Source organism: Pseudanabaena sp. BC1403, assembly GCF_002914585.1.
GTDB lineage: Bacteria > Cyanobacteriota > Cyanobacteriia > Pseudanabaenales > Pseudanabaenaceae > Pseudanabaena.
Map to the genome: position 1 here is coordinate 1 of NZ_PDDM01000004.1, position 57,671 is coordinate 57,671.

The 57,671-nt window shown below is 41.8% G+C and carries 50 protein-coding genes and 1 pseudogene (1 of these 51 running past the window's edge); 28 read left to right on the forward strand and 23 right to left on the reverse strand.

Translation table 11 applies throughout. The annotated features are described in order from the left end of the window. The first annotated feature begins 145 nt into the window (after positions 1-145). Positions 146-292, forward strand: a complete 147-nt coding sequence (locus CQ839_RS04980) for a PII-interacting protein PipX family protein (RefSeq protein WP_258040642.1) — start codon at positions 146-148, stop codon at positions 290-292. A 98-nt stretch (positions 293-390) separates the two neighbouring features. On the opposite strand, the gene CQ839_RS04985 is transcribed toward CQ839_RS04980, so the two are convergent. Beyond that, positions 391-1,554 (reverse strand): 1-deoxy-D-xylulose-5-phosphate reductoisomerase, encoded by a 1,164-nt coding sequence (locus CQ839_RS04985; RefSeq protein ID WP_103667185.1) that lies wholly within the window; start codon positions 1,552-1,554, stop codon positions 391-393. Positions 1,555-1,939: 385 nt separating this feature from the next. Here CQ839_RS04985 and psaC point away from each other — a divergent pair, with 385 nt between their 5' ends. Together psaC and CQ839_RS04995 are read left to right on the forward strand one after the other, a co-directional pair. Beyond that, entirely contained in the window at positions 1,940-2,185 is a 246-nt protein-coding gene (gene psaC, locus CQ839_RS04990) for a photosystem I iron-sulfur center protein PsaC (RefSeq protein WP_009628656.1), read from the forward strand. A gap of 183 nt (positions 2,186-2,368) precedes the next feature. Continuing rightward, positions 2,369-3,385, forward strand: a complete 1,017-nt coding sequence (locus CQ839_RS04995; protein WP_103667186.1) for a M14 family metallopeptidase — start codon at positions 2,369-2,371, stop codon at positions 3,383-3,385. A 50-nt stretch (positions 3,386-3,435) separates the two neighbouring features. Here CQ839_RS04995 and CQ839_RS05000 read toward each other — a convergent pair whose 3' ends face one another. Continuing rightward, on the reverse strand, positions 3,436-4,287 hold the full coding sequence (locus CQ839_RS05000; RefSeq protein ID WP_103667187.1) for an inositol monophosphatase family protein: 852 nt from the start codon (positions 4,285-4,287) through the stop codon (positions 3,436-3,438). A gap of 388 nt (positions 4,288-4,675) precedes the next feature. Here CQ839_RS05000 and CQ839_RS05005 point away from each other — a divergent pair, with 388 nt between their 5' ends. The 5 genes from CQ839_RS05005 (at position 4,676) to CQ839_RS05025 (ending at position 7,917) form a co-directional block, all read left to right on the forward strand. Next, positions 4,676-5,635 (forward strand): peptidoglycan DD-metalloendopeptidase family protein, encoded by a 960-nt coding sequence (locus CQ839_RS05005; protein ID WP_103667188.1) that lies wholly within the window; start codon positions 4,676-4,678, stop codon positions 5,633-5,635. Positions 5,636-5,856: 221 nt separating this feature from the next. Next, positions 5,857-6,171: a TMEM14 family protein gene (locus CQ839_RS05010; RefSeq protein ID WP_103667189.1), complete on the forward strand. Its 315-nt coding sequence runs from the start codon at positions 5,857-5,859 to the stop codon at positions 6,169-6,171. 252 nt (positions 6,172-6,423) lie between these two features. Further along, a complete protein-coding gene (gene apcA / locus CQ839_RS05015; RefSeq protein WP_094536173.1) occupies positions 6,424-6,909 on the forward strand; it encodes an allophycocyanin subunit alpha in 486 nt (161 codons plus the stop codon). Positions 6,910-7,044: 135 nt separating this feature from the next. Beyond that, a complete protein-coding gene (gene apcB, locus CQ839_RS05020; protein WP_103667190.1) occupies positions 7,045-7,530 on the forward strand; it encodes an allophycocyanin subunit beta in 486 nt (161 codons plus the stop codon). 183 nt (positions 7,531-7,713) lie between these two features. Then, positions 7,714-7,917, forward strand: a complete 204-nt coding sequence (locus tag CQ839_RS05025) for a phycobilisome linker polypeptide (RefSeq protein WP_103667191.1) — start codon at positions 7,714-7,716, stop codon at positions 7,915-7,917. Between the two features lie 454 nt (positions 7,918-8,371). On the opposite strand, the gene CQ839_RS05035 is transcribed toward CQ839_RS05025, so the two are convergent. From CQ839_RS05035 to alr, 3 genes are all read right to left on the reverse strand, one after another. Beyond that, positions 8,372-8,662, reverse strand: coding sequence for a DUF2288 domain-containing protein (locus tag CQ839_RS05035; protein ID WP_103667193.1), 291 nt, complete (start codon positions 8,660-8,662; stop codon positions 8,372-8,374). Continuing rightward, a complete protein-coding gene (locus CQ839_RS05040; protein WP_103667194.1) occupies positions 8,662-9,441 on the reverse strand; it encodes a uracil-DNA glycosylase family protein in 780 nt (259 codons plus the stop codon). The genes CQ839_RS05035 and CQ839_RS05040 overlap by 1 nt, the downstream gene beginning before the upstream one ends. Before the next feature lie 147 nt (positions 9,442-9,588). After that, complete coding sequence (alr, locus tag CQ839_RS05045) at positions 9,589-10,746, reverse strand: alanine racemase (RefSeq protein ID WP_103667195.1); 1,158 nt, start codon at positions 10,744-10,746, stop codon at positions 9,589-9,591. A 289-nt stretch (positions 10,747-11,035) separates the two neighbouring features. On the opposite strand from alr, the gene CQ839_RS05050 reads away from it, so the two are divergent. Then, positions 11,036-12,412 carry a glycoside hydrolase family 10 protein gene (locus tag CQ839_RS05050; RefSeq protein WP_103667196.1) on the forward strand — a complete coding sequence of 459 codons (1,377 nt, stop codon included), beginning with the start codon at positions 11,036-11,038 and terminating at the stop codon, positions 12,410-12,412. 92 nt (positions 12,413-12,504) lie between these two features. Here CQ839_RS05050 and CQ839_RS05055 read toward each other — a convergent pair whose 3' ends face one another. From CQ839_RS05055 to CQ839_RS05065, 3 genes are all read right to left on the reverse strand, one after another. After that, positions 12,505-13,329, reverse strand: coding sequence for a cysteine peptidase family C39 domain-containing protein (locus CQ839_RS05055; RefSeq protein ID WP_181016109.1), 825 nt, complete (start codon positions 13,327-13,329; stop codon positions 12,505-12,507). A 223-nt stretch (positions 13,330-13,552) separates the two neighbouring features. Continuing rightward, entirely contained in the window at positions 13,553-14,593 is a 1,041-nt protein-coding gene (locus tag CQ839_RS05060) for a 30S ribosomal protein S1 (protein WP_103667198.1), read from the reverse strand. Positions 14,594-14,860: 267 nt separating this feature from the next. Further along, complete coding sequence (locus tag CQ839_RS05065; protein ID WP_103667199.1) at positions 14,861-16,210, reverse strand: 16S rRNA (cytosine(967)-C(5))-methyltransferase; 1,350 nt, start codon at positions 16,208-16,210, stop codon at positions 14,861-14,863. Between the two features lie 243 nt (positions 16,211-16,453). On the opposite strand from CQ839_RS05065, the gene mraY reads away from it, so the two are divergent. Next, positions 16,454-17,557 (forward strand): phospho-N-acetylmuramoyl-pentapeptide-transferase, encoded by a 1,104-nt coding sequence (mraY, locus tag CQ839_RS05070; protein WP_103667200.1) that lies wholly within the window; start codon positions 16,454-16,456, stop codon positions 17,555-17,557. A 50-nt stretch (positions 17,558-17,607) separates the two neighbouring features. On the opposite strand, the gene CQ839_RS05075 is transcribed toward mraY, so the two are convergent. The 4 genes from CQ839_RS05075 to nth form a co-directional block, all read right to left on the reverse strand. Continuing rightward, entirely contained in the window at positions 17,608-18,090 is a 483-nt protein-coding gene (locus CQ839_RS05075; protein WP_103667390.1) for a pentapeptide repeat-containing protein, read from the reverse strand. Positions 18,091-18,292: 202 nt separating this feature from the next. Next, entirely contained in the window at positions 18,293-18,403 is a 111-nt protein-coding gene (locus tag CQ839_RS05080) for a photosystem I reaction center subunit VIII (RefSeq protein ID WP_071590184.1), read from the reverse strand. Positions 18,404-18,502: 99 nt separating this feature from the next. Beyond that, a complete protein-coding gene (locus CQ839_RS05085) occupies positions 18,503-18,976 on the reverse strand; it encodes a photosystem I reaction center subunit XI (RefSeq protein WP_103667201.1) in 474 nt (157 codons plus the stop codon). Positions 18,977-19,215: 239 nt separating this feature from the next. Next, positions 19,216-19,875 (reverse strand): endonuclease III, encoded by a 660-nt coding sequence (nth, locus tag CQ839_RS05090; protein ID WP_103667202.1) that lies wholly within the window; start codon positions 19,873-19,875, stop codon positions 19,216-19,218. Between the two features lie 505 nt (positions 19,876-20,380). On the opposite strand from nth, the gene uvrA reads away from it, so the two are divergent. The 4 genes from uvrA to CQ839_RS05110 all read left to right on the forward strand — a co-directional run bounded on the left by uvrA (position 20,381) and on the right by CQ839_RS05110 (position 25,756). Next, positions 20,381-23,245 carry an excinuclease ABC subunit UvrA gene (uvrA, locus tag CQ839_RS05095; protein ID WP_103667203.1) on the forward strand — a complete coding sequence of 955 codons (2,865 nt, stop codon included), beginning with the start codon at positions 20,381-20,383 and terminating at the stop codon, positions 23,243-23,245. Positions 23,246-23,276: 31 nt separating this feature from the next. Then, complete coding sequence (locus tag CQ839_RS05100; protein WP_103667204.1) at positions 23,277-23,516, forward strand: DUF2281 domain-containing protein; 240 nt, start codon at positions 23,277-23,279, stop codon at positions 23,514-23,516. A 4-nt stretch (positions 23,517-23,520) separates the two neighbouring features. Next, on the forward strand, positions 23,521-23,910 hold the full coding sequence (locus CQ839_RS05105) for a type II toxin-antitoxin system VapC family toxin (RefSeq protein ID WP_103667205.1): 390 nt from the start codon (positions 23,521-23,523) through the stop codon (positions 23,908-23,910). Positions 23,911-23,992: 82 nt separating this feature from the next. Further along, positions 23,993-25,756: an ABC transporter ATP-binding protein gene (locus CQ839_RS05110; protein ID WP_103667206.1), complete on the forward strand. Its 1,764-nt coding sequence runs from the start codon at positions 23,993-23,995 to the stop codon at positions 25,754-25,756. A gap of 152 nt (positions 25,757-25,908) precedes the next feature. Here the strand turns inward: CQ839_RS05110 and CQ839_RS05115 are convergent, their stop codons facing one another. Continuing rightward, positions 25,909-29,262: a response regulator gene (locus CQ839_RS05115; RefSeq protein ID WP_181016110.1), complete on the reverse strand. Its 3,354-nt coding sequence runs from the start codon at positions 29,260-29,262 to the stop codon at positions 25,909-25,911. 469 nt (positions 29,263-29,731) lie between these two features. Between CQ839_RS05115 and CQ839_RS05120 the strand changes: the two genes are divergently transcribed. From CQ839_RS05120 to CQ839_RS05135, 4 genes are all read left to right on the forward strand, one after another. Beyond that, positions 29,732-31,201: a TldD/PmbA family protein gene (locus CQ839_RS05120; protein WP_103667208.1), complete on the forward strand. Its 1,470-nt coding sequence runs from the start codon at positions 29,732-29,734 to the stop codon at positions 31,199-31,201. Between the two features lie 222 nt (positions 31,202-31,423). Next, positions 31,424-33,901, forward strand: coding sequence for a response regulator (locus tag CQ839_RS05125; RefSeq protein ID WP_103667209.1), 2,478 nt, complete (start codon positions 31,424-31,426; stop codon positions 33,899-33,901). A 315-nt stretch (positions 33,902-34,216) separates the two neighbouring features. Then, positions 34,217-34,834 carry an ABC transporter ATP-binding protein gene (locus CQ839_RS05130; protein ID WP_103667391.1) on the forward strand — a complete coding sequence of 206 codons (618 nt, stop codon included), beginning with the start codon at positions 34,217-34,219 and terminating at the stop codon, positions 34,832-34,834. Positions 34,835-34,920: 86 nt separating this feature from the next. Beyond that, positions 34,921-35,376 (forward strand): gas vesicle protein K, encoded by a 456-nt coding sequence (locus tag CQ839_RS05135; RefSeq protein ID WP_103667210.1) that lies wholly within the window; start codon positions 34,921-34,923, stop codon positions 35,374-35,376. A gap of 97 nt (positions 35,377-35,473) precedes the next feature. On the opposite strand, the pseudogene larC reads toward CQ839_RS05135, so the two are convergent. The 6 genes and pseudogenes from larC to CQ839_RS05165 form a co-directional block, all read right to left on the reverse strand. Beyond that, positions 35,474-36,870: pseudogene (gene larC / locus CQ839_RS25945) on the reverse strand (nickel pincer cofactor biosynthesis protein LarC). 105 nt (positions 36,871-36,975) lie between these two features. Further along, the gene (locus CQ839_RS05145; protein WP_103667211.1) at positions 36,976-38,073 is read right to left on the reverse strand and encodes a pentapeptide repeat-containing protein; all 1,098 of its coding nucleotides are present in this window, start codon (positions 38,071-38,073) and stop codon (positions 36,976-36,978) included. 124 nt (positions 38,074-38,197) lie between these two features. Then, a complete protein-coding gene (queG, locus tag CQ839_RS05150; RefSeq protein WP_103667212.1) occupies positions 38,198-39,136 on the reverse strand; it encodes a tRNA epoxyqueuosine(34) reductase QueG in 939 nt (312 codons plus the stop codon). Positions 39,137-39,217: 81 nt separating this feature from the next. Then, a complete protein-coding gene (locus CQ839_RS05155; protein ID WP_103667213.1) occupies positions 39,218-40,369 on the reverse strand; it encodes a J domain-containing protein in 1,152 nt (383 codons plus the stop codon). A gap of 194 nt (positions 40,370-40,563) precedes the next feature. After that, the gene (locus CQ839_RS05160; protein WP_103667214.1) at positions 40,564-41,253 is read right to left on the reverse strand and encodes a tetratricopeptide repeat protein; all 690 of its coding nucleotides are present in this window, start codon (positions 41,251-41,253) and stop codon (positions 40,564-40,566) included. Positions 41,254-41,530: 277 nt separating this feature from the next. After that, entirely contained in the window at positions 41,531-42,574 is a 1,044-nt protein-coding gene (locus tag CQ839_RS05165; protein ID WP_103667215.1) for a hypothetical protein, read from the reverse strand. A gap of 713 nt (positions 42,575-43,287) precedes the next feature. On the opposite strand from CQ839_RS05165, the gene CQ839_RS05170 reads away from it, so the two are divergent. The 6 genes from CQ839_RS05170 to CQ839_RS05200 all read left to right on the forward strand — a co-directional run bounded on the left by CQ839_RS05170 (position 43,288) and on the right by CQ839_RS05200 (position 48,840). After that, positions 43,288-44,364, forward strand: a complete 1,077-nt coding sequence (locus CQ839_RS05170; RefSeq protein ID WP_103667216.1) for a glycosyltransferase family 4 protein — start codon at positions 43,288-43,290, stop codon at positions 44,362-44,364. Positions 44,365-44,419: 55 nt separating this feature from the next. After that, complete coding sequence (locus CQ839_RS05175; protein WP_103667392.1) at positions 44,420-45,715, forward strand: glycosyltransferase; 1,296 nt, start codon at positions 44,420-44,422, stop codon at positions 45,713-45,715. Positions 45,716-45,807: 92 nt separating this feature from the next. Next, positions 45,808-46,146, forward strand: a complete 339-nt coding sequence (locus tag CQ839_RS05180) for a hypothetical protein (protein ID WP_103667217.1) — start codon at positions 45,808-45,810, stop codon at positions 46,144-46,146. A 58-nt stretch (positions 46,147-46,204) separates the two neighbouring features. Further along, complete coding sequence (locus tag CQ839_RS05185) at positions 46,205-46,873, forward strand: GIN domain-containing protein (protein ID WP_103667218.1); 669 nt, start codon at positions 46,205-46,207, stop codon at positions 46,871-46,873. Between the two features lie 42 nt (positions 46,874-46,915). Then, on the forward strand, positions 46,916-47,509 hold the full coding sequence (locus CQ839_RS05190; protein WP_103667219.1) for a DUF998 domain-containing protein: 594 nt from the start codon (positions 46,916-46,918) through the stop codon (positions 47,507-47,509). Positions 47,510-47,922: 413 nt separating this feature from the next. After that, positions 47,923-48,840: a GGDEF domain-containing protein gene (locus CQ839_RS05200; protein ID WP_103667393.1), complete on the forward strand. Its 918-nt coding sequence runs from the start codon at positions 47,923-47,925 to the stop codon at positions 48,838-48,840. Between the two features lie 149 nt (positions 48,841-48,989). Here CQ839_RS05200 and CQ839_RS25045 read toward each other — a convergent pair whose 3' ends face one another. After that, positions 48,990-49,130, reverse strand: a complete 141-nt coding sequence (locus tag CQ839_RS25045; protein WP_181016111.1) for a hypothetical protein — start codon at positions 49,128-49,130, stop codon at positions 48,990-48,992. On the opposite strand from CQ839_RS25045, the gene CQ839_RS05205 reads away from it, so the two are divergent. Then, positions 49,129-50,007: a DUF6920 family protein gene (locus tag CQ839_RS05205; RefSeq protein ID WP_103667220.1), complete on the forward strand. Its 879-nt coding sequence runs from the start codon at positions 49,129-49,131 to the stop codon at positions 50,005-50,007. The genes CQ839_RS25045 and CQ839_RS05205 overlap by 2 nt on opposite strands. 123 nt (positions 50,008-50,130) lie before the next feature. Here the strand turns inward: CQ839_RS05205 and CQ839_RS05210 are convergent, their stop codons facing one another. Continuing rightward, a complete protein-coding gene (locus CQ839_RS05210; protein WP_181016112.1) occupies positions 50,131-50,904 on the reverse strand; it encodes a hypothetical protein in 774 nt (257 codons plus the stop codon). 651 nt (positions 50,905-51,555) lie between these two features. On the opposite strand from CQ839_RS05210, the gene CQ839_RS05215 reads away from it, so the two are divergent. Next, positions 51,556-53,838 (forward strand): amylo-alpha-1,6-glucosidase, encoded by a 2,283-nt coding sequence (locus tag CQ839_RS05215; RefSeq protein ID WP_103667222.1) that lies wholly within the window; start codon positions 51,556-51,558, stop codon positions 53,836-53,838. Between the two features lie 130 nt (positions 53,839-53,968). Next, on the forward strand, positions 53,969-54,130 hold the full coding sequence (locus CQ839_RS25050; RefSeq protein ID WP_181016113.1) for a hypothetical protein: 162 nt from the start codon (positions 53,969-53,971) through the stop codon (positions 54,128-54,130). A 26-nt stretch (positions 54,131-54,156) separates the two neighbouring features. On the opposite strand, the gene CQ839_RS05220 is transcribed toward CQ839_RS25050, so the two are convergent. Then, positions 54,157-54,363, reverse strand: a complete 207-nt coding sequence (locus tag CQ839_RS05220) for a hypothetical protein (RefSeq protein WP_181016114.1) — start codon at positions 54,361-54,363, stop codon at positions 54,157-54,159. A 200-nt stretch (positions 54,364-54,563) separates the two neighbouring features. Further along, entirely contained in the window at positions 54,564-56,243 is a 1,680-nt protein-coding gene (locus CQ839_RS05225) for a TolC family protein (protein WP_103667224.1), read from the reverse strand. A 305-nt stretch (positions 56,244-56,548) separates the two neighbouring features. On the opposite strand from CQ839_RS05225, the gene CQ839_RS05230 reads away from it, so the two are divergent. Beyond that, positions 56,549-57,671 carry the 5' portion of a leucyl aminopeptidase gene (locus CQ839_RS05230; protein ID WP_103667225.1) on the forward strand. Its footprint extends 407 nt past the window's final position, so only the first 1,123 of its 1,530 coding nucleotides appear in the window; its start codon is at positions 56,549-56,551; the stop codon falls past the right edge of the window.

Here is a 57,671-nt window from a genome sequence, read left to right on the forward strand (position 1 = left end):
TTATGGATAAGGTCTATGCCAAAGGTAGAGAAGTCGCTGATGGTTTCAAGGAAAATCTACCTATCATTTTTGATGAATATCTTCCTAAATGGAATTATAGAGCCATTCCTCAAAATAACTGAAATGCATAAGTTATTTATTTTTCATTCCTAATGGTGTTTCGTTTGAGCCTGTTCCGCGAGCAGATGCTAAGCTCATGGTCGAAAATCAAATGCGATCGCTACGACATATTGGTTCTCATACCGATCAAAAAGATTTACGACATATATACAAACGAACTTTTTCCCAATGACCTCGCTATTTATGTCAAAAATGCAGCAGAATTTAGTCTTTAATCATAAAGAAGCTACTAAATAGGCTTTATTTGCTGTGTGATAGTGAAAAGCTTATCTAAACTTTAAGTAGAACTTGTTCGATCACTGCATTTCTAGCCCATTTGTCAGCTTCAAGAATATCTTCAAGATCAGGCTTAGAAACACAATTGTGTCGATCGCATACATATTTAATCAAATCGGCAATTTGGACATAACGAATTCGCTCTTGCAAAAATAGTTCTACTACTTGCTCATTAGCGGCATTCAATACCGCAGGCATGGTTCCACCTGCACGACCAGCGGCATAAGCTAGCTCCATACATGGGTATTTCTGATGATCGGGGGCACGGAATGTGAGTGTACCGCATTTCACTAGATCGAGGCGTTCCCATTGAGTAGGAATGCGATCGGGATAAGAGAGGGAATAAAGCAAGGGCAAACGCATATCGGGAATGCCAAGTTGAGCAAGTACTGAGGTGTCTTCTAATTCGATCAGCGAATGAATAATACTTTGAGGATGAATCACAATCTCGATTTGGTCATAATCAACCCCAAAGAGATAATGGGCTTCGATTACTTCCAATCCCTTATTCATGAGGGTTGCTGAGTCAATCGTGATCTTTTTGCCCATCGCCCAGTTAGGATGCTTCAATGCATCGGCAACAGTTACCGATGCGAGTTCCTCTGTAGGGCGATCGCGAAATGCGCCGCCTGACGCTGTCAGAATAATGCGTCTAAGCCCGCCTTCGGGAACGCCTTGCAAACATTGGAAAATCGCTGAGTGTTCAGAATCCGCAGGCAATAACTTCACGCCATGCTTTTTCATTAATGGAACAACTACCTCACCGCCTGCGATTAAAGTCTCCTTATTCGCCAATGCAATATTTTTACCTGCTTTAATCGCTGCGATCGTTGGTAATAGTCCAGCACAACCAACTATTCCCGTTACCACTGCCTCTGAGTCCCCATAGGCTGCAACTGTTTCCACACCCTCGGCTCCTGCTAGCAGGATTGGCTTCACAGCAAGATCGGCGATCGCATCTTTAAGTTCAGAGATTTTACTTTCACTAGCGATCGCTACAATTTCGGGCTGAAACTGGCGGATTTGTTTTGCGAGCAGTTCGATGTTTCCCCCCGCTGTCATCCCCACCACCTGAAATTTTTCAGGATACTCAGCAACGATATCTAGTGTTTGTGTGCCAATCGAACCAGTGGAGCCAAGCAGGGTAATGCGTTTCATAGGTAAGGATTTTATTAATATTTATTATTTAATTATTCGTTAGTGTTGCGGGTGCTATGTGCTCGCAACACTAACGAATAATTAAGTCTTGCATAGTTTTTTAAGCGATCGCTTCAGATATTTGAAAATATAGCTCCCATCACTCTTGAGTACGATATAAACCCCAGATAAAGTTGAACGACGCTAGGTTCTGCCCCACTTTCCTAGATTTTGAACGACGAAATCTATATAAAATTCAAGATAAAAACTGGATTACAGCCTCAAATATTAATTTGTTTTAAGTTATCTCACAATCTAAGCATCGAATGTAAACCACTACGATAAACTTGGGTTTAAACATCCCGTGCCTAAACTAGGTACATATATTGATTGGAGCAATAGCAATATGTCGCATGCAGTCAAAATTTATGACACCTGTATCGGCTGCACACAATGCGTGCGTGCCTGTCCTTGTGATGTTTTGGAAATGGTTCCTTGGGATGGATGTAAAGCGGCCCAAATCGCTTCTTCTCCCCGTACCGAGGACTGCATTGGTTGCAAACGTTGCGAAACTGCTTGCCCCACTGACTTCCTAAGCGTCCGTGTCTATCTTGGTGCTGAAACCAGCCGCAGCATGGGTCTTACCTACTAATTTTAGTTGGCGAGATTCTTGTTTATTTTTCGTTAAGTGCAATTATTCTTTATCCTGCATTTAGATTTAGGCGTACCAATTGGTGCGCTTAAATTGTTTTTACAAACAAAAGGCACGCATAGCGTGCCTTTTGTTTTAATAGAGACGGCGCTTAGCGCCGTCTCTATCTGAAATATATTTTCTATGCTTGATATTTTTGATCGCATACCCGATGGCTTACTAGATCTTGAATCTACTCAACTTTGGCAATTACTAAAGCACCCCACACTGATCCACCTCGAAGGTGATCGCCAGCCAGCGTTATTTGTTTCGATTTTGTTACATGGCAATGAAACAACTAGTTGGTTAGCGATGCGGGAATTGCTTCGTAAATATCAAAACAAAAAGCTGCCGCGATCGCTTTCTTTGTTTATCGGCAATATCGAAGGTGCTAAATATCGCCAAAGGCATTTAGCCCATCAGCCTGACTACAATCGCATTTGGCAAGTCGGAGACTCCTCAGAGCCTTTGCCAGAGCAAATCATGGCACAAAAAGTAATTACTGAAATGCGATCGCGCGGTACATTTGCCAGCATCGATATTCACAACAATACGGGCAAAAATCCTCACTATGGCTGTATTACCCACTTAGATAAACATTCTCGACATTTAGCTCGGCTATTCGAGAAAACAGTGGTGTACTACACCAGCCCTAAAACTGTGCAATCCTATGCCTTTGGTAAGTTTTGCCCTGCGATCGTTTTGGAATGTGGACAGCCTGATAAACCTGATGGAACGGCTCATGCGCTGGAATATGTAGAAACCTGTCTTAATCTCGATAGTTTTGATGATTTACCTGATTCCGCGATCGCCGATATTAATTTGTTTCACACAGTTGCGATCGTGAAAGTGCCAGAAGAAATTAATTTCAGCTTTACTGGTGAGTCTAATGATGACATTACTTTCCCATCTGAGATGGATTGTTTGAATTTCTGTGAACTACCAATTGGGGCAAACTTTGGAGCAGCAAAAACTGAGAGAGCTTATTTATCAGCTTTAAGTGAAGAAGGAGAAGAACAAGGCGATCGCTATTTTCAAATTCAAAATGGCAAAATTATTTTAAAAGCTCCTGTGATGCCATCAATGCTCAGTTTCAATACTGATATCGTTCGTCAAGATTGTCTTTGCTACTTGATGGAACGTTTGCCAAACCCAGAATAAAAAAGCTGGTGCAAAGCACCAGCTTTTTTATTCTGGGTTTTAGAGTGGAACTAACGCCCAAAGGGAAACTTAAATGGTAAAGGCTTGATTAGTGCTAATTCTGCAATCATTTGTTCGTGCAAATGACCATTGGTTGCTAGCAACCTTCCAGACTTGGGAATATGTTCGCTACCATCGTAAGCCGTAACAATACCACCAGCTTCACGCACAACTACCACGCCCGCCGCCAAGTCCCACAGTGATAAACCACGCTCCCAATAGCCATCCAATCTTCCACAGGCAACATAGGCTAAATCCATCGCCGCAGAACCTCCACGTCGCACGCCTTGAGTGATATGCGTGAAATGGCAAAACTCAGCGTAATTATTATCCTCAACGAGCGTGCGATCATAGGCAAAGCCAGTCACGAGTAAACTGCGGCTGAGTTCTGTAGTTTTAGAAACATGGATCGGCAGACGATTACGAGTTGCTCCTAAACCTGTCGCCGCCCGAAATATCTCATCGCGGAATGGATCGTAAATTGCTCCAACTGAGGGGATTCCATCTATCAATAAAGCGATCGAAACTGATGAAAACGGATATTGATGAGCATAATTAGTTGTGCCATCAAGAGGATCGATCGCCCATAAATATCGACTTTCGGTATTCCCCAATACACCCGATTCTTCTGCCAAAATTCCATGATCAGGAAAGTGTCGTTGCAAGATTGAGAGAACCATCGCTTCTGATTCTTTATCTGCGATCGTCACTAAATCTCCTGGACGCTTTTCTTCAACTTCTTTTTCCTTCAGATTTCCCATATAGGATTTCAGGACTGCGCCACCAGCACAAGCTGCCTCAGTAGCAATATCTAAGAAGATTTGTAGTTGCTCTTTACTAACAGAAGCTAGTGAATTTGTCATGATTTTTGGAAGTGTTTTTTGATTTGTTTTGGAAAAGATAAACTTGATCTAATTCAGATTGCCAATAAAAAAATTAGCAAGCAATTCACAGCAATTTTCGAGCAAAAGACCCAATAAATTTTTTAGAAGTGTTGCTTTGCAACACTTCTAAAAAATTTATTGGGTCGGGGTTGAGTTTAAAGAACTTGAACTCTATCTAATTTCACCAGATCGGTGGTGTTGATAAAGTGACGATCGCTGCGAAAATACTTAAGCATTTGTTTTGTGAAGATTCTTGTTTTAATTCTTCATATTTTGTTACTTTCTTTGTCAAATCACAAATATCAAATCACAAATTTAGCCTCTTATTCTCCCTCATATCTCCCACACGTATCTCAAGTAACACTCCATGAAGCCGTCTTGGAAAATATCCCTGCTACTAGTTTTAATCTCTAGTGCGATCTCTAGTTTATTTCCCTCAGTAATACTAGCGACTACTTCAACCCCAACAACCCCGATTGATCAAGCCAACTCAAAAGAGGCGGAAGAACTTTGCGGTAAGCCAACCCTCGATGATCTTGCTCAGCACAAGGTCAAACAGGGAGAAACTTTAGAAGCGATCGCCAAGCAGTATGAACTGAAAACTGCAACCCTGATGGGGTTTAATCCCGAAGTCCGTAACGGTGAAGTCAAGGTGGGGCAAACCTTATCGATTCCGCCCCTAGATGGTTTAACCTATCGCTTTCAAAACGAAGAAAACTACACCACCGTTGCCAAAAAATTTAAGATTCGCGCCGATGTTCTTTTCGAGCGTAATGGCTGTCAACGCAAGCCTAAGGTCGTATTTGTGCCAGGGGCAATCTGGCAGCCTGAGGCTGTTCCTTTCAATTCTGCGATCGCTTCTAGAGGCTCAGGCAATCCTGATGTCATCTTTCAAACTGGCGGATATCCTCTGCCCTATGCAGTCCCCGTCACCTCCAACTATGGCTGGCGCATGAATCCTGTCACAACAATCTGGTCATTTCATAGCGGCATCGACCTCGGCGCATCTTTCGGTACCCCCGTACTTGCTGCCAAGGCAGGACGTGTCGAATTTGCAGGTTGGGGCGATGGTTACGGCAACCTTGTCGAACTAGATCATGGCTCCACGGGTACTCGTTATGCTCACCTTGAGGCAATTTATGTCCATCAGGGGCAGAATGTAGCTCAAGGTCAACAACTGGGTATTGTTGGCTCCACAGGACGTTCTACGGGGCCACATCTGCATTTTGAGATCATGGTTTCGTCGGGTGATGGCTGGGTCGCCCTTGATCCTGCCCCCTATCTCAATCGCATTGCATCCGTAATGACCAATTTATTTCTGCTCTAAATTTTGTACTCCAGTGCTTTAAATCCCAGATCAAAATAAAGGCGGCGCTCCGCGCCGCCTTTATTTTGATCTGGGAAGAGGTCACGCACAGCGTGACCTCATTACCATTTGTAAACTTGTGTAACCAAACTTTGGAGTTAGCGCTTGCCTAGAAATACTGTTCGCTAGCATGGTCAATAGTATTTTTTATTCTCCTAGTTTTTAAAACTCGACATACAAATATGAATTTCTCCCCAAGTACTATTGCCTTGCTTGTCTATGGAGTCATTGCGATTATTGGCGGCATCATCGGCTTTACCAAAAGCCAAAGCAAAGCATCCATCATCTCAGGCAGCATTAGCGGTGTGGGATTACTTATTGCAGGAACCGCCGCTGCCCAAAATCAAGAGTGGGGCAAAATCGCTGGGATGGCGATCGCGGCCTTGCTAGTGATCGTTTTTATCGTGCGCTTGATCAAAACCAAAAAATTTATGCCAGCAGGTCTGATGATCATCGGAGGGGTTTCAACTCTAGGTGCAGCTTTGCTTTCAGCCTAATTGATCTCACTTTTCAAGTCTGGTGTTAACATAATAATTGTTAAGAAGTGTGATGAAGAAAAGCTTGTAGACAACGCAATGCTTCAAAATGTTTTGGTAATCATTGCTTTGACAAAGAAACCTTCCATGTCGGATCTGCCTATAACGTTTTTGCGATTGTCCCTAGGACATAGCTAAAGCAAAGGAATTCCTGCATGGTATGGCATCACATCAATCGTTTTTATTCACATTTTTGATTGGAGAAAAAATTAAATGAGCGTAGTCACGAAGTCTATCGTGAATGCAGATGCTGAAGCACGTTACCTCAGCCCTGGCGAACTAGATCGTATTAAGGGCTTTGTAAGCTCTGGTGAGCGTCGTCTTCGCATTGCCCAAACTTTGACAGAATCCCGCGAGCGCATCGTTAAGCAAGCTGGCGATCAACTTTTCCAAAAGCGTCCTGATGTTGTTTCTCCTGGTGGAAATGCATATGGTGAGCAAATGACCGCAACTTGTCTTCGTGATCTAGACTACTACCTCCGCCTAGTAACCTACGGAGTTGTATCTGGTGATGTCACTCCTATCGAAGAAATCGGTCTAGTTGGCGTTAAGGAAATGTACAACTCTTTAGGCACTCCTATTCCTGGTGTTGTCGAAGGTGTACGTGGTCTCAAGAATGCAGCAGCTTCCTTGTTGTCTGGTGAAGATGCAGCCGAAGCTGGTTACTACTTTGACTACGTCATCGGTGCAATGCAGTAAGTCTGTCTTGGAACTCTCTTCGATTGTTTTCAGATTGTTCTCGGATTAATTTTCTTTAAAAACAGAATTTAAGCTATTCAGAATTCTGAATCCGTAATTCAAAAAACTAATTGCAAACCTAAAAGATATACAAAAATGCAAGACGCAATTACTTCCGTCATCAATTCTTCTGACGTTCAAGGTAAATACCTTGATGCCGCTTCTCTCGAAAAGCTAAAAGCATATTTCGCAACTGGCGAACTTCGCGTTCGTGCTTCCGCAGCGATCTCCGCTAACTCTGCAACCATCGTTAAGGAAGCAGTTGCTAAGTCCTTGTTGTACTCAGATGTTACCCGTCCCGGCGGCAACATGTACACCACCCGTCGTTATGCCGCATGTATCCGCGACCTCGACTACTACCTTCGTTATGCAACCTATGCAATGCTTGCTGGTGATGCTTCGATCCTTGACGAGCGTGTCCTCAATGGTTTGAAAGAAACCTACAATTCTCTTGGAGTACCTGTAGTTTCTACCATTCAAGCTATCCAAGCAATCAAAGAAGTTGCCGCTAGCATCGTTGGTTCTGAAGCTGGTAAGGAATTGGGTGTATACCTTGATTACATCAGCTCTGGCTTGAGCTAATTGCTTGATATGGCGTTAATTGTTACTTATTGATTTTTTAATAATTAATATTTACAAGGCGGCGGAGGTAGGTAGCTTGAGCTTCCTATCTTGCCGCCAACGCTTATATCAGTCTAGAAATATTTCTTTGAAATTAACTTCTAATTAATCTTTAAATAACTGGCTCTGAAGGAGATCGCCGCTATGCGGACTTTTAAAATCACTGCTTGTGTACCTAGTCAAACTCGCATTCGTACACAACGAGAGTTGCAAAATACCTATTTCACGAAGCTAGTGTCCTATGACAACTGGTTCGCTGAACAGCAACGCATTATGAAAATGGGCGGCAAGATTATAAAAGTTGAACTAGCTACGGGCAAGCAAGGCGCAAATACTGGCTTGCTTTAGTTTTTTTCTTATCCCCAAACCTAAAAAGCAGAAGATTCACAACGTGAATCTTCTGCTTTTTAGGTTTGAAACTGTTCTTGTTTGAATCAAGACAAAAGCTATAGCTACTTGCATAGCAATGATTGAGTTATACCAATTCACAAAAGTGTGACAACACTTCTGTGAATTAAAAAGCAAACCCTATAAGGGTTTTAAAAACACAAAGTGGCGTAGCCACTTTGTGTTTTGGTATTAGTTAGGACATAAAACCCAAGAATTGATTGGCGGCGCTCCGCGCCGCCAATCAATTCTTGGGTTTTGATTTGTCCTAAGACAATTAAAAAAACAAAGACCCAAAAGGGTGTTGCGGCGCTTTGCGCCGCAACACCCTTTTGGGTCTTTAGAGTAACAATAGCTATATTTTGAGTTTGTTTCTTAATTTCCACAAGTAGGACTAACTTTTAGAAATTGTCAATTATGAGTCAATTCTTGCAAGAACAAATGGCGGGACTACAAGACTCGTAAATTCTTTCTCTTTGTTATCATTCCAAGCGCTAAGCTCTTCAGCCGTTGGATGACGCAACCAACCATCTTCTATCCATGACTGTACTAAATGCTTATTATCCTCAGTCAGAGCAATTCCCACATCAACAAGATCGAGCTTTGCCCCAACCAAAATTACTCTTGCTCTTGCTGCATGGGGAGATAACCATTCCCACAATGCCACATCGACCATTTCTTCAAAATCTTTTCTTGTGTTACTCACTAAAATTCCTCGTCATCATCAACTACGCTATCAGTACCGATAATTTCTAGATACTTAGCTTTGATAGCTTTAACATCTTGCCATGTTAGCCACTTCGGACTGCCCTGTTCGCGACTTTGATTTCGCAATAAATACGAAGGATGGAATATTGGCATCACTAAACGCCCTTCCCACTCATACCATTTGCCACGAACTTTAGTAATGCCTAACTTTTCGCCCAATATTGACTTCAGTGATGTTGCACCCGTCAACAAAATGATTTTCGGATCAACGAGACGAATTTGCTCAAGCAAATAGGGTTTGCAGGTTGTGGTTTCTATTTCGGTGGGGACACGATTATTGGGTGGGCGACATTTGACGGTATTGCAAACATAGATGTCTTTATTTGTGTCAAATCCTACTGATTCTAAGATTTTGTCTAAAAGCTGTCCAGATTTTCCAACAAATGGCAATCCTGATAGGTCTTCTTGTTCACCAGGGGCTTCGCCGATGATCAGGATTTTGGCATTGCGATCGCCTCTCTCGACGACAACATTAGTCCGCGTTGGGGCAAGCGGGCATTTCTGACAATTGCAAGCTGCCTCTCGCAATTTGTCTAGGCTAGCAAATTGTTCATGTACTGGAACGGCTACCGCAGGTGTAGGAGTATTGTTTTTTGAAGAACGCGCAGTCTTTTTCGCAGTCGGAGCCGCCTCAGAGACATCTGCATGGGGAAGCTCTACCAAAGGAACCTCCGATGGAGTCAAATCAAATAGGCTCATTTGTTCTTTGTCAGTCATAGACAGGATATGCGCCCCAAATCAGTATTATTGCTAATATCTTACCTGTGTCAGTAAAGTATTTGAAATCACGTTGCGGTAATTTGTATTTTAATTTCTTGACACATCCATGATTCTTTGGAACAGGATGAACTTAATGATGCAACTCTAGATAGTTTTCGGTAAAGTCGTAAGACCGATCGCATGGACAACATTAATCCTTGGCAATCGATTCTTAAACCCGCAGAGAATTTCCCATGAAATCGTGCTTAATAAATTTGCCCAGTCGTCAGCAGTATTTTCAGATTCGCCACCTAAAAATGTCACTACATCGCCAACATTTACATTGGGGACATGAGTCACATCGATCGCACATTGATCCATCGTGATTGTACCAATCTGAGCAACTTTTTGACCGTTTACTGCTACACGAATCCGATTAGACAAACCGCGAGGAATGCCGTCAGCATAGCCGATCGCTACAGTTGCCATTTTTATGTCCTGTGCGGCGATGAACGATCTCCCGTAACTAACGCTTGTCCCTGCCTTAATTTCTTTGACTTGAGTAATTCTTGCCTTGACAGTGAGAGCAGGACGTAGATCAACAATATTTTTGAGATGGGGTGCGGGATAAAGTCCGTACAGACCTAAACCAGTTCGCACAATGTCGTAATGGATTTGGCGATCGCATAACATCGCGGCTGTATTGCAAATGTGAATATGAGGCGGATAGATACCTTCATCCTTAAGCGCTGCGATTACCTGCCCAAATCTTTGGGATTGTAGCTGCATGAAAGTGCGATCGCTGTCATCGGCAGTAGCAAAGTGCGAATAAACGCTCATTATTTCTAAATTAGGTAAATGCTGAACCAGTTGAGCAAAGGCGATCGCCTCCTGCCAATTTACCCCTAGCCGTGACATGCCCGTATCAATTTTGAGATGGACAGGAACCTGCTCGCCAGTTTGAGAGAGCACTTCGTGATAGATCAGAGCTTGCTTGGGATTACAAATCGTCGGTTGCAATCGATACTCTGCGATCGCCTTAATCTCATCAACGCCATTAGTCGCACCTAAAACCACAATTGGCGCTGTAATTCCTGCTCGACGCAACTGAATACCTTCAGGAATTGTGGCAACGCCTAACCAAGTCGCTCCTGCCTCGATCGCAGTTTGACTAACATCAATCGCCCCATGACCATAGGCATCAGCCTTTACAATCGCCATTAACTCAGTTGGCGAAGTCAGCAAGGATTTTAATTGATGCACATTATGCTTAATTGCTGAGAGATCGACTTCCACCCATGCCCGATGGTTTTGCTTGAGCATTACAGCGCACTCCTCATACGTTAATCTGGTTTGCAGCACCTACGATAATGCAAACCTCTAATTTTTTTTAGCTTACAAAACGTTATATTAATTTGATTCGGCAAAAACACGCTTGTCTTTCTAGCAAGATCTGTAACAAACTCAAATTAGCTTTTGATAGCTCCCTTAATTCTCAGGATAGAAACTAAATCTAAGTTTACCGATTCTTGCCCAAGACCAGCATCGCCAAAACTAGATTTACAATGAGAATTGCGATCAGTATTTTTACTTAGTCTAATAATCTATACTTATGCGACTCATGCAACTACCAAGTTTTATGCCTCAAGATTGGCGGAAACATAAATTTAGTCATAATCTTAGACATATATTTAGGCAAATGTTGCGATCTCGCAAACGTTTTTTGTCATTTCTTTTTGTCGTAACTTTTGCCACCACGCTACTTTTACATAGCTTTGCTCCTGCATTTCTAGTAAATGATCAGGCGATCGCTCAAATAAAACCGCAAGTAAAACCACCAGTAAAACTCCTAGTCCCACCATTAAAGCAACCTGTTATCTCCCCTAGTGCACCAATCAACCAACCCATAGACAAGCGTCAAGAGATTCGTGGGGTATGGTTGACGAGTAATGACTTTGCAATGTTTAGCGATCGCAAACAGCTGAGTGAGGCTCTGCAACAACTCAAGCAACTCAATTTCAACACTATCTATCCAGTTGTCTGGAACTCAGGCTATGCCATGTATCCCAGTACTGTCGCCCAAGAAGCAGGAGCGCAGCCTTTTGTCTATCGTGGTTCTGAAGGTCATGATATTGTTGCGGACATCATCGCACAGGGACATAAAAATAATTTATTAGTAATGCCTTGGTTTGAGTTTGGATTTATGGCTCCAGAAATGTCTGAGCTAGCGATCGCACATCCCGATTGGCTCACCCAACAACGCAATGGCGATAAAACTTCGATCACGGCTGCTGGTGAAGTTGCATGGCTCAATCCTTTTCACCCTGAAGTTCAGAAATTCCTGACAGAATTAGTATTGGAAGCAGTTTCTAATTATGATTTAGACGGAATTCAATTTGACGACCATACTAGTCTTCCTAAGACCTTTGGCTACGATCGCTACACCCTCAATCTTTATCGCCAAGAGATGAAAGAAGATGCTCCAGCTGATGTGAATGATCCTGATTGGGTGCGCTGGCGAGCTAATAAAATCACAGCTTTTATGTCAAGACTAAGTAAAGCTGTAAAACAAAGAAAGCCCAATGTAATGTTCTCGGTGTCTCCTAATTATTATGAGTTTGCGTATAAACAGCAGTTGCAAGACTGGCTAGTCTGGGTACGCCAAGGCTTTGTTGATGAATTGCTGGTACAGGTATATCGCAATGACTTAGATGATTATCTTTCTCAAATTAGCCGTCCTGAGATTGCAGAAGTACAAAATAAGATTTCCACAGCGATCGCAATTCTCTCTGGACTTCGCAATAGTAATGTGCCAATGTCAAGGGTTTATTCCCAAGCTATAAATGCCCAAAGTAGAGGCTTAGGTGTTTCGTTCTTTTATTACAAGAGCTTGTGGGGATATGGCCCAGAAACAGTTGCTGAACGACAAAAAGAATTGCAATATCTCTTCCGAAGTCCTGCGCCAAGGTTTGCGAATAGATATCCATAATTTTTTAGCGATTATGAAGTATAGCGATCGCTGATTTAGGCAACTCAACCCCAAAAAAAATCGCCCGCGTAGCAGGCGATTTTTTTGTTTTTTTAAACTTTTTTTGAAGCCACCGTCACAAATATTGCTTCTCCGAGCCAATAGTCTTTCATTCCCTCGAATGTTTTAATCTGTTTTCCATACAGAGGATTGGCAACAGTTAAGTTGCCTTTTGAGAAATCGATTTCAAATAGAGCGATCGCATGTTGGATTCTTTGACCTGCAACTGGTTCCATGACATGTAAAACTGCCATTTGTCTGCGATTAGCTAAATCTTTAATCGTGAGATTTCGCTCATACTGGGGCTTTAAACCAAGTTCTTCCATTGCTTGAATTTCGGCAAGAGTGGTTGTTCCTAGCCGACTAGTTCCTGCGATCTTGACTACATCTCTTTCGGTTATATTGAGATTTGGATTTACCTTGCGAACAAGAGTAGCGATCGTGGCAGCAGCACAACTGTAAGGGGTTGTCTGAAACACAACTCCATCCAAAACACGAGGTGATTCCACTAAATCAGTAATTGGCAAACTTTGGTAAAGCAAAAAGCAAATAGATAAAAAGCTAACAGACAGAAAAACAGTAAGTTGTTGTAATCTTTGACGATCTTTCCATCCTGTTAGCTCTAATAGGAGCAGTAATCCTGTGCAAAAAAAGCAGATGAGTAAAATGGTGTACCAGAAATATGCGCCAACATAAAGCAACAGAAAAGAAGGAATCCAAGGGCTATTGCGTCCATATGCCAGCAAAATGCTAATCAGCGTAACTGCTCCCAAAGTAATGCAGCCAATCAAATAGACCTGACGTTGATTGTGTTTTAAGGCATTGTCAGCGGTTACGCCTTTTTTAGCTAAGCCCCAGCCTAGCCACGATCCTGCCAAGAAAAAAATCAGAATAGCGACTATAAGAAACATTGGTTTTAGGGATTATTATAGTTGCCGCAGTTTCTGCTAAATATAAAAGCCTAAAACCTGAGATGTCCGCTATGCGGACATCTCAGGTTTTAGGCTTGGACGCAAACGGCTGTAATTACCAATCAAAAAAAACAAGGTGAGATAATCTCACCTTGTTTTTAGAAAAATATTAACTCTTCTTTAAGATTAACTACGCTTCAGCAGTAACTTCTTCTACTACTTCGGGTTCAGCTGCGACTTCTTCAGGGATTTCAGCTTCTTCCATAGCATCGGGAACTTCATACTCTTCTTCTTCAACTGCTGCTACAGGAATTTCCATTACCGCAGGAGCCGCATTGAGTTGTTCACGATACTTAGCAGCCATCTCTTCTGCCTTAGCGTAAACCAGTTGAGGGTCTTTGACCATATCACCTGGTTCGGCTTCAAGTTGCTTAGTAGAGAGTGAAATGCGTCCACGCTCTGCATCAAGATCAATAATCATGACCTTCACTTCGTCATTGACGTTGAAGACATTGTGAGGAGTTTCGATATGCTCGTGGGAGATTTCGGAGATGTGCAACAAGCCGCTGACACCACCGATGTCAATGAATGCACCGTAAGGCTTGATACCGCGTACTACACCAATTACGACTTCGCCAACTTCGAGCTTGTTCATCTTGCGTTCAACAAGGGCGCGGCGATGACTGAGGACGAGACGGTTGCGGTCTTCATCCACTTCCAAGAATTTGAGTGGCAATTCTTCGCCAACCAATTCTTCCTTAGGCTTGCGGGTGCTGATGTGTGAACCAGGGATAAATCCGCGTAGTCCTTCGATTCTGACCAGAGCGCCACCACGGTTGGTAGCAAAAATAAGCGATCGCACGGTTGCGTCTTCTGCTTGCAACTGACGCACGCGCTCCCATGCTCTCATGTACTCGATCCGACGAATCGAAAGGGTTAGTTGCCCTTCTTCGTTTTCATCAGCTAGGATGAAAAATTCACGGGTTTCATTGTTTTGTAAAACTTCTTCAGGCTGATCAACGCGGTTGATCGACATTTCCTGAATCGGGATGTAGGCTGCTGTTTTTGCACCAATGTCAATAAGTGCGCCTCTCGGCTCGATGCTAAATACTGTTCCTGCAACGATGTCGCCAGGACTGAAGTGATAGTCGTATTTATCTAAAAGCTTCGCGAAATCTTCATGTGTGAAGCCGACATTGGTCGTAGTAGCAGTTTTTGCCCGATTGATCATAACTAAATTTTTCCTTGTTCCTGTTTTGAATTTATCTGGTTTCCTCCCAGAAATGTAAGAGCATGAGCCATTAGAGCTTTTTGCGGTTTACATCCTACGCCTATTTATATTGTTAATATGTTGTTTATATTTAGTAAAACCTATAGGCATAGGTTTGCAATTATAGCGCACTTAAGCTGTATCTCGAAAGTGTTTGCAAATATTTTTATTTATAGCTATAACCCAAAAAACGAGAGAGGTGCAACGCACCTCTCTCGTTTTTTCTGGTTATAGTCTTTGAAGCTTTGCCATAAAGAAACCATCCATATCGTGTTCATGAGGTAATATTTTCACCCAGCCCCGATCGCAAACAAAATGAGCCGCAGGATTGTCAGCACTTGGCGGCACAATTTGCCAATCGGGATGATTTGCTAAAAACTGCGTAATTACTTCTTCGTTTTCGGCAGGATGCATGGTGCAGGTGCTGTAAACAATTACGCCTTCAGGTTTTACCCATTGCGTAGCACGTTCAAGTATTTCGGCTTGAGTTTTGGCTAATTTATAAGGTTCTTCAGGAGTTTGTCTCCAACGGGCATCGGCATGACGATGTAGCGTACCTAGTCCAGAGCAAGGCACATCTAGCAAAACGCGATCGCATTTTCCAGAAGGCAATTCTGCAAATTCCCTTGCATCAATCTCAAGGGTTTGCACATTAGTGATCCCTAGTCGTGCTGTGTTTTGATCGACTTTTTTGAGGCGACTGGCTAGACGATCTAGGGCGTATACTTTGCCAGTATTTTTTAAGCGATCGCTAATATGCGTAGTCTTGCCTCCCGGGGCAGCACATGCATCAATAATGATCTCATTGGGCTGGGCATCTAATAGATAAGTAACTAACTGAGCGCTAGCATCTTGAACCGACCACCAACCCTCTTTAAATTTCGGTAATTGACTGACATCGCCTGCACCTTGGGCAACGCGGATTCCTTCGGGTAAATGGGGAATTGGCTCAGCTTTGATCTCGGCTTCTGCAAAAGCGGCTAGAACTTGATCCCGCGTTGCATGTAAAAGATTTACCCGTAAATCGAGATGAGGCGTTTGATTAAACCAATTGCAAATGCTTGCGATCGCCTCTTGCCCAAATTCTTTTTGCCATAGCTCGATCAACCATTCAGGAAAACTATAAAAGCTGGCTGGATCAGTAATTTTGGCAAGAATATCTTCCTTATCCTTGGCTCTGAGTATGGATCGCATGATCCCATTGGTAAAGCCAGATAAACCCTTTAAATTGTTTTCTTTGACTAATTCCACAGTGGTATGAACGATCGCTGATGGCTTAATGCGATCGAGAAAACATAGTTGGTACACACCAATCTGTAAGATTATTAATAAGTCTGGTGGTAATTTTGCAGTTGGTTTTTGTGAAAAGTTTTGCAAAACTGCTTGCAGGGTTTTTTGGCGGCGCGTACATCCATACACTAACTCCGTGATCAGACGGCGATCGCTTTCTAAAAGGGTAATGTTTTCTTGTCGCGCTCGTGAAAGCGTGCAGTCAAGCGCTACATCAGCATAAGCATTGCGTCTTTGAATCAAACGTAGGGCTTCTAAAGCAATTTGTCGAGAATTCTTACTCGTCATCGGCAATTTAATAAACTTAAGTTAAAGGGCAATTAAAGGGCTATCTACAAAGATTGAGTGCAAGGATTCAAGAATTATCAAAATTCAATGTTTGCACTGTAGACAAATGCGGTCATTATTTGGTATCTAAGAGCGTATATTCAGATGATCTTTAATCATCTGTTACAAAGCTGTAAAAAAGCTTCTGATCTAAAGTTCGATCTAAAAAAAGTGTGATGGTTACTGTGGGTGTGAGGAGCGGCAATGGTTGATACTGGTGTGAGAGTTAGGAAAGCAAAATTTCCGACAGGAAGTAGCCTAGCACTTGGTTTAGCAATTGGTTTAATAAGTTTAATTGTCGGTGTCGATCTTTTCTTGAATCCTAATATAAGTTCAAGTCTGCTGCTGCCATTCACGTTTGGGGGGGCTGGAGTTGCATTTTTAGGCACTTTTGCAGTTCCAGCTTTGCGTCAGCTTAAGGCTGGGCAAATCATTCGTGAAGATGGGCCACAAGCTCATCTGAAGAAACAAGGAACTCCGACGATGGGGGGGATATTTATTATACCTGTCGGAATTTTATTAGCGCTAGTATGGTCTGGCTTTAATGACAAAGTAGTAGCCTGTAGTTTGCTGACTGTCTCCTTTGGCTTTATCGGATGGTTAGATGATTGGAAAATTTTGCGTCGTCACTCCAATAAAGGCTTGTCTCCGCGCTCCAAGATTTTCCTTCAAGCATTTTTCGCCGCTTGTTTCTGTGCATGGCTGGGGCTAACCCAAAACTGGCAAGCGATCGCCACGATTAATTTGCCTCTGAAATTTGTGATTCCTCTGGGCTTACTGTTTTTCCCTCTTGCCCTGTTTGTATTTCTCGGCAGTAGCAATGCTACAAATCTCACTGACGGTTTGGATGGGCTTGCAGGTGGTACAGGTGCGATCGCCTTATTTGGCATGGGTCTACTACTGTTTCCTCAGAACAAAGAACTCGCCATTTTTTGCATGTGCCTCAGTGGTAGCTATTTAGGGTTTCTCTGGCACAATCGCTATCCTGCACGCGTATTTATGGGTGATACGGGATCGCTAGCTTTAGGTGGTGCTCTTGCCTCAACTGCAATTCTTGGTAACTTGCTATGGGCATTTTTAATCGTCGGTGCAATCTTTATCTGGGAATCAATTTCGGTGATTGCACAGGTTTCCTATTACAAGGCAACCAAAGATGAAACTGGCATGGGTAAGCGCCTTTTCAAAATGGCTCCTTTTCACCATCACCTAGAGCTAAGCGGCTGGCATGAGTTACATGTGGTTAGGTTCTTTTATCTAACAGGTGGTTTTTTGGTGGGGATCGCTATTGTAATTAGTAAGCTTGCTTAAATTTAAGTTAAAAACACTCGCAAAAAAGCCGCCCAATTGGGTGGCTTTTTTTATTCACATTCTAAAGATTCTCTAGTATCTACGCCAGTTTGTGAGTTTGTGCCTTTAGCTTTAGTGCATAGCCATTTCCGTTGTCCCCCATCCATGATCGCGTCAGTGAAATCTGCCCCATCAATATTTACAAAATCAAAGGTACTGCGTAACAAAATCGTTTCGACCAGTAAAGCATCACTAAGATCAGCCTTAGCGAAATCAGCTTGATCCAGTAAGCCACTGGAAAAGTTTGCTCCTTTGAGATTAGCATTTCGCAAAACTGAAGCGCTAAATACGGCTCCGCGTACATCAGCATTTTCAAAGTTTGCCCCTTCCATGTTGGCATTGGCAAAACCTGAACCAGCCAGATCTCTTCCTGAAAAGTCTCTGTTTTTTAACTGGGCATGGCTAAATGAGAGGGTTTCTGCTTGAACATTGATGGGCGATGTCAGTAAATAAGCAAGCATGATGATCGCGATCGCCAAGCGCAAAAATGACATATTTAAAAATTTAAAAAATGACATAGCAATAAATCTAAAGATAATTGCTTTATCTTAGCCTCTGTCAAAAGCAGGAAAGGCGATCGCTACATTGTAGCGATCACCTTTCCTGTGTTTGAGAATGTAATAATAAAAGATACGAAGAGCAAGTTAAAGGTATTGAAAATAAGACTAACAAAAGCCTAGTTTCCAACTTTGTAAATTAGTTCTCGATGTAGTTGAGAAGTAGACCCATGGTGGCGATCGGGAGGATTACACCAATAAGTGGTACGAAGATGAAAGAGACGTAGTAATGTGCGTAGTATCCAGTCATGGTCGTGGGTTTCCTTGAATTAAGATATAAATTTTGAGGATCTGATTTAGCTTAAATTAATGTGATTTGGAGCTGAAGTTAACAACGCCAAAAGTAAACTTAATTCCAAAGCAAACCAAGGAATTTTTGCATCGGCTCTAGGTAGTTGAGGAAGTATGCAAATGCAGCACCACCAGCACCACCAAGCAAGAAGCTACTAGAAAATTCGCTCCAACCAGCAGAAGTACCCAATTCAGCAGGGGCTTCTAAGGCTGAGCTAGACTGCAACTTAGTTACAGTTTGACCATATAAGGACAAGCCAACTGTCAACAATACAACAGATGCGATCGTTGCCAATAGACCAGCAAGGCTAGCCAATTCTGTATTTCTCAGAGGTCCCAATAATGCAAATGGCCCGTAGATGAAGTAGCCATGTGCCATGCCGATCTCTAGACCACGACGGCTAGGAGACAAGCCTGCGCGGTAAGCGGGAAGGTTGCCGATAAAAGCCTTAACGATCGCGGAATCGCTAATGGGTGTAGACAAATTCCCTAGTTGGGGATCGTTCTTGAAGGGTTTTACAAAATCTGTCATAAGTCTTTATTAAGTTAAAGATTGCAGGGAGAATTTTGTCTTCATTTTAGGGAATAAGCGCGGATGTCACTGCATAAAGGGTGCGGATCTTTAGAAAACTTCACAACCTCTACGAAAAAAATCTCTAAGAGATCCCCCTCAATCCCCCTTAAAAAGGGGGAAGAATTTAATTCTCTCTCCTTTTTAAGGGGGAGGGGAGCAAAGGCAGGCATTAGGTGCGGCACTTTGCACTTAATACCTCAGGTAGCCACAGACGATGATGGACATAAATCAGCAAGTTCACAGCGATCGCAAGCAGGTTTACGGGCGTTACAAACAGCACGTCCGTGATAAATAATCCTGATCGACCAGTTTTCCCAGTCCCGTTGGGGCAACATTCCCATCAGATCCCGTTCGACTTTTAGGGGTTCTTCAAATTTAGTTAGTCCTAGTCTTTTGGTCAGCCGCTTTACGTGGGTGTCAACGGTCACGCCTGCATTAATTCCGTAGGCATGGGCTAATACGACATTAGCGGTTTTTCGGGCTACTCCTGCCAGCTTGAGCAGTTTATCCATCGTATTAGGTACTGTGCCTTCAAAGTCACGCACAATCATTTCGCAGGCACTTCTAATGTTCTTAGCTTTGTTGCGATAAAAGCCTGTGGAGTGGACTAACTCCATGAGTTCATCGAGATCGGCGTTGGCTAGGGCGATCGCATCGGGATATCGTGCAAATAATTTTGGGGTGACCATATTCACACGCTCATCGGTGCATTGAGCCGAGAGTATGACTGCTACCAATAACTGCACAGGTGTTTCGTAGTCAAGCGAACAGGTTGCGTCGGGATAAAGCCGTTTGAGACGAATGAGGATTTCGTTAGCCCGAACTTTTTTGGATGAACGTTTGGTGATAATTCCCATGAGTAGCGCGATACAGCGGTGACTTGCAGTTTAGCATTGTTTAAAAAGGCTCCTTCAGGAGCTTTTTTAAACAATGCTAAATAATTCGGGCAGCACTCATTTAAAATTGAGTAGCGCGGCATAGCCGTGCTACGCATTGCTTCCTGTTTAAATAGCCCCCAAGCTCGCGAATGGATAAGAAAAAAGTATTATTGTTGAGTTCTTAGAATTCAAGAGAGGAAAAAAATTACTATCCAAAAATAGATGGAACTTGGATAGCCTGAATGCCATTCGCTACGAAGCTAGCATGACTAAATCTCTTTACAAACTGAAAAAATATACCCTAGATTATCTCCACCGAACCCAAAGACTTCTGCATCATTTATTTTCAAGTCGAGGAAACTAAGAAAACCACTTCTCATAAACGTTTCTCAAAATGGCAAGCGTCTCAAAATCACAAATCTCCCAGCGATCGCATACACTAGTAACAAATCTTTACGCCAGCTAAAGCATAAATCGCGATCGAATGCCAGACCATACCCATATCCATGTTAGAGGTGCTAGACAGCACAATCTCAAGAATGTTGACCTGACAATTCCCCGCGATCGCCTGATCGTGTTTACAGGTGTGTCTGGCTCTGGCAAATCATCTCTAGCTTTTGACACGATTTTTGCCGAAGGACAACGCCGCTATGTCGAGTCACTGAGTGCCTATGCGAGGCAATTTTTGGGACAAGTAGATAAGCCTGATGTGGACTATATCGAGGGCTTGAGTCCCGCGATTTCTATTGACCAAAAATCAACTTCCCATAACCCCCGCTCAACAGTTGGTACGGTTACCGAGATTTATGATTATTTGCGGCTATTATTTGGTCGCGCAGGTTCGCCACATTGCCCGATTTGCGATCGCAATATTGCACCCCAGACGATTGATCGGATGGTGGATGCGATTATGGAGCTTAGCGATCGCACTAAGTTTCAGTTGCTAGCACCCGTAATTCGTGGCAAAAAGGGAACTCACAAGAAATTACTATCTACCCTAGCCAGTGAAGGCTTTGCGCGGGTGCGGGTAGATGGAGAAGTTCGAGAACTTAGTGACAATATCGAATTAGATAAAAACAAACTGCATGATATTGAAATTGTGGTTGATCGTCTAGTTCGCAAAAATGATATTCAAGAACGTTTGACTGATTCCCTCGCAACTTGTCTGAAACGTGCCGAAGGGATTGCGATGGTCGAGATTTTGCCCTCATCCCCAGACCCTAAATCTGAGAAAGTTAGCAATCTGCTAACTTTCTCAGAAAACTTTGCCTGTCCTGAGCATGGCGCAGTCATGGAAGAACTATCGCCACGCATGTTCTCCTTTAATTCTCCCTATGGCGCTTGTCCCACCTGTCACGGATTGGGAAGTATTAAAACCTTTAGTCCTGAGTTGCTAGTTCCTGATCCATCTTTGCCAGTCTATGCCGCGATCGCACCTTGGGCAGATAAAACCCATACCTATTACATTTCACTGTTATCCAGCGTTGGTGAATATGCAGGCTTTGAGATTACTGCACCTTGGGAAAAGCTTACCCAGTCACAGATTGATGTTATTCTGCATGGCACAACTGAGAAGATTTTAATTAAGCCAGACTCGCTCTATCGCGATCGCAGTGAGGGATATTACAAGCGCTATGAAGGTGCGATCGCCATTCTCGAACAGCAATATAAAGAAGCTGGAGAATCGCAAAGACAGAAATTAGAAAACTATCTCATCGAAGAGTCTTGCTCGACTTGCGAAGGAACAAGGCTGAAACCAGAATCTCTAGCAGTTCGGATTGGTGGTTATAACATTAACGATTTTGTGTCAGTGCCGATAGGGACTTGTCGCGATCGCTTAAAAAATCTCGACCTTGATGAGCGAACTCGCCAAATAGGCGATCGGGTCTTACAGGAAATTGAAGCCAGACTGCAATTTCTGCTGGATGTGGGCTTAGATTACCTCACTCTTGATCGTTCTACCATGTCTCTCTCTGGTGGCGAAGCGCAGCGTATTCGCCTTGCTACCCAAATTGGTTCTGGTTTGACGGGCGTTCTCTATGTTCTTGACGAGCCGAGCATAGGACTGCATCAACGCGATAACTCGCGGCTGCTTGCGACATTAACCAAACTTCGCGATCTTGGGAATACCTTAATCGTGGTCGAACATGACGAAGAAACCATTCGTGCTGCTGACTATCTCGTAGACATTGGACCAGGGGCGGGAGTGCATGGCGGTAGGATCGTCGCGCAGGGTACTGTTAAGGATATTGAGCAGCATCCTGACTCCCTCACAGGTGCTTATCTATCTAAACAAAAGCTAATTCACACACCCGCAGAACGCCGCGAAGGTAATGGTAAGTATTTAGAAATTTGTAATGCCTATCTCAATAACCTTAAGCATGTCAATGTCACGCTTCCTTTAGGAAAGCTAGTTTGTGTCACAGGTGTATCAGGTTCAGGCAAATCTACGCTCATTAATGACCTGCTCCATAATTCTCTAGATCATCATTTCTCGCGCAAAGTACCAGCACCTAAAGGCATTGATGAAATTAAGGGACTCCAAGCTTTAGACAAATTCATCGTCATCGATCAATCTCCCATCGGACGCACACCTCGTTCCAATCCTGCTACTTATACAGGCTTATTTGATGTCATACGCGAAACCTTTGCTTTGACGACTGCGGCAAAAACTAGAGGTTATAAAGCAGGGCAATTCTCTTTTAACGTCAAGGGTGGACGTTGCGAGGCTTGCTCTGGACAGGGTGTAAATGTTATCTCAATGAATTTTCTTCCAGATGTCTATGTGCAGTGTGATGTTTGCAAAGGCGCAAGATATAACCGTGAAACTCTGCAAGTTAAGTACAAAGAGAAGACGATCGCAGATGTGCTAGATATGACCATCGAAGAAGCGATGCATTTCTTTGAAAATATTCCTTCGGCTCACACCAAATTAGGAATGCTGGTGGATGTTGGTTTAGGTTATGTCCGTCTCGGTCAGTCTGCGCCCACGCTCTCAGGTGGCGAAGCCCAACGGGTGAAGCTTGCCACAGAATTAGCGCGACGATCTACAGGTAAAACTCTCTATCTCATCGATGAACCGACTACAGGTTTAAGCTTTTACGATGTGCATAAATTGCTGGATGTGATGCAGCGTCTTGTCGATAAAGGTAATAGCATCATCACGATTGAGCATAATCTCGATGTGATTCGTTGTGCTGATTGGGTGATTGATTTGGGCCCTGAAGGAGGCGATCGCGGTGGTGAGATTATTGCCGAAGGTACGCCAGAACAGGTTGCCAAGGTCAAAAAATCCTATACTGGCAAATATCTCAAGCAAGTATTGGCTGAATATCCAAGGGCTAAGTAGTAACCATTGCAAAAAATAGGAGGTTGAATTTATGATCGCTACCCAACAAGAACTCCTCAAAACCTTTGCGAGCCTTCCACCCGAAGCGCAACGCCAAGCTCTAAACTTCATCGCTTTCTTGCAACAAACATATGTCCCAGATATCGCTAAACCACAAAAAACAGAAATCGATTGGATAAATGATCCTTTTATAGGCATGTGGCAAGAGCGTCAAGATATGGACGATAGCACAACATGGGTACGCGATATTCGAGAAAAGGAGTGGTCATGAGGCAATGACGAATTTAACCATCATTGACACAGATATCTTGATCGATACTTCGCGCAATAAAAGTGAAGCAATTGATTATCTGCAAAACTTACAATCAACTAGCATTCTATCAATTAGTGCAGTTACACAAATGGAACTCATTGTTGGTTGCACAAATAAAGCTGATCTAAGAAAGGTAGAAAATTTCCTCAAACAATTTGCTATCATCAAAATCGATCAAGATATTTCAGACAAATCAGTTGAACTCCTGAAATCTTATCGTCTGAGCCACGGACTACTAATTGCTGACAGTCTGATTGCTGCTACTGCAATTGTTTGGGATTATCCCCTAGCCACCAAAAATCAACGCGATTACAGATTCATTCAAGAATTAAAGCTTTTACAATACCCATAAAGAAGAAATAGAAAGAATGAACCTGTAAAACTAAAAATCGCTTATCTTAAAAAGTAAGCCCAGAGTAACTAATTTACTGCCCATGCCTAATGTTCATCCGTTTGTCCGTCTGATGTCCTATGCTCGTAAGTATCGGCAACAGATTTGGACTGCGACAACTTGCTCGATTTTAAATAAATTCTTCGATTTAGCACCCCCAGTCCTGATTGGGGCGGCGATCGATCTGGTATTACAAAAAGAGAACTTTTGGGCGAATCCCTTTGGTGTGCAAGGATTAGCCGCGCAATTGCTAGTCCTTTCAGCTATCAGTGGTGTGATTTGGGGATTAGAGTCGATTTTTGAATATGCCTATGCGCTTCAGTGGCGAAATCTGGCTCAGACTGTTCAGCATGACTTGCGACTTGATGCCTATCAGCATTTACAGGAGTTAGAACTAGCATTTTTTGAAGATCGCAGTTCGGGGGGATTGATGTCGATATTGAGTGATGATGTCAATCAATTAGAGCGATTTCTCGACGGTGGTGCGAATGAAGTTATTCAAGTTTCAGCGACTATTTTGTTGATTGGTGGCGCATTTTTTGTGATTACACCGAATGTGGCTTGGTTAGCACTGTCACCGATGCCGTTTATTTTATGGGGTTCGATCTGGTTTCAGAAATTCCTTGCGCCGCGCTATGCTGAAGTTCGCGAAAAAGTGGGAATGCTGAATGGGCAATTATCAAATAATATTGGCGGGATCACGACGATTAAAGCTTTTGTCACCGAGGCATATGAACGCAAACGCATTGAGAAAGAAAGCAATCAATATCGTCAAAGTAATCGCAAGGCGATCGCCTATAGTGCGGCATTCGTTCCATTAATTAGAATTCTAATCTTTATGGGATTTATTGCGATTCTCTATTATGGGGGCTTGGAAGTACAGGCAGGAAAACTTTCGGTCGGCAATTACTCAGTGATGATTTACCTGATTCAGCGCTTGTTATGGCCGCTTACCCGCTTGGGCGAAACCCTCGATCAATATCAAAGAGCAATGGCTTCAACTAATCGTATTCTTGATTTACTCGATGCCCCGATCGCAATTCACTCAGGATCACAGGTACTAGACCCTGTAGTCAATGGCGATATCCAATTAAAGAATGTCACCTTTGGATATGCTCCTAATTTCCCAATTGTGGAAAATCTATCCTTAGAAATCGCCGCCCATAAAACTACTGCTATCGTTGGGGCGACTGGTTCAGGCAAAAGTACTTTAGTAAAGCTGCTGCTGCGTTTATACGAAATTCAATCGGGAAATATCTTTCTCGATCGCATTGATATTCGCGACTTAGAATTGCGATCGCTACGTTCTTGCATGGGCTGGGTAAGCCAAGATGTGTTTTTATTTCATGGCTCAGTTTTAGAAAATATTGCCTATGGTTCCTTTGATGCAACTGTGGAACAGATAGTCGAAGCTGCCAAGATAGCAGAAGCTCATGATTTTATCCAAACCTTGCCCAAGGGCTACGATACAATCGTTGGTGAGCGGGGACAAAAGCTATCAGGTGGTCAAAGACAACGAATTGCGATCGCTCGTGCCGTATTACGCAATCCACCGATTTTAATTCTCGATGAAGCAACTTCAGCAGTTGATAATGAAACAGAAGCAGCGATCCAAAAATCTCTAGATTACATTACCCAAAACCGCACGACAATTGCGATCGCTCATCGTCTATCCACCATTCGTAATGCCGATCGCATTTATGTGATGGATCAGGGCAAAGTGGTAGAGATGGGAACTCATGACGAGCTAGTTACAAACAAGGGAATCTACGCAGGTTTATGGAATCTACAAACAGGACAAAAATGATAGGTGACGCTTATTATTAACTTTTTATTAACTTACGCAGATATAGCAACGTAAGGTTTGCTTAGGACATAAAACCCTAAAGATGAGTGGCGGCGCGAAGCGCCGCTACTCATCTTTAGGGTTTTGATTTGTCATAGCTATCTCTTACATTGCTATATATTGAAAGATTGAAACGTTTGATATGCATAGTTATATTGCTCTTCTATATTTTTTAAAAGACTGCCAACTTTGGCGATATCTTCATTAGTATGTTCATTAGACTTAATCAGCCTTGAGCATAATATAGATTGCATATCTTGACAAGAATTACAAAGCTGTATCGCACCAAAGCTTCCACTTCCACCCTTGAGAACATGATTTTCGGCTTCTATCGTTATAAAATCTTGTTTTGTAAAAGCTTCCTTCATTTTGGCGATCGCACATGCAGAATGTTCTAAGTAAGCATTGATTAATTCTTCTAAATCCTCTTTACCTAGAGACTCTTCTAGATCTGCTAAAGTCGATAAGTCAATGGGAGATTGACTATGATCAACAAATAAGTGTTGCTGTTGAGGAATTCTTTGTAGAGCCGCAATTAAACTTTTGGTTTGTAAAGGCTTCGTGAGATAGTCATTCATGCCTGCATTCATTGCCGAGTCTCGCGATTCTGAGAAAGCATTTGCCGATAAACCGATAATCCAAGGCTGATGATTTGATATTTGACGGATAATTTTAGTAGCATCCAAACCATTCATGATCGGCATTTGGATATCCATAAAGATCAGATCGTAGGATTGGCTTAAAAATTGATTGACAGCGCTCTGTCCATTTTCAACAGCATCCGCTTGATAGCCTAAATTTTCTAGCATCAATAATAGAATCTTTTGATTTACTGGATTATCTTCTACAACCAAGATTTTCAATGGATAACTCTTAGCAAAATTCTCATCACCCAAAATATTATCGGTTCCAGATAAAGGTTGAGGAATTAGTTGGAAGTTCTGATCGGAAAATGTTGTGTTTTTTGGGTTAGTGAAAACATTGAGAAATGCTTGATAGAGCTTTGATGTAGATATTGGTTTAGTGATGCAATCTCGAAAGTAGGTGAAATTGATATTCTCGTTGAGAACTACATTGATTGTAGTTAGGAGAATTAAATTTATATCAGGAAAGATCTCTTTAATACTTTTGGCAATTTCTAACACATCAACTTCAGAGCCATCAGCCTCCACTAATTGTTGATCAATTAAAACCACCTCAAAGTTAGACGTTGTCAACAATTTCAGGGCTTCAGTGGCTGTGTAAGCGGCTTGGATGGTCATTTCCCATGATTGGGCATACAAGGCGATCGCCTGTTGGAGTGTGGAATTAGGGTTAACGCATAAAATGTTTTTGCCCTTTAGTTCTGAGGCGATCGCATTGGTTGTATCTAAATCTTCAATGATTGCTTGAACTTGAATGGAGAAGCCAAAAGTCGAACCCGTACCGACATTGCTGCTAACCCCAATTTCGCCACCCATTAGTTCACAAAGCTGTTTGCAAATCGCCAAGCCTAATCCAGTACCACCATATTGTCGCGCAATCGAATTATCGGCTTGGCTAAAGGCTTTAAAGAGTTTAGCGATCGCTTCGGGTGCAATGCCAATGCCTGTATCGCGCACCTCAAATTGCAATTCATATGTGTTAGTCTCGCGATCGATTAATTTTGAATTTACGGTAATTACAATTTCCCCAGCTTCAGTAAATTTAATGGCATTACTAACTAAATTGACGAGGATTTGTCTTAAGCGCGTATAGTCTCCTAGTAACTGTTGCGGGACATCTAGACTAATAAATGGAACCAGTTCTATAAACTTCTCAGCCGTGCGCGATGCCATTAACTCTAGAACTTCTTCGATACATTGATGAAGTTTAAAAGGTCGTTCTTCGAGTTCAAAATTTCCTGCTTCTATCCGTGAAAAATCGAGAATATTATTGATTGCCGATAGTAGAACTTCGCCGCCTTGAAGAATAGTATTGACATATTGCTGTTGTTGGCGAGATAGAGCTGTTCTTTGTAAAATCTCGGTCATCCCAATCACGGCGTTCATAGGCGTGCGGAGCTCATGACTCATGATCGCAAGAAACTCTCCTTTAGCTTTGTTTTCCGCTTCAGCCACTCGTCCTGCTGTCAGTTTTGCTTCAGTAAGTTTGCGATCGCTAATATCTTGAACAGTTCCATATAGCCTGATTACTTGTCCGTGATTATCTAATTCCGCAAGACAATATGTTTCAAGGTATTGATTGGACTTTGCTAAGCGTAGTTCTAGATGATAGGACTTACCTGTATTGATAGATCGATTAATGGATTGAGACAACTTTTCTTTATCTTCTATGGTGTAATATGCCAATGCTTCCTCAAGCGTAGGTACACCCAAAGCAATATCACGACCAAAAATATTAAATAATTCTGCTGACCAAACAACCTTTTTAGTCACAACGTTTAGTTCCCAATTTCCGACTTTAGCAATACGTTGTGCTTCGATCAGTCTGGCTTCGCTCTCTCTCAATGCTTGTTCGATGGCTTTGCGATCGCTAATATCAAAAGCGGAACCACGAAAAACCTGAGTTTCCCCATCTATTGCTAATCCAAGTTGAGCAGTATCTCGCACCCAAATAATTTTTCCTTTACTGTCAAGCATCCGATATTCACAACAAAAAGGCTCTCCTGATTCGATAGTGTGGCGGATTTCTTGTTGAACAAGATCGAGATCGTCAGGATGGATATGCTTCTGCCAAGAATTCAAAGGATTTAAATTCCATTCTGAAACTGGTACATCCAAAAGCTCCTGTAGTTGCGGACTAACATAAGCAAATTCTGGGTTATTGTTAAGCTGTGACACATAGGAAACACTAGGAATTTGCTCCACTAAAGCGCGATATTGCTGAATCCATCTGTACAAAACTGCATAGGCTTGATCCGCCTCTTCTAACTGTTCCAATAAACTATGATCGCGATTTACTCTATGCAAAGTGATCTCAATCTGTATAGCGATTTGTTGTAGCATCAGCACATCATCTTGATCCCATGAGCCCTGAAATGCCTCTCTATCCAAAACTGCGCATTGATGCAATATCAAAAATCCCCATAGGGGTTTATCTCCCTCTCTCTCTGATAAGACAATTGGGACAAGTAAGTAAGCCTTGCCTGCAAATATTTCAGCTAAGTTAATCTCGTATCTAGATAATCCCGCAGTATAGAGATCAATGATTTGCCCCGTAGTGTCCTGCCCCCACTGATATTCTCCTCTCAGGATATTTTCAATCTGCTCTGGCGAAATAGGCTCACAATTTGGCGCGATCGCCTCAGCCACAATCTTGCCACTGATTCTCGTTCCATTATGATCATCTATAAATTTATCCAGCTGATAGATTACGACATGCGCAGCCTGAACTAAATTTAGTAACTTTGCGGTGATCCCCTGAAAAATCTTGTCTAGGTGGTCAGACTGACGCATACTTTGCAGAATATCTGAGCAAAGTAACATCCTTGATCTTACTTTTTCCATCACAACACTTAAATAATAAATAGAGATCGAATCTACTTGATCTTTGCGCTTATTGTGATTACATCACATTTTTAGAATCAAAATTACCCAAGCATTTCAGTATGTTTATAGTTTACAAGATTTATACTAATTACAAAAAATTATCAAAAAATATAGATAAAAAGCATTAAACCAAAAAAAATACAATTGCTCAACCTAGGTAAATCAGTAAAATAATGGTAATCAGAGATATTAATTTTATATGATGTGATTATCATTAAGGGTTGTTTTGGTGGTTTTTGCTGTTTCCGACTGTCTGAAACTCTAGTATTTCTTTGCAATCAAAGAAATACTAGAGTTTTTGAGGTTTTATCATCTTCTTTTTGACTAAAGTTGTGCAGCACTTTTCCTCTATGTTTATTGATTTGTTACACTTGCAGAAGACCTAATCAACAAATTGCCAGCCATTATGATCAGTAACCTGCTCCAGACCAAAGAGCTACCAAATTTGCAGTATTCTCCCGTAAGCGATCGCTTTGACGAGACATGGGAAGCACCACTCTCGATCTTGTTGGGACTCGGTCGCGCAGCAGGAGCTGATTTTGTGGAGTTTTTCTTGGAGCGTAATAATTACATTAGCTGTCTCGCTGAAGATGATACGATTACCAGCATCTCGCCACGTTTATCCACAGGAGCAGGGATTCGTGCCTTCAAGGGCAAAGCTGATTGTTACGTCAGCACCAATGATTTGACTTTTCTAGGATTAAAATCTGCCCTCGAACGTGCCCTTTCCATTTTAGGATTGCAACTTCCCTCTCAAAATTCAATCATTCCCTCGATTCATTTGGAACTCTTTCGTGACTATGCCACCAAAAAGAACAAAGAATCATGGATCGCTCAATGTAGCCCCATGCGTGAAATGGGTGACATCTTGCTTGGGACAAATCAAATGCTTGCTAAAAAAGGTAAGCATATCCAATCAAGGCGGTCGGGCTATTTCCGCGATTGGCAGGAAATCTTGGTTGCTGCAAGTGATGGCACATTTGCCAGAGATATTCGCCTTACACAGTCGATTGGTTCTAACTTACTCTGTGCCGATGGCACAAATCGTTCATCAATTGGGAAGCGTGTTGGCGGCACGAGCGATCCCAGCTACCTCCGCAATTGGAACTACGAACCCGTCGTTGATGAAATCATCGAAGCCGCAGGCAAAATGCTCTATGCCGATTATGTCGAATCTGGTTCCTATCCGATCATTATGGCAAATCAGTTTGGCGGTGTGATCTTCCATGAAGCTTGCGGACATTTGCTAGAAACTACAGGCATCGAAGCTAAAACTACACCCTTTGCAGAAATGAAAGGTCAAAAGATCGCCCATGATAATCTCACGGCTTGGGATGAAGGAAGATCTGAGGAAGCCTTTGGAACTATCGATATGGATGATGAAGGAATGCCCACACAGCGTACCCTCTTAATTGAGAATGGCATTCTGAAAAACTTTATTAGCGATCGCGCTGGGGAGTTACGCACAGGACATCCGCGCACAGGTAGTGGTCGTCGTCAAAGCTATGCCTATGCAGCGGCTAGTCGGATGCGAAATACCTATATTGATGCAGGTGATTTTTCTTTGGACGATCTTTTTGCCTCAGTCGATAAAGGTATCTACTGCAAAAAAATGGGCGGCGGTAGCGTCTTGCCTACTGGTCAATTTAACTTTGCCGTTGACGAAGCTTATCTGATTGAAAATGGCAAAATTACCAAGCCTCTCAAGGGCGCAACACTGATTGGCGATGCCAAAGAGATTATGCAAGAAATCTCCATGAGTTCTCGCGATCTGGAGCTTGCGGCAGGTTTTTGTGGCTCTGTTAGTGGAAACGTCTATGTTACCGTCGGACAGCCTCATATCAAAGTAGAAGCAATTACCGTTGGTGGTCGTTAATATTTTTAGGACTTACGTAAAAACGTCTTGAAAAAAGCATTTCATCGTAGGGGCAATTCTTGAATTGCCCCTACATTTCGTCATTTTGAGCAAGTCCTAATTTTGCTAATCATATTTTTATAAAAAGAGCTGCTTAGTGGTTCTTTTTATAGAAATATAGCTTTTACTTCAGGACAAAGCACTGTAAGCTTTCTACTAAAGTGATCAAAAGGTGATCAAGTCGTGCAAGCAAAAGAGATCGATGTTTCTCAATCAACGATACTTGTAGTTGACAATCAGCTAGATATTCGCCATGAGCTAGCATCAGCACTGAAAGAACATGGCTATATCGTCAAAGCTACTGGAGATAGTAGTGAGGCTTTGCTATCTGTGCAATCCTGTCCTCCAGACCTGATCCTTTTGAATATATCCATGCCACAAGTAAGTGGCGATGAACTTTATCATGTCCTTAAAGTCGATGCGATCGCTGAAAATATCCCAATTATTTTTACGAGTAGCAATGATGACATTCAAACAAAGCTTCAAGCTTTTGAACGGGGTGGCGTGGACTACATCGTCGTCAAACCGCTTCAACTTGCTGAGCTAATTGCGCGTGTACATACACATTTGACATTACTGCAACTGCAACAGCAACTTGCGCAAAAGAACCATGAATTATCGCAGTCAGCCATTGACCAAGTTGAGATGGTCAAACATCTTCAACGGACGAACTTGTTACTCCATGCGCAAAAAGAGGCTGCGATCGATGGAATTTTTGCCGTCGATGAACAGGGGCGGATCGTCAGTCTTAATCGTCGTTTTTGCGAAATGTGGAATATTCCCCATGACTTATTTATTAATGATGACATTGAGAATGAGTTTTATAACGGATCGCCATTAGGGGCATTTCTAACTAAACCTGATCTTCCCACCGCTTTAATAAATCTGTTAGAGACTACCTACGATGCACCTGATCTAGTTAGACGTGGTGAAATTGTTTATAGAGATCGCATATTTGATTACTACACAAGTCCTGTCAGTTCTGCGCAAAACAAGTTTTTTGGCTTGATTTGGTGTTTTCGCGATATTACTACCAAAAAACATGCAGAGCGGCGACAGACGCAATTAATGGAAGATCTCCGTAAAGCGAAAGAGGAAGCAGAAGGAGCAGTCAGTACCAAAGCAGCATTTCTGGCGATGATGAGCCATGAAATTCGTACACCGATTAATGGGGTGCTCGGCATGACCCAACTCTTAGCAAGTACTGATCTCAACGCCGAACAGAATAAATTTGTACGCACGATCCAAATTAGTGGGGAAATGCTACTTTCGGTAATCAATGATATTTTGGACTTCTCCAAAATTGAATCGGGCAAATTGGAATTAGAAAATGCGCCTCTGGATGTAAAAGCCTTGGTGCGAGATATCTACGATGTGCAGTTACCTAAAGCCAAGGAAAAGAGTCTTAGGTTTGAAGTCATGATGCAGCAACAAGTTCCACCATTTATAATTGGTGATGTGACGCGACTGCGACAAATTTTATTAAATCTGGTTTCAAATGCGCTTAAATTTACGGATAAAGGTTTAGTGCGAATTGGGGTGCGCTTAGCCTCTGAGCAGGTTTGCACTGTCGATAGCCCTTTTCAATTGCTGTTTTCGGTCACTGATACAGGTATTGGCATTAGTACTGAACAGATGCAGCGGCTCTTTCAGCCTTTTTCACAAGCAACGGTTTCTACCTCCCGCAAGTATGGTGGGACTGGACTAGGACTGGTGATTTGCAAGAATTTGGTCGAAAGCATGGGGGGCACAATTCAAGTTGAAAGTAAGGCTAATCAGGGTTCGACTTTTTCATTTACGGTGATGACCCAAATCGCTAAGGAGCAGCCAAGTTATACATTGCAGGATGCGATGAATAAGAGTGTTGCTGGAAAGGTTCGGCTAGGCGATCGCATCCCATTGAAGATTTTGATTGCTGAAGACAACTTAATCAATCAAGAGTTATCCATGGCGATGCTGATTAAGATGGGCTACCAGCCCGATGTTGTCGATAATGGATTGGCAGTGCTAGAAGCTCTACAGGTTAATCATTATGACTTGCTCTTACTAGATGTGCAGATGCCCGAAATGGATGGGCTAGAAACGTCTACCTATTTAGTTAATCATTGGGATGAACTCCATACAGGTTATGAACGTCCTACGATTATTGCGATGACGGCTAGTGCGATGCAGGGCGATCGCGAGATGTGTTTACGGGCTGGCATGGATGATTACATCAGCAAGCCGATTATGATGGATGCGCTGCACCGCACGATCGAAAAATGGGCAGCGGGTTCTCAATTTGATCATGAGAGCACAGATTCAGCATCAAAAGAAGTTATTTCTTCAGTGATTGATCCAGCCGCGATTATGAATCTTGAGCAAATTAATCCCAACCTAATTGGGCGGATGATCAAATTATTCACGATCGAAGAAGCACCGATCCTATTGCAAAACCTTCGACAGGCGATCGCTAATAACAACCTTCAAGAGATTGGCTATAATGCTCATACCCTGAAAGGCAGTAGTAATATTTTGGGAGCTAAAGCATTGGGCAAGCTCTGCCTCGAAGTCGAGCTAAAGAGCAAACGTGGAGACAATCAAGGCTTACCAGAACTATTAGCCAAAATTGATTGGCAATATCAAATTGCTTGTCAAGAACTTGCAAAATTATCCAGCTAGCATTTATACCAAAACACAAAGTGGTGTAGCCACTTTGTGTTTTAAAAACCCTTACAGGGTTTGCTTTTTAATTCACAGAAGTGTTGTTACACTTTTGTGAATAGGCATTATACCAAAACACAAAGTGGCATAGCCACTTTGTGTTCTTAAAACTCTTACAGGGTGTGCTTTTTAATTCATAGAAGTGTTGTCACACTTTTGTAAATTGGTATTAAAAGTATTGGCAGCACTAAGCGCTGCCAATACTTCTTTGGGTTTGCATTGAAGGTTAGAATGGCTAAGCTTAGCTTTGCCATTCTAACCTTCAAAAACTTTATGCTCTCCATCCGCAATCTTTGCTATCACCCTCCCGCCACTCCTGAAGCAATTCTCAACAACATATCCTTTGAGTTACAAGATCGGCAATTGGGCTTGATGGTGGGGCCAAGTGGCTCTGGTAAAAGTACATTACTGGAAATTTTGGCAGGATTTGTCGAATGGAATAGCGGCAGCATTTATTGGAAATCTCAAGAACTGATGCCCGATCACTTACAGCAAATATGCGGGTTAGTGTTTCAGTTTCCTGAACGTCATTTCTGTGGGAGTACGATTTTAGAAGAATTAAGATTAGGGCATATTGATCTAGACGGCGATCGCATACAGTCCGCATTAAGTTCTGTAGGTTTGAGCCATCTCAATCCCAGCAATTCTCCGCAGTCGCTAAGTGGTGGTCAGCAGCGACGGTTAGCACTTGCTGTGCAGTTAATTCGTCAGCCTAGCTTGTTACTGCTAGATGAGCCAACCGCTGGCCTAGATTGGTCAATGCGTAAGCAAATTCTCGGTATATTGCAAGAACTCAAAAAGAATTGGACGATTCTTGTCGTTACCCATGATCCTGAAGAGCTTAACTCGATGGCAGATCAAACTTGGACAATTTCCCATGGCAAGATCTAAAAGTAGCAGGTTGCAGTGCTTTGCACTGCAACCTGCTACTTTGGTTTCCGATGTAAACTAAGCTAAGAAATCTGTGGAATTCCTAAATGACTGATAGTACTGATAGTTTAATCGTCAAACCAAAAAAATCTGGACTTGCTCCATTGATTCTCACGTTGGTGGAATTGTTGCGTCAGTTAATGGAAGCTCAAGTGATTCGGCGGATGGATGCTGAAAAATTAACTGAGTCTGAAATCGAGAAAGCTGCTGATAGCTTGCAAGCTTTAGAACAACAGATTTTTAATCTTTGCGAAGTTCTCGATATTGATCCTGAAGATCTGAATCTTGATTTAGGTGAATTTGGTAAGCTTCTGCCTAAGCGTGGAGCCTATTATCCAGACAAATCATCAAGTGAGTCATCTATTTTGGAACTACTCGATCGCTTAATCAGTACAGGCATCGTTTTGGAAGGTGATGTCCAGATTGGTTTAGCGAATATTAATTTAATTGATCTCAAATTGAAGTTGCTACTGACTTCAGGCGATAAGTCTGCATCTCATTAATTCATCAAGCCCAGCACTCAAGTGCTGGCTAAGAGCTAAAGTCGGTTGAAACCGACTAAAGAATATTTCCACAGTCCACTTCAGTGGACTTGAGCTTTTAGCCAAGAACTTGAGTTATTGGTTTATTTGTTTGTACAAATTTCTCTCCAGCTACCTTAACTATTTCTTGCACTTGTGTTAATGGAATATTTTGCGATCGCGCCAACTTTGCACAGTCCTCATATTCTGGCTGAATTGTACAAAATCCATCGCGCCATGCAATCTTAACTCTTGCCTTGCCAAATTCTGTTTCTACTTCATGGATCTCACGATAGAGAACTTTGCGATCTTGTAAGCGATATCTAATGCCAAGAGTGCTAGTTTCGCGAAAAAGAATTTGTTCACAAATATTTTGGCGATCGCAGGGGCAAATAACCGTAATTAATATCCCATTACGCGATTTTTTCATGCCGATCGCTTGGGTATATACGTCTAAAGCGCCATTTTGCAATAACTGCTCCATCGTATAGGCGATCGCCTGAGCCGTCATATCATCAACTTGCGTTTCTAAGACTGCGATCGTTTCTATACTTTGAAACCCTTGAAATAAGGAAACATCGGGCATTGCCCGATGTTTCTTTATTTCAAGAGTTTTTTTTTGCTTTTACCAACCCACAAACGCAAAGCGTTAGGAATTTCTAAATCCTGCGTACCTGCACCCAGACCTACTTTTTTGATTTTCATTAAGGGAACCTCACCAAACTTTTCACAGAGTGTGACAGCGATCGCAGCTCCTGTAGGTGTAACTAATTCTTTTCTAATCCCATTATCAAACGTAGTCACCTCATGCATTTCCCATAATTTCAATGTGGCAGGAGCTGGCACTGGCATCTTGCCATGATCACAATCAACATAGCCACCACCCGCAGGCAAAGCAGAGCAATAGATCTTATCAACTTCCAGCCAAGCGAAGCCTGCACAGGTACAGACAATATCCACGATCGCATCGATCGCACCAACTTCATGAAAATGTACTGCCTCTGGTGCAATGCCATGTACTGAACCCTCTGCGATCGCGAGTTCTTTAAATGTTGCTAAACTCCAAATTTCAACCTGTTTTGGCAATTTAGCATTACGAATGATCTTCTCAATATCAGGCAAGTGGCGATGAATTTGATGGGAATGATCCTTATGGGAATGTTTATGAGTATGTTCTTCATGGCTATGTTCCTCATGGCTATGAGAATGAACATGATTAGCATGGGAATGATTCTGTTCAATCGCAACGGTAGGTGGCTCTTCGCCGTTATAGTTTAATAATTCAACATGCATTTTTGTCGCTTCGATACCGCCACGATGAACGGATTCTGTCCATAACTTAACTTCATGATCGAGTCCTAATTTATGAACAATATCTTGTAAATATTCTAAAGGTACACCTGCACTCACCAGCGCACCTAGACACATATCACCCGCGATTCCTGTCGGACAATCCAAATATGCAATGCTTCCCATGCTAATCCTTACAGAAGTTATAGAAATCTCCCCTGAATCCTAGCATTTCAAAACCCAAAAAGCTTGAGGTAGAGCTTTGCACTGTCTCTAATCTAGTGCGAGGCATTATTTCTGAGAAAGTCCAATCACACCTTGGATATTTGCGCCTGTCCAAATAGTACTTTCGATAACTACATCAGTTAAATTAGCATTAGCGAGATTGGCATTCTCTAAATTAGTTCCAATTAAGACCGCACCACTCAAATCTGCACCGCCAAAGTAAGCATTTTGAAGGTTTGCGATCGCAAAATTAGCTTGTTTGAGAATTGCCCTACTCAAATCAACTTCCTTCATATCGGCATGATGAAATTTAGTGTTAACACAGGTTGACTGCGACAAAACTGCTCCATACATGTAGGATTGTCTGAGATCGGCATCACTAAGATTAGCTTTAGTAAAGTTAGCAAGGCTCATAGAAGCATCGTTCAAGAATGTATTACATAGAGATGCCCCAACCAGTTGCGCTCCACTTAAGATCGCGCCACCTAAATTCGCGTTGTTCAAAATGGCATTATTTAAAATTGCCTCACTAAAATTTGCCATCAGACATCCAGCCATACTGATATCAGCAAAATCGAGGGAAGCCCCGCATAAATTTGCACGAGTTAATAAAGCGCCCCTTAATTTGGCTCGATTTAGTGTTGCTTTATTGAAGTTCACATTGCTTAAGTTCGCGCCACTAAAATCAGTGTTTTGGAGATTTGCGCCACTGAGATTTGCGCCACTGAGATTTGCACCTTTGAAACTTTCCCCACTTAGATTTACGCCGCGTAAGTCTGCGCCACTGAGATTTGCTATACCAAGATTTATGCCTCTCAATTCTAGTGATCGCAAATCCGTGCTAGCCAGATTGACATCTTGAAGATTTGCCTGACTAAAATTTACCTGATGTAAAATTGCACCACTGAAATTGGCTCCCTGCAAATTGGAATTTACGAAGGCAGCTTCACTTAAATTTGCTCCTGATAGATTTGCTTGATTTAAATCTGTCTTACTTAAGTTGGCTTTAGTTAAGTTTACATGTGACAGATTTGCGCCGACTAGCTTCAACCCAGACAAGTCGGCTTTTTGCAGGTCGATTTCCTCAGGCTGAGTGTTTTCGCGCCAAGCATTCCAGCGCTCGGCACCGTCTTTAATATGTCGAACAATCTTTAGATCAGCCAAGATGGTTTAATTACTCAAAATTTATGTTTAGAGATGATTCTAATTTAAGCTGTTTTCTAGAATAAATCTATACAAGCTAAATGGCTTACCCAACCACCTTAATTCACAGTGATAGGAAGCCCCACTATGAATTATCCCTTACTGTTTTGGCATTGCGTTTCCAGCGATCGCGTTTAATTCGCCTGAGAGCTGAGCCTGTAAAATTTTGATCCCATTCTTGATCAGTCATATTTACCAAATCTTCTAACTGAGGATCAATATTATGGGGAAAAGGTTGAAAATCAGACTCTAAGGTTTCTTGAGCAAATCTCTGATTCCAAGGGCAAACATCTTGGCAAATATCACAACCTGCTACCCAGTTTTGTAAATTAGCCGCGATCGCTTCAGGGAGCTGTTCGGCTTTATTTTCAATCGTGTGAAAAGCAATACAGCGATTAGCATCGACGACGAATGGCTGCGCGATCGCTCCCGTTGGACAAGCATCAAGGCAGCGCGTACAAGTACCGCAATGATCAGTGTGTGGAGTGTCAGGCTCTAGTTCTAAATTTGTTAGCACTTCTCCCAAAAATAGCCAAGAACCATATTCTCGCGTAATTACATTGCTATGTTTGCCAATCCAGCCGATCCCTGCTCTCTGGGCGAAGGCTTTTTCTGCGATCGGACCAGTATCCACATAATATCGAGTTTGAATATTTTCCCCTTGAGTGTTTAACCAAGTTGCCATAGCTTTGAGCTTCTTGGTCAAGACCTTGTGATAGTCACGTCCCCAACCATAGCGGGAAATCTTGCCCACATTGCGATCGCCTGAATGTTGATGCGGAGTGTAGTAGTTTAAAGCTACACAAATTACCGTCTTGACTCCTTCCATCACCTGTGTAATATCTTGCCGCTTGGGATTTGTCATCCACTCCATATCTGCTTGATATCCCAGTGCTAGCCATTCCTGTAGTCGTTCCGCCTCGATGCCAGACTCTGCTTTGGCAATCCCAACTTTACTAAAACCAAGGGCGATCGCTTTTTGTTGAATTGCTAATTTAATTTCAGCTTGCGATAAATTTTCCATAATTATAGTCGCCGTCAGTATTAAACCCAAAAGATGAGAGGCGGCGCGAAGCGCCGCCTCTCATCTTTTGGGTTTAGGGAATTAACCACCACCTAACCAACCAAAAAATCCACCCTTTTTGTCATTCTTTGCTTTAGGATCTGTTTTTGATGCATTAGTGCCGCCAGAATTTGTACCACTGACTTGATCAATATACTGCTTGGCTATAGGTTCATCAGGGTTTAGTTTTAGCGCTTGCAGAAAACTTACTTTTGCCATGCCTGATAACTTTTGATTCATATAGACAAACCCCAACAAAGCATGACATTTGCTATTGTTGCAATCAACTTGGATGGCACTTCGTAGCTCCTTTAAGGCTGAAGCCCATAATTTTTGATTGATGTAGTTTTCGGCTTGGCGGATATATTGAGTGATTGAACCATCAGCAGCATTGCTTTTATTGCTGGCTTGGCTGGAATTACTAGCTTGATTAGTACTTTTTGCTGAAGTGTTAGACGAAGTATTAGTTGTATTAATATTATTGCGCAAAGGCGTTTGAGACTCACTCCGCATTTGATAACTGCTACCAGCACTAGAATAAGATGAATTTGATCTATTTGCCCCTGTGTTATTAACACTGGTATTGCCAGATGAACTTGGTCTAGTAACCGCTGTGTTGCCAGTTTGAATTCTTGTATCATCACCATCAGGTCTTGTAGAAGACATATAGCTAGAGGAGCTTGTAATTGGTGTACTTTGTACAGGTTTATAACCCTCTTGCAGCAGGATATGTACTAGATTTAGTTCACTCAATAAGCCAGTTTGCTCTAGGGCTTTACCTAGATCTTGATACTGGGCTTTAGCTATGTCATGAACAGTTTGTTCATAATTAAAATCTTTCGAGGAAACTAAATATTGTTGGGCTATATTCGACTGCGGCAAAAATTTTTGGTTACGCTTCATTAGGCGCTTGCCTAGAAGTTTTAGAATTGCTGAATATTCTGTCCGCTCTCGTTCTTGGGACAGCACATTGTAAGCAGGATTAACTAACTTAGATAGATATTGAGTAGCGACTTCCTTTTCAGTACTTGATCGTCCATGAATATCAGGATGAAGACATTTGGCAATTAGAAGATATCGCCTACGCACAAGAGAAGATTCCGCTGTCAGTGGTAAGCCCAACACAGCGTAGTAATCATTAAAGTCATATTGACCGATGCCACGATCTATACGAAATGTTCTTGGGTTTTCCACGATCTATCCTCTGTGTTGCTCTACCCAAACAAGGTCTTTTAGATTCAAAAAAATTCTAAACTAGATAAGTAATGATAGCTTACCCACCACTATTACAGGTGCGATCGCTATAATCATATTTTTTCTATAGAATAATATCAATTTTCGATAGTGCGACTACATTGCGATGCCACTCATCTCTTGGATAAAAACAGTTATGAGCCTGCTAAAACTTGTTTTGCTGTTTGAATTTGCTCATTACTAAAACCTGCTTCGTTAAGAAAATTTAAAAATTCAGGATTACGATACCGAGGATCAACTCCGATCGCTTCACGGAAAGTTTTTTTGGCGCTAGTCTGATCGCCTGAGGTCCATTGCGCGATCGCACTAGCAACAAATGGATGAGGATTACTAGGTTCAAGTTCGATCGCTTTCTGAGCATAGGCGATCGCTAGATCATATTGTTTTAAGCGTTGATAAGCAAGACTGAGATTGTAATGGGCGATTTCGTTATCTGTCTTAAGAATTGCTGCCCAGCTATGTAGAACTATAGATTGCGGTAAATCGCCACGCACTAGGTAAACAATGCCGATCGCATTAAATGCTTGCAGTGATGTTGGTGATAAATAAATTGCTTCCCAGAGAGATTCGGCCGCCGCATCATATTTTTTAGAAAGATGCTGTGTCCAGCCGAGGATGATTCGCCCATCTAGGTTACTGGGATCGAGGGCAACTGATTTTTGTAAAGCGGCGATCGCGTCATCAAAACGTTCTTGTTGACGATAGGCAAGTCCCATTTGGCGATATTCATCGGCGGCACGCTTATCGGCTTTGGATGATTTAGGCTGCACTATATTTGGGTTGGTTGTGTTGGTATTAACCGCGATCACAGGTAATACTGACATGATGCTTGTGAGTATTACGTACAAATTCAAACAACCTAATATTTTTAGCGATCGTTTCAAGACAAATTTCCTGCTGGTTATACAAACAAGTGGCAATTCTAATTATTAAACCGATTTTGTCTTTTACAAACAATGCTCGAAACCAAAAAGAGGATGTCGGCGCAAAGCGCCGACATCCTCTTTTTGGTTTGTAACAAGGGAGAGACGGCGCTTCGCACCGTCTCTCCCTTGTAAATAAATTATGTAAAAGGCTCACTCTGCGAGCCTTTTACATAATTTATTTACTTGCAGTCAGTTGTCGATATGCCCTAGACACTAGTTGATCGTTGACAAAAGTAGCATTCATACTTAAGTCAGAACTTGTCCAACTAACTACTACCGCCCCTTTTCCAAACTTGCGATCAATTCCCAACGGCTTTCCTTCAGTTCCTAATATACTTGCCACTTGGTCGTAACGCATTCCCCGATTCAGGCAGACATAGTTTTTGAGATTTACAGCAGGATTACCACAACGGTACTGGGCGGTAGTCATATTGCTGTCATGATGTTGCTTTGGCAAAAGTGCCAAGTTAAGCGATGGACCAGAGAGAGCTTCGATCAACCACAAGGCGGCTATGACCATCACCCCGACAATTAGGACATCTTCAATTACTGATCGCACCAAATTGCGTTGATGGCGACGTTTGATTTGCTGGGTTTTTTCCTTTGTCCAAGTTTCCCAGGGGAAAGTATCAACCCATTGGATCGTGTCATTAAATTTTGCGATCGCATTAATTCGCACGGCATCTAAAGCGCCTCTAGGATCGCGAATCGTGATGCGACTAGCGGTGCGAGCGGCTTGGATAGTCTTGGGATCGACTAACCAGCCACGAAAACGGCGAACTAGATTGCTAACTTTCGATTTCCCTTTAGAAATAGAACTGTCGTTAGCATTACGCACTAGCGATCGTCTAGCAGTATTACGCACAAGAGCATTTTGTGGTAAAGGGGCTGGTGCATCGATTAGTCGAATGTCACGACCCTGTGCTAAGAATGGTGTTGCTTCCCCAATCACATAAAATTCCCATTCAATGCGCCTTACCCCAATTAGCTGTATACGATTGAAATATCGATCAATATTTTGCGTAAATTCGTTGAGGCGATCGCGATCGGCATCAGAAGCAATCAACGTAAAAGCAATGGATAGAACTTGCTGCTCAAACTTGAATTCAGTTTGCTCAGCAGCTACTAGATCCATATAATCGGAAGCAAGACTAGTCAGAACATGCTGCAATTTCTGCCAAGCTTGTCTATCTTCAAGATTTAATCGCACTGCTTTCATGATTTATCCTCATCTTGACCCTAACTAGGTCTCATCATCAGTTTTGCAACTTTTTGAGTATGTGGTTGCTTTGTTGTGTAACAAGCGTGATGTTACCCAAACCCATAGAGTTTTTTAACATGCTTAAAAAATATGGCGACATATTGGCTGTTCAAAATGCAAGAAGCTGATGAGGATCGGTAAGAGTCGGGAGCATATCACTTTTCTTGTTTTAAGGTTTCTTTTGCTTAGTTACTTATTTATATTTTTTAATATCTAGACAGGGTAGTGCTAAAGAGATAGGTATAGGCGGCGCAAAGCGCCGCCTATACCTACCATATAAATACTTTCCTTTTTAGGACAATCCACGAAAGTGTTGTCGCACTTTTGTGAATCGGTATTACGTAGAATTAGGAAAACTGTGAGGACAGGATCATGTATACTTCGCAGATGGCGATGATGCTCAAGGTATTTTAGAAGCGATCGCTCACTATCAATGTTGATAATATAAGGCGCAAAGCCACAAAGCACAGACCACACAAACCACTAAATATTATCATTCCTATCAAGTTTTAATACATTCCTATACAAGTCAAGTAATCCAGCGATTTCGGTATACATGATTTCAATCATCTCTTAGTTATAGTCTCATTAGTTAAGATAACAACCTTTAGATAAATTAGATAAAGAAGTTATCATCGCCTGCGATAAATTTTATAGACAGGAGATTCATAATGAGAATTGCCCAAGTTTCACCACTATGGGAACAAGTTCCTCCCCCCGCCTATGGAGGCACTGAACTAGTAGTAAGTTTACTTACTGAAGAATTAGTCAAACGTGGTCATGATGTCACTCTATTTGCTTCAGGAGATTCTACAACTTCAGCCAAATTAGAATCTGTTCATCCTAGAGCTTTACGATTGGATACTAGTGTTAAAGATCCTAATATCTATGACATGTTGAATATGACACGAGTCTATGAGAATGCAGATCAATTTGACATTATTCATTCTCATGTTGGTTGCGTCGCACTGCCCTACGTTAACCTAGTAAAAACACCTACAGTTCATACTTTGCATGGTATTTTCACGCCCGACAACGAGAAATTATTTACCCATGTACGTAAACAACCTTTTATCAGTATTTCTAATTCCCAAAGGGATACAAATTTAGGCTTAAACTATGTATCCACAGTTTATAACGGCATCGCTCCTAATACTTATAGCTTTTATAACCAGCCAGAACATCCACCGTATCTGGCTTTTTTGGGTCGGATGTCACCTGAGAAAGGAGCGCATTTAGCGATCGCTATTGCTAAACAGTCAGGGTGGCATCTCAAAATGGCGGGTAAAGTTGATTCCGTAGATTTAGATTATTTCGAGACTCAGATTCGCCCTCATATTGATGGTCAGCAAATTGAATTTCTCGGTGAAGCTAATCACCAACAAAAAAATATTCTCATGGGTGGAGCCGTTGCTACTCTTTTCCCGATTACATGGAAAGAACCTTTTGGACTGGTAATGATTGAATCAATGGTCACAGGAACGCCTGTAATTGCTATGAGTTTAGGCTCGGCTCCTGAAGTGATTTCTCATGGAGTAAGTGGATTTCTCTGTCAGACTGTCACTGAATGTGTAGATGCGATCGCTCTTGCTGCCCAGTTAGATCGGCTGGCTTGTCGCGAGCATGTCCTCATAAATTTCACTGCGAAACGAATGGCAGATGGCTATGAGGCGGTATATCAAAAGATTTTAGCCGAGAAATATTCTCGAAATGGGCAAAAGCGCGATTTGGTAATGCTAACCCACTAGAGAGTTAATGGAGCAAAGCGCCATTAACTCTCTCATACACAATGAGAAAAATATTATGATTAGTTTGAATAGACAGGCGATCGCTCTTATTTCTGATCATGCTGATCCTGCGGCGGAGATTGGATTAGAGGAGGCTGGCGGACAGAATGTATATGTGCGCCATGTGGGTGAAACCCTTGCGGCTCTTGGTTGGCAAGTGGATATGTTTACGCGCAAAAGCCATGCTGATGATGATGTGATTGTGCAGCATTCACCCCATTGTCGAACGATTCGCCTCAAAGCAGGTGAAGAAGCTTATATTCCTAGAGATCGCTTGTTTGATCATATGCCAGAGTTTGTGGACTCATTTCAATCATTCCAAAGGAGTCAGGGTATGAATTATCCCTTAATTCATACTAATTACTGGCTATCAGCTTGGGCAGGAATGGAGTTGCAAAAAACCAGCGGTATCCAATTGGTGCATACTTACCATTCATTGGGAGCCGTAAAATATCAATCTCAAGTGGAGATTCCTCAAGTTGCGAACATTCGCTTGAGGATTGAGCGAGAGATTTTAGAACGGGCTAATTGTGTCGTAGCAACTAGTCCTCAAGAGCAAGAGACTTTGCGATCGCTTGTTTCGACTCGTGGGCAGATCGAAGTTATTCCCTGTGGAACTGATACTGCTAACTTTCGACTAACATCGAAGACTCATGCTCGCGCTAAATTGAAACTAGATAACTGCGAAAAAATCATACTCTATGTTGGGAGATTTGATGAAAGGAAGGGAATTGAAACTTTAGTAAGAGCTTTTGCACTCCTTAAAAGCCATGATCTCAAAAATCTCAAGTTGATTATTGTCGGAGGCAGTTCGGTAAATATGCCTGACGGGGCAGAAAGAATAAGGATTGAAAATATTGTAGATGAACTAGGACTTAAGGATTCTACATTTTTTGCAGGTAGGATTGGGCATGATATTTTACCGCTTTACTATACTGCGGCTGATGTTTGCGTGATCCCTAGCCATTATGAGCCTTTTGGTTTAGTTGCGATCGAGGCTATGGCATGTGGTGTGCCTGTAGTTGCTTCTAATGTTGGTGGCTTGAGGTTTACGATCATTCCTGAAGAAACAGGGTTATTAGTAGAACCGAAAAATATTGAAGCTTTTGCTAATGGTATTCATCGAATTCTGTTTGATGAATTATGGGTCAGAAAAATGCGGAAACAGGCTTCAGCCAATGTAAATCAGCGATTTAGTTGGATGGGAGTAACGATCCAATTGAGCGAACTCTATCGCCATGTTTTAGCGCGATCGATTATGCATGAGCAGGCTTGGAGTTATAAGATGCCAAGTATAAATAGATCGGCGTAGATCAATTCATTCAAGAAATTAAGCAATCGCCTGTCATAGTGAAAATTTTACGTCTCTAGAGAGTGAATTATTGATAACTATAGACAATCCAAATGGATAGTAATACCAAATTAATACTCATTAAAGTCATTCACACTCTGATTTGGATATTCTTCAACTTTGTGATTTTCTATATGCTTTATGCGGCGATCGCTAACAAAATCGATGTCTGGCTATGGATTGGCTATGGCTTGATAATGCTAGAAGGAATAGCCTTGCCAACTTTTAAACTCCAATGCCCATTGACTTTGATGGCTCGAAAATACTCAAATTCCACAGAAGATAATTTCGCAATTTATCTTCCTAATTGGTTATCCAAGTACACGATGTTAATTTACACATCGATTTTAACAATTATCTTTATCATTACCATCTACCAAATTATGAATTGAGAAACATGATAGCTATAGAAAAATATCAATTCATTATGATTGCCAAGCGAGTAATTTAATGAAAAATAAGTGGATATATCGTTTGACTGTATTTTTAGTGTCTTTAATTATATTTACAGGCTGCTCTTTGAGCTTGATTGGAATTAGAGGAGATGGAGTCTTCAAAACTGAGTCTAGAGAAGTAACTTCGTTCTCCTCTATTTCCTTTAAATCTGTAGGTAAGCTCAAGGTGATCCAGAATGGGAAAGAGTCTCTTACGATCATTGCCGAGGAAAATATTCTCCCAATCCTAGAGAGTCATGTGGCTGATAAAACCTTGTATATCAACAATGTAAACGGGTCAAGCGTCAATCCAACTAAGCCTGTTGAATTTGTGGTAGAGGTTAAGACTCTAGAGAATTTGTACACTAAAGCAGTTGGTAGCATAGAAGTCAACGGTATTCAGGGTAAACGGTTATCGGTTTCGCTTGATGGTGTGGGTAGTGTGGCGATTGCAGGAAATGTTGATGTACTAGATCTCGACCTTTCTGGAGTCGGAAGCTTTGATGGCAAAGATTTGGAGATAAAGCAAGCTACAGTTCGGAATAAAGGTGTCGGTAGTGCATTGGTCAATGTTAGTGAACAGTTGGATGCATCAGTATCAGGTATTGGGTCAATAGAGTATATTGGCTCTCCCCAAGTTACGGAATTTGTGAAAGGGCTGGGGGGAATCAAGAAAAGAAGTTAAAAGCGGACGTTTCAGATAAAAAATCAAGTGAAACAATCTGTCATGAATAAATTAAGACTTTCTGGTTTATTATTCTTTCTTGCTGGTTCAATTGCCTTGATGGGCATTATCACTGCTGAGGCATTGTATCCATCAGGTACTGGTTATACAACTTTTAGCAGCGAAATCAGCGATCTTGGCGCAACCAGACCGCCCAACAGCATAATCTATCAGCCGTCTTCGAGCATTTTTAATACCACAATGCTGTTGTCAGGGCTGATGACTTTGACAGCAACATTTTATCAGCATAGATATTTCAGAAAATTGCTTATTAGCATTCCACTTAGTCTATTTGGTTTCGGTTTAGTGGGTATTGGAGTTTTTTCTGGAGACAAAACTCCGTATCATGGAATGTTTGCAATGCTTACATTCTTGTCTGGTGGATTTTCAGCGATCGCATCCGCCAAAATTGCTTCAGCACCTTTCAAATATATTGTGATTCTACTTGGTTTAGTTGTATTACTTACTTGGTCTATCGCCGTGTTTTTTCCCGCCATTATTGTCCCTTTTATTGGTATTGGCGGAACAGAAAGATGGATAGTGTATTCACTTGTATTATGGTTAACTGGCTTGGGCGGTTATCTAATGAATAAATAATGATTTAAAAAATGAAACAGTGAAAAAATACTCATTATCGATAGACATCCAGACAAGAAGAGTTTCTGTTTTGCACTCGCAGAAAGCTACAAGAAGGGAGTAGATTTATCTGGAGTAGATTGTAATACCAATTCACAGAAGTGTTATCACACTTTTATGAATTAAAAACCAAACCCTGTAAGGGTTATACCAAAGCACAAAATGGCTGTGCCACTTTGTGTTTTGGTATAACCAGTGCCCGCGATCGCGAAGATAAATTTGTAAATATATATTACGTTTTCATACAACTCAATCAATTAATACATTACTCAACCATTATTTTAAACAATAGAATGACTATGCTTATAGCTATAAATAAGACTTAGTAAGAATCTTAGAATATCCACCTTATGTTATTAATGTGGAGAAATAATATGGACAATGAGATTAAAGCTAACTTTAGTGCTTTTAAAGAGCCGACACTTGACATGAAAATTCCTCTCAAACATTTACTTGAACAAAGTGAAGAAATCAAAGCAGATGTCGAGAAGGCTGCGGTACAAATTAGTTCGGTGAATGCAGTCCTTACGAATGACACTAAAGTCCTGCCTCCATTTCCGACCATCGAAGAGGTGATTGCTCAGAACGAAGAAGTCGAAAAAAAGGTGGTAAAAGCTGCGGAAGATCTGGATTATGTTAATGCCGAACTCACTAAGCAGGTGGAGGAGAGAATCGATATCGAATCTGAACTGAGGCAGACAAGAAAAGAGCTGTTTGAGTTGCGTACTGATTTATCGGAATCTCAAGCAAAGGAGAAAGATGCACGACATAGTGCACTTCATGATCCACTCACAGGATTGCCAAATCGTTTGTTGCTGGAACAGCATCTCGATCATGGATTGACTCAATCAAGACGGCATGGTTGGAAACTCGCGCTCATGTTCATCGACCTAGATAAATTTAAGAACATTAATGATACTTACGGTCATGACGTTGGCGATAAGGTGTTGATCACTGTGGCAAAACGTTTACAAGATTTTGTACGTGGTGAAGATATCGTCAGTCGATGGGGCGGCGACGAGTTTATCTGTGTTCTCTTAAACATCAAGCTTGAAGAGGAAGTAATTAAACTTGCTAATAAGATGGTTGCTCGAATTTCTGAGGACTGTGATTTTGACGGAACCATTGTTTCTGTAGGAGCTTCTATTGGGATTGCCATATGTCCTAGAGATGGAGAAACGGCTGATATCCTTTTTAAGCAGGTTGATAGAGCTATGTATAGATCAAAAGGATCTTCCAAGAGCGTTAAGCTGTTTAGCGGAGCTATTTTGGATATTCCTGCTGTTGAATAGATGCCTTTACTTGACAACAATCATGTGTTAGCCATTACTGCGATCGCGATAACTTTGCTATAAGGAACAGAAACTCTGGGTAAATATAGATTCTCTTAACGAGTTATTTGATTTCAGCGCCATTCAGTTACATTTTGTACCGTATTCAATCAACTCAAGCAATTCATTCTCTGAATCAAGCGATCGCCTGTCATAGTTAAAATTTTACATAGAAAAATGATATTTATCCAAACATGGCGATCTGTAGTCTTCATACTAGCTGGATTTAGCTTGAGTCTAGGGTTATTCATGACGTATTCGTTGAAATTGCCACTAATAGTCACTGTTATTGTCTTGATCGTAGCCTTGTTTGCGATTGTTATGATGTACGGGAGCGATCGCTGGCGGTCTGAGACTGATAAATTACGAATCAAACTGACAAATGGACAGCAATTAATTCAGCCTAAAATCTATGATCAAAAAGAGATCGTAGATTTACCAGAGCCTGTACAACGATTTTTTAAGACTGTGCTTAGGGATGGACAAGCGATCGTCACAAAGGCTTCCCTCTCTCAGTACGGACAGTTTCATATGAATGAAACAGAGGATAAATGGCATAAGTTTACTGCTACGCAACTTGTGACTACGCAAATGTTAGGCTTTGATTGGGATGCAAAAATTCAGATGATTCCATTGATTCCATTCGTAAATGTATTTGTTCATGATACATATCTGCTAGGAGAAGGGAATTTACAAGCCTCAGTGTTCGGTCTTCTCACGGTTGCTAAAATGCACAATACTCCTGAATTAAATCAAGGCGAATTATTACGCTTCCTTGCGGAAACGGTTTGGTATCCGACATCGTTACTACCTAGTCAAGGTGTGGTCTGGGAAGAGATCGATCAACATTCTAGCCGAGCCACTTTGACGGATGGCGAGACAACTGCTTCTGTTGTATTTCAGTTTGATGCTGAAGGGTTAATTACAAGTATGCGAGCTGAATCTCGTTGTTATCGTGTAGTTGATGACAAATTGATGTTTATGCCTTGGGTAGGTAATTTCAGGGAGTATTCTGTTCGTAATGGAATGCGAATTCCCTTAGAAGGCGAAGTTGGATGGGAGCATCCAGAAGGTGTTCGCCTCTATTTTAAAGGAAAAATCACCAAGATTAGCTATGAGTTTACATAGTGACCGTGTTTATTGTAGATACATTGGTTGAAAAAATATTTTGAGATCGCGACGGAAAAGATATTCTTGCTGAAGTTAAGAGCATGTTTGAAAAGTTTTACGGAATGAAAAAACGGAAAATCTCTAATTTTCTTGAGGATGAATCACTAACACGCGGACTTTAGAATCAGTTGTGGCAATGTCTGAATCTATTGGATCGCTTTGATTTTGTTCTAAGTCGAGTTTTAATCCTAGAAACTTCAATGATTGGCAAATGAGCTCGCGGATGATCTCCGAATTTTCACTTAATTCAGCTGTAAATACCAAACCATCCATACCACCTAAAATCATCAACATGGAACCAAGGCACGATCTCAAACGATGAATGTAAATATCCAAGGCTTGTTTTGCTCTAGAATTATCCGTTTCAACCTCAGATGCTACTGATCGTGGGTCATCTGACACTTGAGCAGCAGACATTAAATTCGATTCTTTAACCACTTCTCGATTTGAAGAATCATCAGTGTTGTTATCTTGTCGCATCATTTCACTCAAAACGCTTGGGTCAATTGAGCCAGAGCTATAATCAATCATCAACCCCTCTAAAGGAGTGAATCCTGTAACCGTATCAATGATCTGACCATTGTGGATTGCGGCTAGAGAACACCCACCGTCTAAATTGCAAGTGATCAGACGCAGCTCATTGAGATCGCGCTTTAAGATTTGGGCAGCTCGTTCAGCACAATACTGGTGAACACTTTCATTAAGTCCATAATGTCGTTTATCAACTTCTACAGGAACGGTAGGAAGTGCAGAGATAGTAGCAAGATTAGAACTATTAGAAACTGCCGCAAGTTTATCAGTATCAGTATCATTAGGTTCCGCTGGTGGATTGGAAGCTATCTCTCGCCAATCCAAATCTAATTTTGCACAAATTTCAAAAAAGGTAAACCGCTCAACTGCTTTTCCTGCAAAAAAACGATAAATCGGTTGACGTGTTTTTATACCGACTTCAATGGCAAGATATTCTTGAGTCCAACCTTTACTATTAAACTGCTGCTTAGCTTGTTTAATTCCTGATAGTGAGGCTTTTAATGATCGCTTAGAGATAGTAGGAAATTCCTATTGTGTAATTCGTTATTATCTATGTTAACACTAATCAAAGCCTTAGTGTTTCAAGATATATATTTGTAATGAAATCGAACATTTAATACATATCAATCATTAAAAGATTAGACTTTTTGTAGAATAAGTTCAAAAAAACCTGTAACCTAAAAGGATGTTCAATTAAAATCCTTGAATTCTAATCTCTGCAAAGTTTTTAAGGTTTTTGGCGATTTTTAATCACTATTGCCTAACAGGTCTAAAGCAATCCGAAATGATTTGTTGCCAAGGCATTATCCATAAGCGAAAAGTTTAGGGAAAGAGAAGAAAGTACTATGGAGAATATCAACAAAGAGAGAACCATAGATCTTCGACTGTACTTTAAAGGAAAAATCACCAAGATTAGCTATGGGCTTGCAGTGTAATTAAAGAAATCAATCTCAGTAAAAAATTCTACTAAATAACATGCCTGATAAAACTTCACAATCCATAATTGAGCCTCTTGAGCCTACGACAATTGAAGTTAATGGAAGATCATTTATTCCTCTTGATAAAAGCCAGATTTCCCCTTGGGTTTGTGTGATTGGTGAGCATCCTATTTCCACATTGACTCTAAAGGATGATGACTTATTTCTAATCACGGACACATTAGGCAATATCTCTGATTTAAGCTGTCGCCTTGGTGGTATTGAAGACAGCATGGGATTATTCTGTCGTGACACTAGATTTCTCAGTCGCCTAGAGTTGCAAATTGAAGGGCGATCGCCGATTGCCTTTAGTAGTACGGCTCGTAAAGGCTTTGCGATGACAGTTTTATGTGCAAATCCCGAAATTGATGATAAAAATGGTGGTCACATTAAGGCGGAAACCATTGATATCCATCGTGAAATTGTGATTAAAGGTGGCTTTTTTGAGCAGACACAAGTGACTAACTACAATACCCATCCTGTTAGCTTTACGCTCAGTTTAAGCTTAGATGCGGATTTTCTGGATTTATTTGAAGTGAGAGGATCTAAGCGAGAAAAAAGGGGCAATTTCCTTCGCTATCTACCGAATCAAGATCAGAAATCTGTGGAAATGTTGCCTAAAGAAATAGTGCTTGCCTATGAAGGATTAGACGGCTCTGTGATGGAATCACGAATTCAATTTGATTCTTTTCAGCCCCAAGAGATTCAAGATCATACTGCCATCTGGCATTTAGATTTAGCCGCCCATGAATCGAGAACGATTGGATATCGTATTCATCTATTTACGAATAATTGTCCCACTTCAATCGTTAGTGTTCCTGAAACCTTTGCACAGGCAAAAACAGAGGAATTATTAGAAGAGAAGCTCTGGACTGAGCAAATTACTAAAATTCAAACTGATAATAAATCTCTAAATCATGTAATCGATCGCGCTGTGCAGGATATTTATTTGCTCAGACAGACATCACAAAAACATAATTTTCTTTCGGCGGGAGTCCCTTGGTTTTCGACCCTATTTGGGAGAGATTCCATAATTGCGGCTTCACAAACTTTAGTTTTAGATCCCACGATCGCCCGTGATACGCTTTCGGTCTTAGCTCACTTTCAAGGCAAAGTTGATAACGAATGGCAAGATGAGCAAAAAGGGAAAATCCTCCATGAAATCAGGCTTGGAGAAATGGCACGTTGTCACGAAGTCCCCCATACTCCTTACTATGGAACTGTCGATGCTACACCTCTATGGTTAATGCTCTATGCCGAATATTATGCTTGGACTGCTGATCAGCCAACGTTGGATCAGCTATGGTCGAATGCGCTCTCGGCGATGGCGTGGATTGATCGCAACTGTCAAGAAACTGGATATCTCCGTTATCATCGTTCCTCAGAAAAAGGTTTGCTCAATCAAGGCTGGAAAGATTCGGAAAACTGTATTGTCAATAGTAAGGGAGAAATAGCCGAGGGGGCGATCGCTTTATGTGAAGTGCAGGGCTATGTCTACGCAGCAAAAATCCGCATGAGTGAATTAGCTGAAAAAAGAAAATTGTTCGATCTCGCTGAACTCTGGCGATCGCAGGCACAAGATTTAAAATTGAGATTCAATCAAGATTTTTGGATGCCCGATCAAGACTATTGTGCTCTTGCCCTAGATGGTGCAGGTATGCAAGTTGATAGTATTGCGTCGAATGCTGGTCATTGCTTGAATTTAGGCATTTTTGATTACGAAAAAGCGATTAGTGTGGCAGCTCGTTTAAATGCTCCTGATATGTTCAATGGTTGGGGTATTCGGACTCTGAGCAACCTTTCGCCTGCTTACAATCCGATGGGATATCACATTGGTTCAGTTTGGCCCCATGACAATAGCTTGATTGCAAGCGGTATGCGATCGCATAGTCTTGTCAAACAATCCTTGAGAATTGCGCAAGGCTTAATCGATATGACCATCGCTCAGCCCTATAATCGTCCGCCTGAGTTGTTGTGTGGCTACGAGCATGATGGCTTTAGTCTTCCCGTTCAATATCCTGTCGCTTGTTCGCCGCAAGCTTGGGCGACGGGAAGCATCTTCCAATTAATTTCGATCATGGTCAATCTTGTCCCCGATGCACCTAATAATCAGCTTCGGATTATCGATCCCTGCTTACTCAATTCCATTAATCGTCTATCCATTCAAAACTTACGGATTGGACAAACATTATTAGATCTAGAGTTTGAGCGTTCTGGAGATACTACTGCTTGTCGTGTCAATAAAAAGCGCGGTAATGTCCGCGTCATTATTGAGGCGTAGCTACCTAATTATACCATTTTACAAAAGTGTAACAACACTTCTGTGAATTAAAAAGCAAACCCTGTAAGGGTTTTAAAAACAAAGAGTGGCGTAGCCACTTTTTGTTTTTGTATTAATGAGATCTTTATAAATGTTAGCAAGTTGGGAACTTGACTACCTATCGGTAGACATTTATCCTATAGCAAAAAAAGAGTTAGCTAGTACAAACCAAAACCAGAAGATGAGTGGTGGCGCAAAGCGCCGCCACTCATCTTCTGGTTTTATGTCCCAAGCAAACCAAGGTTTGCTATAGCTGAGCTAAAAAGACTATATAGTCATTTAGCTCCATTTTTTTTGACTCTGTTCAATAAACTCTTCTATTGCTGCTTTAGATTCTCTAAGACTTGTCCCTGTTTCTTCTCGATAAAGCTTGATCGCTTCTATTTTGCGATAGGGATCTAGTGCAATCTGTTTTACTCGATCTGAGAGTAGAGATGGAACTTCAATCTCCATTCGATTTAATAGCAAGCTTAGAGAAAGATCCATACGCTTTATCTTTTGCTCAAGCTTTTTAATACTTGATTGAGTGCTAAGGATAACCCACACAATGATGAAGAGACAAGAAACATAAATAAATCCATCTGTAGCGGACACCATAGTTAATCCTAGTTTTTGTCTTGCACTTTAAATATACCAAAGCCAAAATAGGAAGGGCACTTTGCGCTCTCCCATTTTGGCTTTGGTATTTATAAACCACTTATAGCTCGTTCAAGATTAGCGCGGGACTGGTTATAACCAATGATTGCTTGCACTCGATTGACATCAGCCGTAGTTAGCGCTGCTTCAGCCGTAATTACTTCAAGCTGAGTTCCAACGCCTGCATCAAGACGTAGACGGGCTAAACGCAGCGCTTCTTCAGCTTGTTGGACAGCTTTAGTAGCAGTGTCAATTTGCTTAAGGCGCGATTGCTGATTGATATATGACTCTTCCACGTCAAAACGAGCTTGACGAGCAGCCTGCTCAAATTTACTTTCAGCAGTGGCTTGATCGGCTTTAAATTGGTCTACTTGAGCAGCAGTTCTACCACCATCATAGAGAGTCCAATTTAAGGTTGCTCCAACTTGATAACCAGTACCAATACCACTCCCATTAGTAAAATCATTCGCCGCATTGAGGTTGGCAAATACGCTAACCTGTGGGCCTAACTTTGCTAGTGAGGCATTAGCATTATCGCGGGCAACTTCTCTTTGTAATCTCTGAATGTCTAACTCAGCACGATTCCTCACTGCTAGTAAGATTGTTTCTTCTACTGGTAACTTCCATTCGGGCACGGGCGTAATTTTATCAGCAGCCGTAAGTTCGACTGTAGGCGGATAGTTGAGTTGTCGAGCCAATTCACGCCTTGCCACTAATTGAGCTGCCTCGGCATTGAGTAAATCTTGCTTAGAATTAGCAAGTGATACATCAGATTGCAGTACATCAAATTTTGTGCCAACGCCTGCTCGTTCTCTAGCCTTTGTATCTTTTAAGCTCCTTTCGGCATTTTCAACAGCTTTACGCTGAATCCGAATGGTTTCATCAGTATTTTGCAAGCTGTAATAGGCAGTGACAATATTCAGACGAATTGTCTGTTTAACTTGGTTAAGGTTTGATTCAGCAATTCGTAAGTTGTTCTCAGCAGCGCGGATTGTAGCATCGTTAACACCTGAGTCGAAGATGTTGTAATTAATTCCCACAGTGCCTGTGAGGGATTGATTAGTCTGGTTAGCTGCTAAGTTGGTCGTTGAATCTGTAACACTATACTGTAAGGAACTCGAAGCGGTGGGAGTGCGACCTGCTTCTGCAAATCTTAGCCCAGCGCGAGCGCGATCTACAGCAATTCGCGCTTGAATTGCATCGGAATTAGTTCTTTCAATTAAGTCAAGAATTTCTGCTAGAGTGACTGGCTTGGTGATATCCAATCTAACTTGGCTTGGTGTCGTTGGCACAACTAGCGTCTGGGCGGGATCAAGTTGCCCTGAGTTAGAAGCCGCAGCGCTAGGAATTACTCTGGCAGGTTCAGTAGAAGAACTGACTTTTTCAGGTTGCGATCGCAGACTATCTTGAAGGATAGTAGTCTCTAAGGTAGGCAATTTAGACGATTCTGAAACATCGGCTTTCGGTAAAGCCGCAATCACTATCTGAATGTCTTGGAGAATAGGTTGCTGATTACTTACTAACTCAGGTTTGGGTTTAAGGATCTCTACCTTTTTTTGGGTAGTTACTTCATTAATTGATGAAGTAACTTTGATCGAACTATCAGGCTCTAAGACGACCTTTGTATAAGGTTTTAGAGGCATGGTAAATTCTTGAGCATTGGCTGTCCAAGCTGGAATCAGAAGCGATAAACTCGCACCAAGCGTCAACCAACTGGAATAAATTCGCATAATTCAGTCCGTCTCTCATCGTCATTAAAATAGCAGCTAACATACCTTACTGTGATCATCTTCTGATAGCTCACATGTGACAATCATCATGCTATCGGGTCAAAATGAGAAGAAGCGCCGTATGTTTGCCTTACAGATTGTAGTACAAACCTAGAAATTTGGGGGTAATGCTTTGCCATGACTTCTAAGAAAACAGCAAAAAAAGGTGGTTATCGCTTCGCGATAACCACCTTTTTTCGCCATCGTCGAACTGGCGTTAATATTAGTTGTAACGTCGCAACAAAATTTACAGACTGTATCCACAAATGAATATTCTTACATCATTAACTGCTCCGCAGGCTTGGCATGGTGATGCCCTTGCGATCGCTGTTTTTGCTAGTCCAAAATCTAGCAATGAGCAATTAGAAAATCCAGAAAAAAAAGCTTTACAACTATCTGAAGCACTGAAAAACTTGGATATTCAGGTTCTAGCTTGTACTTTAACTGATTTGATTACTGAGTCAGAATTTACGGGGGAGATTGGTACATCGGTCAGTGGGCGTGTGGGTATTGACTATGCGATCCGTAAGGTGATTTTGATCGGCATGGGTGATCCCGCTAAGGCTAATGCTGATGTTTGGCGCAAAGCCGCCGCATCGGCGGTGAAATGGGCAAATAAGGGGAAGGTGAAAAAGCTGGCTCTGGCTTTTCCTACCTATAACCAAGATGTGAGTTTGACAACTCAGGCGATCGCAGAGGGTGTGTTACTTGCAGCACATCAAGACAAGCGGTTTAAATCCAAAAATGCTAATCCCCAGTTTCTAGAGCAAGTTGAGATTTTAGAAACCGAGCCTGAGTTAGCCAATCCTGCGATCGCAAAAGCACAGCAGATCGTCGATGGTGTAATTTTGGCGCGTGAGTTAGTATCTGCACCTGCAAATGTCGTTACGCCGATTACGCTGGCTGATACTGCCGTGGCGATCGCTGAGGAATCAGAGTATTTCAACGTCAAAATTCTCGAACAAGCCGAATGCGAAGCTCTAAACATGGGGGCATTCCTTGGTGTGGCAAGAGCCTCAGATATTTCGCCCAAGTTCATTCATCTTACCTACAGCAACGGTACGCCGAAGCGCAAATTAGCGATCGTGGGCAAAGGTCTAACCTTTGACTCTGGCGGCTTGAATCTAAAAACTGGTGTGGGCAGCAGCATCGAACTGATGAAAACTGACATGGGCGGATCGGCGGCGGCGCTAGGTGCAGCTAAGGCGATCTCGAAGCTCCAACCTACAGACATCGAAGTGCATTTCATTGTCGCCGCTTGCGAAAACATGGTCAATGGTAGTGCGATGCGCCCAGGGGATATCCTGACTGCTTCTAATGGCAAGACTATTGAGGTAAATAACACTGATGCTGAAGGTCGCTTGACTTTGGCGGATGCCCTCGTCTATG

Coding starts and splice junctions, on each gene's coding strand:
- CQ839_RS04985 (WP_103667185.1), bottom strand. CDS start 1,554: ATGAAACGCATTACCCTGCTTGGCTCCACTGGTTCGATTGGCACACAA.
- psaC (WP_009628656.1), top strand. CDS start 1,940: ATGTCGCATGCAGTCAAAATTTATGACACCTGTATCGGCTGCACACAA.
- CQ839_RS04995 (WP_103667186.1), top strand. CDS start 2,369: ATGCTTGATATTTTTGATCGCATACCCGATGGCTTACTAGATCTTGAA.
- CQ839_RS05000 (WP_103667187.1), bottom strand. CDS start 4,287: ATGACAAATTCACTAGCTTCTGTTAGTAAAGAGCAACTACAAATCTTC.
- CQ839_RS05005 (WP_103667188.1), top strand. CDS start 4,676: ATGAAGCCGTCTTGGAAAATATCCCTGCTACTAGTTTTAATCTCTAGT.
- CQ839_RS05010 (WP_103667189.1), top strand. CDS start 5,857: ATGAATTTCTCCCCAAGTACTATTGCCTTGCTTGTCTATGGAGTCATT.
- apcA (WP_094536173.1), top strand. CDS start 6,424: ATGAGCGTAGTCACGAAGTCTATCGTGAATGCAGATGCTGAAGCACGT.
- apcB (WP_103667190.1), top strand. CDS start 7,045: ATGCAAGACGCAATTACTTCCGTCATCAATTCTTCTGACGTTCAAGGT.
- CQ839_RS05025 (WP_103667191.1), top strand. CDS start 7,714: ATGCGGACTTTTAAAATCACTGCTTGTGTACCTAGTCAAACTCGCATT.
- CQ839_RS05040 (WP_103667194.1), bottom strand. CDS start 9,441: ATGACTGACAAAGAACAAATGAGCCTATTTGATTTGACTCCATCGGAG.
- alr (WP_103667195.1), bottom strand. CDS start 10,746: ATGCTCAAGCAAAACCATCGGGCATGGGTGGAAGTCGATCTCTCAGCA.
- CQ839_RS05050 (WP_103667196.1), top strand. CDS start 11,036: ATGCGACTCATGCAACTACCAAGTTTTATGCCTCAAGATTGGCGGAAA.
- CQ839_RS05060 (WP_103667198.1), bottom strand. CDS start 14,593: ATGATCAATCGGGCAAAAACTGCTACTACGACCAATGTCGGCTTCACA.
- CQ839_RS05065 (WP_103667199.1), bottom strand. CDS start 16,210: ATGACGAGTAAGAATTCTCGACAAATTGCTTTAGAAGCCCTACGTTTG.
- mraY (WP_103667200.1), top strand. CDS start 16,454: ATGGTTGATACTGGTGTGAGAGTTAGGAAAGCAAAATTTCCGACAGGA.
- CQ839_RS05075 (WP_103667390.1), bottom strand. CDS start 18,090: ATGTCATTTTTGCGCTTGGCGATCGCGATCATCATGCTTGCTTATTTA.
- CQ839_RS05080 (WP_071590184.1), bottom strand. CDS start 18,403: ATGACTGGATACTACGCACATTACTACGTCTCTTTCATCTTCGTACCA.
- CQ839_RS05085 (WP_103667201.1), bottom strand. CDS start 18,976: ATGACAGATTTTGTAAAACCCTTCAAGAACGATCCCCAACTAGGGAAT.
- nth (WP_103667202.1), bottom strand. CDS start 19,875: ATGGGAATTATCACCAAACGTTCATCCAAAAAAGTTCGGGCTAACGAA.
- uvrA (WP_103667203.1), top strand. CDS start 20,381: ATGCCAGACCATACCCATATCCATGTTAGAGGTGCTAGACAGCACAAT.
- CQ839_RS05100 (WP_103667204.1), top strand. CDS start 23,277: ATGATCGCTACCCAACAAGAACTCCTCAAAACCTTTGCGAGCCTTCCA.
- CQ839_RS05105 (WP_103667205.1), top strand. CDS start 23,521: ATGACGAATTTAACCATCATTGACACAGATATCTTGATCGATACTTCG.
- CQ839_RS05110 (WP_103667206.1), top strand. CDS start 23,993: ATGCCTAATGTTCATCCGTTTGTCCGTCTGATGTCCTATGCTCGTAAG.
- CQ839_RS05115 (WP_181016110.1), bottom strand. CDS start 29,262: ATGTTACTTTGCTCAGATATTCTGCAAAGTATGCGTCAGTCTGACCAC.
- CQ839_RS05120 (WP_103667208.1), top strand. CDS start 29,732: ATGATCAGTAACCTGCTCCAGACCAAAGAGCTACCAAATTTGCAGTAT.
- CQ839_RS05130 (WP_103667391.1), top strand. CDS start 34,217: ATGCTCTCCATCCGCAATCTTTGCTATCACCCTCCCGCCACTCCTGAA.
- CQ839_RS05135 (WP_103667210.1), top strand. CDS start 34,921: ATGACTGATAGTACTGATAGTTTAATCGTCAAACCAAAAAAATCTGGA.
- queG (WP_103667212.1), bottom strand. CDS start 39,136: ATGGAAAATTTATCGCAAGCTGAAATTAAATTAGCAATTCAACAAAAA.
- CQ839_RS05160 (WP_103667214.1), bottom strand. CDS start 41,253: ATGTCAGTATTACCTGTGATCGCGGTTAATACCAACACAACCAACCCA.
- CQ839_RS05165 (WP_103667215.1), bottom strand. CDS start 42,574: ATGAAAGCAGTGCGATTAAATCTTGAAGATAGACAAGCTTGGCAGAAA.
- CQ839_RS05170 (WP_103667216.1), top strand. CDS start 43,288: ATGAGAATTGCCCAAGTTTCACCACTATGGGAACAAGTTCCTCCCCCC.
- CQ839_RS05175 (WP_103667392.1), top strand. CDS start 44,420: ATGATTAGTTTGAATAGACAGGCGATCGCTCTTATTTCTGATCATGCT.
- CQ839_RS05180 (WP_103667217.1), top strand. CDS start 45,808: ATGGATAGTAATACCAAATTAATACTCATTAAAGTCATTCACACTCTG.
- CQ839_RS05185 (WP_103667218.1), top strand. CDS start 46,205: ATGAAAAATAAGTGGATATATCGTTTGACTGTATTTTTAGTGTCTTTA.
- CQ839_RS05190 (WP_103667219.1), top strand. CDS start 46,916: ATGAATAAATTAAGACTTTCTGGTTTATTATTCTTTCTTGCTGGTTCA.
- CQ839_RS05200 (WP_103667393.1), top strand. CDS start 47,923: ATGGACAATGAGATTAAAGCTAACTTTAGTGCTTTTAAAGAGCCGACA.
- CQ839_RS05205 (WP_103667220.1), top strand. CDS start 49,129: ATGACGTATTCGTTGAAATTGCCACTAATAGTCACTGTTATTGTCTTG.
- CQ839_RS25045 (WP_181016111.1), bottom strand. CDS start 49,130: ATGAATAACCCTAGACTCAAGCTAAATCCAGCTAGTATGAAGACTACA.
- CQ839_RS05215 (WP_103667222.1), top strand. CDS start 51,556: ATGCCTGATAAAACTTCACAATCCATAATTGAGCCTCTTGAGCCTACG.
- CQ839_RS25050 (WP_181016113.1), top strand. CDS start 53,969: ATGTTAGCAAGTTGGGAACTTGACTACCTATCGGTAGACATTTATCCT.
- CQ839_RS05220 (WP_181016114.1), bottom strand. CDS start 54,363: ATGGATCTTTCTCTAAGCTTGCTATTAAATCGAATGGAGATTGAAGTT.
- CQ839_RS05225 (WP_103667224.1), bottom strand. CDS start 56,243: ATGCGAATTTATTCCAGTTGGTTGACGCTTGGTGCGAGTTTATCGCTT.